Below are 56,425 nucleotides of genomic sequence, written 5' to 3'. Positions count from 1 at the left end.
CGGCGCTTTACCGCTACAATGCCCGCCATCTGTTCCATACGAGGCGGGCCTGTTTCGAGCCTTCCCACTACAACGGAGATTTCCCATGCGTGATGTCGTGATCGTTGCCGCAAAACGTACCGCAGTCGGCAGTTTTGGTGGTGGCTTGTCCAGCCTGCGTGCTGACCAGCTCGGTACTGCCGTTATCAAGGCCCTGATGGAAGAAACCGGTATCGCCGGCGAGCAGGTGGGCGAGGTCATTCTCGGCCAGGTGCTCACCGCCGGTTGCGGTCAGAACCCGGCCCGCCAGGCGGCCATCAACGCCGGCCTGCCCAGTTCAGTACCGGCTATCACCATCAACAAGGTGTGTGGCTCCGGCCTGAAAGCGGTTCATATGGCGGTGCAGAGCATCCAGTGTGGTGACGCCGAGGTGGTGATCGCCGGTGGCCAGGAAAGCATGAGCCAGGCCCCCCACGTGCTGCCCAACAGCCGTAACGGCCAGCGCATGGGTAACTGGAGCATGATCGACACCATGGTGAACGACGGCCTCTGGGATGCCTTCAACGATTACCACATGGGCATCACCGCCGAGAACATTGTTGAGAAGTACGGCATCAGCCGTGAAGAGCAGGACGCCTTTGCCGCCGCCTCCCAGCAAAAGGCGGTCGCGGCCCAGAACGCCGGCTACTTTGACGACCAGATCGTTCCGGTCAGCATTCCCCAGCGTAAGGGCGACCCGATTGTGGTCGCTAAAGACGAATGCCCCCGCGATGGCGTTACCAGTGACAGCCTGGCCAAACTGCGCCCGGCCTTCAAGAAAGACGGCTCGGTAACCGCGGGCAACGCGTCATCCCTGAACGATGGCGCTGCTGCTGTTCTGGTGTGCAGTGCCGATAAAGCCCGGGAGCTGGGCCTGACTCCGCTCGCCACCATCAAGGCCCACGCCAATGCAGGTGTAGACCCCACCATCATGGGCACCGGCCCCATTCCCGCCAGCCAGCGTTGCCTGGAGCGGGCCGGCTGGAGCGCAGCCGACCTGGACCTGATCGAAGCCAACGAAGCCTTCGCGGCCCAGGCGATCTCGGTAAACCGGGATATGGGCTGGGATACCGACAAGGTGAACGTGAATGGCGGCGCCATTGCCATCGGCCACCCGATTGGCGCTTCCGGCTGTCGTATCCTGGTCAGCCTGCTGCACGAAATGGCACGCCGCGACGCCAAGAAAGGCCTGGCCACCCTGTGCATTGGTGGTGGCATGGGTGTAGCACTGGCCGTGGAACGCTAAGCCACGTGCTGCACGTTGTACTCTATGAGCCGGAGATACCGCCAAATACTGGCAACATCATCCGGCTCTGCGCCAACACCGGCTGCCAGCTGCACCTGATTGAACCTTTGGGCTTCTCCCTGGAGGACAAGCAGATGCGGCGTGCCGGACTGGATTACCGCGAATACGCTACGGTAAAGATCCATCCGGATTACGACAGCTTTCTGGCCACCGAGCAGCCTTCGCGGCTGTTCGGTCTCACCACCAAAGGAAGTCGCCATTACCACGAGGTAGTGTTCCGGGACGGTGACTACCTGATGTTTGGGCCGGAAACCCGGGGCCTGCCGGAAGACGTGCGCAACGGGCTGCCCGCCGAACACCGTCTTCGGGTACCCATGCGCCCGGAAAGCCGCAGCCTCAACCTCTCCAATACCGCAGCTCTGGTAGTTTATGAGGCCTGGCGGCAAACCGGCTTTAACGGCGCGGTTTGAGCCCGTGTCTGGCCCAGGGGAACCACCAGAGGGTACCCCTCGGGCAACTCAACTATCCGAGCCTGAAATCCGTAAACTGCGTCTAATACCTCGGGCGTGAGTACCTCCCGGGCTGAACCCTCGAGCACACAGCGCCCTGCCCGCATCATCACCAGTCGGTCCGCGTACTGGGCGGCCAGGTTCAGATCGTGCACCACCGCCAGCACCGCCACGCCCTGCTCCCGGGCCAGCCTTTGCACCCGCTGCAGTACCACCTGCTGATGGGCCGGGTCCAGCGCCGACGTGCATTCATCCAGCAGCAAGAGTCGGTCGCCCTCGGTATCGGCAATCTGTGCCAGAACACGGGCAAGTTGCAGCCGCTGTTGCTCGCCGCCGGATAATCCTGGCACCAGCCGATGCCGGAGATGACTGATTTCAAGCTCAGATAAGAGGTGTTCCACCAGTTCATCCGCGCGACCCGGGGACTTGGCAGAGAGCCCCAGCCGGACCACCTCTTCAGCGGTTAACGGAAAGTTAATATCAACCCGCTGGGGCATAACGCCCCGGTGGCGGGAAAGTGCCTGTGGACACCAGTCGGCCAGCGATTGCCCGGCCACAATAATCTCACCCCGGGTGGGGGCATCGCCACTGACGGCCTTAAGCAGGGTGGACTTCCCCGCCCCGTTCGGCCCCAGCAGCATCACCAGTTCACCGGCGGCCACACTCAGGCCGACACCATGCACAATCGGCGTCGAGCCGAGGCTCACGTGCACATTCCGGATATCCAGTACCATCACATCACCCGGGTTCTTAGCAGAAGCGCCAGAAAGAAGGGCCCGCCAATCAACGCCATCATCAGCCCAATGGGCAGCTCGGCAGGTGCAACCACCACACGGGCCAGCGAATCCGCGGCCACCAGCAGGGTGCCGCCCAACAAGGCGCTGAATGGCAATACGATTCGGTGGCTGGCCCCCAGCGCCTGGCGCACCAGATGGGGCACCACCAGCCCGACAAAACCAATCAGCCCGCTGACTGCAACGGCCGCTCCCACGCCAAGCCCCACCACCACAATGGCCACTTTCTTAACGGTGTCGGTGCGGTAGCCAAGATGGCCAACCACCGACTCGCCCAGTAAAAAGGCATCCAGCGGGCGCGCCAGCCAGGGCGCAAGCACCAGTGCCAGCACCATAAACGGCGCGCCCAGCACCAGGTCATCCCAACCGGCATGGCCAAGGCTGCCCATGGTCCAGAAAGTGAGTGACCGCAGCTCCTCGTCGCTGGCGTAGAAAGTCAGCAGCCCGGTACCGGCGCCAGCCACAGCGTTGATGGCAATGCCCGCCAGCAACAACGTCGCTACCGCAGTCTGGCCGGAGCGGTTAGCGATGCGCCAGGCCAGCAGTACCGTCAGGCTTCCGCCAATAAATGCCGCAATGGGCAAGGCCCAGTCACCGGTCAGCGCCAGCCAGCCACCCAGCCAGGTATTACCCAGCACAATCACGGCAATCGCGGCCAGCGAGGCACCGGCCGACACCCCGATCAGGCCGGGGTCGGCCAACGGGTTGCGAAACAACCCCTGCAAAACGGCACCACAGACTGCCAATACCGCGCCCACCAGAAACCCTAAAAGAAATCTGGGCATCCGCACTTCCAGAAATACCATAGAGGCCACCGGGTCGGCGGCTTCCTTACCGGCTATTACGCGCAGAATGTCGGCGACTGACAAAGGGTAAGCACCACTGGAGACCGAAACCAGCGCCACTGCAAGGGCAACACTACCCAGTGTCAGCAGCGCAGGCTTCGCATCCAGGCGGCCAGCAGGGGTCAACATCATCGGTTAGCCACACCCTGCCTACCCGGCAATACCTCGTTCACCGCCGCCATCGCGTCCACCAGGCGGGGGCCAAAGCCGAGCAGCAACATACTGTCAGCCTGCAGCCTGTGCCCAGACTTCCAGGCATCCAGCAACTGCAACTCTGGCCAGTTGTCGATATTAAACTGCCCGGGTACCGATTCGGCGATCACGATGGCATCTGGCTGTGACGCCAGAATCGCTTCCCGGCTGGCTGGCTTGTAGCCTTCCAGATCGGCAAAGGCGATGTCCGCGTTCACTTCATCGAGCAGCGCTTCGGCGGCAGTATTCTTGCCCGCCAGCATCACCGAGTGATTGCCGGCCGCCAGCACAAACAATACCTTCGGGCGATACCCGCGAGCCTCGGCCGACCTGTGCAGGGTATCAATCCGGGCCTGCAGGTCTGCCACCAGAGCACGGGCTTCGGCTTCCTTACCCAGAAGGCCGCCGACGGTTTGCACCCGGTGCAGAGACGCCTCGGAACTCCAGGCCGAGGGCAGAATTTCCACCTGCACACCGGCCTTGCTCAATCGCTCCAGATTCTTTTGCGGCGCGGCCTGCTCAGAGGTGATCAGCATATCCGGCTGCAGTGCGAGCACTCCTTCAAAGGGCAGTGCCCGTAAATAGCCGACCTTGGGCAGGGCTGCGATCGCTTCCGGAAAACCACTGGTGGTGTCCACCCCTACCAGTAAAGATTCCAGCCCTAACCGATAGACAATCTCGGTGATGGCCCCATCAGCTGTGACCAAGCGGATATCCGCGGCAGCACATACCCCAGGCCAGACCATCGCCACAGCCAACAAGATGCCGGCCAGTTGCGATCTCATGACAGCGCCTCCAGGGTGCGGGCCTGCTCGCGCCAGTGCTCAGATTCAGGAATACCCGGTTTTCGGTCACCGAACACGGTAAGAACCAGCTCGCCCTCGGCATTAAAGGCTTCAACAGACGTAATGATGCCGTCTGTGGAGGGCCGACGAACCAGCCACCAACGGGTGATTGAAGCGGTATTCACGTGCAGGTTGAATCTGCTATCGAGCACATTCATCCAGGGGCCGCTGCGGCGCAGGTTTTCTACCTGACCGGTCCAGATTTGTACGATGCCCGGGTTGCCGACAAAGATCATCGCCCGGCACTGATTGTCGCGCAGCAGTTCCAGCAAGCGATCACAGATATCGTCCTTTGGGCTCTGCAACTCGGTTGCCCACTCGCCCCGCAGCAGCTCAAGGGCGGTCAGGCGGTCGGCACCGGTTTTTTTTAGCAGAGCGCCAAAATGGTGAACATCCTTGAGCTTGCTCCAGCCATCCCGCAGGGCTTCAACATCAATGCTGTCGGCGTCTGCACGCTCCGTCGCCGGGCGGGTGCCATTGGGAATGAACGGTTCCAGTTCATCTGCAGCAAAATTCTCGACCAGCGAATCCCAGGCAGCTCCGTCGGTGTCGTCCACCCGGTAGATCTTGTGTACGGCGACACCGTATTTATCAAAAAACTGCAGGCTTTCCCGCAGCCCGGACCGTACCTGCTCTTTTACCCGGTAGCCCCAGGCCCAGGCCTTGAAGAACACACGGATATCGATCTCACCCACTGCCAGGCCCATAGCGCCGGAACCGCCAGCGGTGAAATCCCTGAAGGTGCCGGTAACTTCATGCACCACCTGTTCGTTGCGGGTCAGAATCATCACCGGCCCCACAGCTTCCAGCGCCTTCAGGATGCCGGGAAAATCTTTTTTCAGCGGAATCAGGGCGTCGCCAGTGCGTATCCGCATCAGTTCCATTTCACTGACGTTGAGCTTGTCAGCCATTTGCCGCACCCGCAGGTTGGGCTCATCCTTCAGCAGCGCCTGGAGACGGGCAGCCAATGCTTGCCGCGGGCCTTCAACCGGGTTCATCATTGTGTGGTGCATACGCTCTCCTTTTAGTTATTCGGTAGTAACGGGCAACCAGCGAACGGTTGGATTACCACTGGTACCACTTTCGTTGTAGTAGTTCACAATCTGCAGAGCCCAGACCGTCGAGGCCGGGTTATCAACATCGGTTTTTATCAGGTAAGTGCGGAAATTCGGCCAGATTTTGTGGCCACCGTTGAGGTTATATTCATACCAGCTGTGCTCAGAAAACACGCCGCCGGTGGAGTCTGTTGCGTAAAGCTGTGGTACGCCGGGGTCCGCATCCAGCGCATCCGCTTCATCCCAAGTCATGGGATCTGATGCACCACCATTACCGTTGCCGCTCACGCCGCTGTTGGACTTGAGAAACCAGTCCCTGCCAGAAAAACCGACCTGTATGTCCCAGGTGGTGCTGGTGGTGCAATCCTCGACCGCATCGGCATCAAAGTTGTAGCAAGCCTCCATGCCGTTGAAACCTGCAGGCGGCTCGAACGCGATCGTGGTGCCGCTGAACACCGCCTCGCCGGCGCCCTGCACCTCAAATTCAAACCTGAACCCCTCGATGCCGTTGCCCGCACGGGTGGGAAAGTTAAAGTCGACAACACGCATCCGGGCGTAACTGTTACCCTCGGCTGAACGCACCAGGTAGGCGACATCCGGCTTTTCACTGATCACACCGCCAGCGCCATAAATCGACCAGTTGGCCGACTCACCAAAAGCGCTGGAGAATCCATCCTGCTGCCACTCCCCGGGCTCACTGAACTGACCGAGCAGGTGCTCCTCTTCCGAGTTCTGGTTTGCGTTCGAGAACACGTTAAAATCGGGCTGGCCGTTCTGATAGAAATCGTCTTGCGCCACGGCCAGAGCACCACCCACCGAGCCATTACCTGAAGCACCACTGTTCAGCTTAAACGCTAGCCGGTTGGCGGAAATGTGCCAGTCCTCAGAAGACTCCACACTTTCCCCGGTTTCCAGGTTGAGATACACCGTGTCGGTAGCCGCCGGCAATGTGCGGGTCGTAATACCGTTCGAATTTACCGGATCATCTGTGCCGGTTGTCGGCGTGTCGTTACCGGACTGGCTCGCGTCGCTGATATCCTTGTCACCTCCGCCACCGCCACAGGCGGTGAGCATGGCAGCCACCAACAATAGGGACGGTGTTCTCGAGTCAATAAACGTCATTACAATCTCCTTTCATTTAACGTGTCTTATGGGGCTTACTTGCCAAACGACACCTTGAGCCCTGCGTACAAAAACCGCCCGCCAACCGGTCGGAAATCCTCTTCAGAGTTGCTGGCATCGCGCTGCTCATCCGTGACATTGTCCGCGCCGGCGTAGAGTCGGACCTGGTCGGTGAGTTGATAATTCAGTTTCAGATCTGCGGTGGTATAGGCGGGGGACTTGCCGTTGTTGGAGGCATCAACAAACTCTTCACCCTGGTAACGGATGCGCGCACTCCATGACAAATCGTTGAGCAGTAAAGGGCCATCAATACCCAGATTGGCCTGATGACGCGGGCGCCGGCCAAGCTCGTTACCGGTCTGCTTGTCTTCTGTCCGGGTATAGGTATACCCAGCCGTGAGACGCCAGTCGCTGGATGGCTCCCAGCCCGCGGTAGTCTCAAAACCCCAGGTTCGGGCCTCGGCGATATTTTCGTACTGGAACTCCATCACGCCGTTATTTACAGCGCCGGTGTCGGCGGTCTGAATCAGTTGCTCGATATCGTTATAGAAAGTGTTGGCTTCCAGCCAGGCCGAACGGTCCCACGTCACGCCACCGCCCAACTGATAACTCACAGACTCCTCTGGCTTGAGATCCTCCGAACCTTTGACGATGTAACCGAGGGCGCTGTGATCAAACACGAAGTGACGTTCTTTCAGGTTTGGCACCCGGTAACCTGCGCCAACACCGCCCCGGAGAAAGCTATTCAGACGACCGCTATCAACAAGCTCGAAACGGGCGTTAATCTTCGGTGCCGTGTGGCTGCCAAAATCAGAGTCGTTCTGAAATCGCACGCCTGGCACAATTTCTAGCCGGGACACAGGCATCCAGGTATCCTGAAACCAGATTTCCTGTGCCTTTCGCTCTTTTCGGCCGCCAACCTCCGAAATGCCATCTTTGGTTTGACGCAGCGTTTCCCGGGTAACATCCACACCGCCCTGAAGGTAATGACTGGCGAGCGCTGGAACGCCAAAATGCGCAGACGCTTTCGACAAAGTGGACTCGGCGCGCCGGTCATCAAAATCCTCGATTCGTGAGTATTTGATGGTGTCATCGTTAAGCACTTCGTGAACGGCAGACCAGCCTGCCCGCACGCCACCCTCACGACCGTGGTCACCAGACAGCGCGAAGCGGGTGCGCTCCACGGTCTCGTTTTTCCCCTGATTCTGGTTTACCGGGTTTCCAAGGCGATAACGTGACTCCGAGTCTTCCTCAAAGCGCGCGACCGCTGCACTGATACGATGCTGGTCCGCTGGCAACCAGTCCGCTCGAAGGCTGAGGTCTGTGCGATCGTATTCGTCGCCAAGTTGAGACCAGGTTTCCGGCTCTCTGTCGACGCCGTCGGAGTGTTGATGTGAGGCGGACAAACGAAGCGCAAGATGATCGTTTCCGCCCTGAACCGTTGCACGAGTGCTGTATAGCGCCGGATCGGTCTCGTCGCCGGAGGGATTCTGATCGCCGTATGTCCCTGCATCGGCGGAAAAGCTACCTGCCAGTCCAGCTTTCGGTGCACGGGTGATCACGTTGACTACACCACCAATCGCCGAACTGCCGTACTGAGCGGATACTGCTCCCTTAACCACTTCAATCCGCTCAATATCCAGCACCGCCAACTGACTGACATCGACGGACGACCCCGTTGTTGCGGTCATGGGCATGCCGTCAATCAGGATCAGAACGCGATCAGCCTCGACACCCTGCAACCAGACTTCGTAGCCAGGCTTTCCGTGAATCTCGCGCAGTTGCAGCCCAGGTACATTGACAAGGGCTTCTTTGAGACTGCGGGCGTGAGTTCTTTCGAGCTCGCGGGCGGTGACAACTTCCGTGCGCACCGGTGTGTCGATTAGCTGGCGCTCTGTTCGTGTTCCGGTAACGACCAACTCGTCAAGATAACCAGCTTCGGCACCCCATCCAGCCTGGGGGATGACCACGGCCAGACCGCAGGCAGCCAAAGCAAACAAAGACCCTTGTCGACACATAAACAATAACCATCGCTTAATTTGAACGCGAACGATTATCGTTTTGTTTAAGCATTACGTCAACTACTTATTGACCATAATCAAGCGGGCACAAAAAAACCGGCCGAAGCCGGTTTTTTTTAACTGAAGAAGCTGGAACTCTTAGTGAGTCTGCTCTTCCTTCGCTTCGCCTGCGGCTTCTTCCTGCTTGCGCTTGAGCGCCTGGGCGTAGATCGCATCGAAGTTCACCGGCGCCAGCATCAGTGCCGGGAAGCTGCCACGGTTAACGGTGGCGTCGATGGCCTCGCGGGCGTACGGGAACAGGATGTTCGGGCAGTAGGCGCCGAGCATCTGGCCCAGCTGGGCACCTTCAATACCGGCTACCAGGAACACACCCGCCTGCTGGATTTCAACAATATAGGCGACCTTCTCACCCACCTTGGCGGTAACGGTCAGGGACAGAACCACTTCGTACTGGTTGTCGCTGAGTTTGTTGTGGGCGGTGTTCAGGTCCAGGTTCACCTGCGGCTTCCACTGCTCCTGGAATACCAGCGGCGAGTTGGGTGATTCAAAAGACAGGTCCTTCACATAGATGCGCTGAAGGGCGAACTGTGGTTGGTTCTGGTTTTCGTTGCCTGCGGCTTGCTGGTTCTCAGCCATGATCAGTCCTTTCGTTTTCGTAGGTCGGGCGCAGCCCGTTGTTATAGTCACGTGTGCCGGAACAGTCTAAACACAGGCCCCGGCAGGTAATGTGAAACAGTGCTTCAGATCGGCAATCAGATCAAGCCCTGTTACTTTTTCACCAGCGGCAGGTTGCTGGCTTTCCAGTCGGCGATACCACCGTTCAGGCGCACCACGTTGGTAAAGCCTTCTTCCTTCAGGTACTTGACCGCCATTGCAGAGTGCTGGCCCATCTTGTCGACCACGATAATCTGCTTGTCTTTGTGCTTGCTCAGCTCGTTGGCACGGCCCTTGATGCCACTCAGGGGAATATTCAGAGAACCGGTAATACGACCTTCGCCGAAGTCTTTGCGGTCACGGATATCCACCACTACGGCTTCGTCTTTGTTGATCAGAGACACCGCACCCTGGGCGGAAATCTTGGCACCACCACGGCGGGACTCCAGCACCAGAAGCGCCAGCAGCAGTGCCACAAAAACAGAAACCAGAATGTAGTGGTTAACAACGAATTCGAACAAGCGATCCATGAAACTACCCTGAAAATTTGATTTGGCGGGATTATACACACCCCTGACGGCTCAAAGAAGGCAAGTGGCACGCGCCAGGGGCCTCCTTATATAGCAACGGAGCATCAGGGCCATGCAAAGCCCTGGCGCTGCGCGCGTGGCCTGCACAAATGAAAACGGTTACAATCTGCCCCACTTTTACCACGATTCCCTTGCAATCTGTTTTCGCAACCAACCGGACGACATGATGACCGACACGCGCAAGCCCACTGCACTGATTATTCTCGACGGCTGGGGCCACCGTGACCCGGCTGCAGACAACGCCATCTCCAACGCCCGCACACCCTTCTGGGACAAGCTCTGGCAGAACCAGCCGAAGACCCTCATCAACACTTCAGGCATGTTTGTTGGCCTGCCGCAGGGCCAGATGGGTAACTCGGAAGTAGGCCACATGAACCTCGGCGCCGGCCGGGTGGTGTACCAGAGCCTGACCCGTATCGACAAAGACCTGGAAGACGGCCTGTTCCAGAAGAACGAAGCCCTGTGTAACGCCATCGACAAAGCCGTGGCGAATAACAAGGCCGTGCACATCATGGGTCTGCTGTCTCCGGGCGGCGTTCACAGCCACGAAGACCATATGCTGGCAGCAGCGGAACTGGCCGCAGCCCGTGGCGCCAAAGAAGTCTATATCCACGCCTTCCTGGACGGCCGCGACATGCCCCCGCGCAGCGCCCGCCCGTCCCTGGAAAAAGCCGCCGCCAGGATGAAGAGCCTGGGTGTAGGCCGGGTAGCTACCATCGTTGGCCGCTACTTCGCCATGGACCGAGACAACCGCTGGGACCGCGTAGAAGCCGCTTATAACGCCATGACCCTGGGCGAAGCCGAGTTTACCTGTGACGACCCGGTAACCGCACTGGACCAGGCCTACGAGCGGGGCGAGAACGACGAGTTTGTAAAAGCCACCCACATCCGCGCCGAAGGCCAGCCAGAGGGCACCATCAACGATGGCGATTCCGTGCTGTTCATGAACTTCCGTGCCGACCGCGCCCGGGAAATGACCCGCACCTTCGTGGAGCCGGAGTTCGACGGCTTCGAGCGCCGCAAGCACCCGGAGCTGGCCGATTTCGTGATGCTCACCGAATACGCCGCGGACATCAAAACCTCCTGCGCCTATCCGCCCGAACAACTGGCCAATGGCCTTGGCGAATACATGGCCAGCCAAGGCAAGACCCAGCTACGCATTGCAGAAACCGAGAAGTACGCCCACGTGACTTTCTTCTTCAATGGCGGACTGGAAACCCCGTTTGAAGGCGAAGACCGCATCCTGGTGCCTTCCCCCAAAGTGGCCACCTACGACCTGCAGCCGGAAATGAGCGCGCCGGAAGTAACCGACAAGCTGGTAGAAGCCATCAAGAGCGGCAAGTACGACCTGATCGTGTGCAACTACGCCAACGGCGACATGGTTGGCCATACCGGCAAGATGGATGCAGCCGTCAAGGCCGCCGAGTGTCTGGACCAGTGCGTACAGCGGGTTGTGGAAGCGCTGGACGAAGTGGGCGGCGAAGCCCTGATCACCGCCGACCACGGCAACTGCGAGCAGATGACTGATCCGAAATCCGGCCAGGTTCACACCTCCCACACCATTGGCCCGGTGCCGCTGGTTTATACCGGCCATCGCAACGTCAACCTCAAAGACGACGGCAGCCTGTGCGATATCGCCCCCACCCTGCTGACACTGATGGGGCTGCAGCAACCTCAGGAAATGTCCGGGCACAGCCTGGCCGAGATCAACTGATCCGGCTTAAGGCAGATACCTTGAAGTATGTCCTCGCACTGGCGTTGGCTCTCGTTCTGGGAGCCACGCCACTGCATGCCCGGGATGACGTAACCCCCGAACAGGTGGAGGCGCTGAAAAAGCGCATTGCCAGCATTGACGAATGGCTGAAAGATGCCGAAAAAGACCGCTCCAGCCTGGAGCAGCAACTGGCCCGTACCGAGCAAAGAATCAGCCAGCTGACCCGGGAGCGCCGGGAACTGCGCGAGAAAGCCGATCAGCAACAACAGCGCCTGGATGAACTGCGAACGCAGGAACGCCAGTTGGCCGACACCCTTGACTCACAACGGGAAGGCCTGAAAACGCAGATTCGCGCCGCCTGGATGGAAGGCGACGCCCCGGCCCTGAAAATCCTGCTGAACGAAATAGAACCGGGCCAGATTGCCCGAACCCTCACCTACTACGAATATCTCAGCAACGACACCGTCGAGCGCCTTCAAGCCTTCCAGAAGAGCCTCCAGGAGCTGAAACAGGCCCGGGCCGCGGTGCAGGCATCGCGAGTGGAACTGGCAAAGACCGAAGCAGACCTGGAACAACGCCAGCAGCAACTGACGCAAAGCAAAGCCGAGCGGGAACAAACCCTGGCAGCCTTGAAGCAGGACATCCGCAGCCGGCGCAGCGAGCGGGACGACCTGGAAACTGACCGCAAACGCCTTGAGCAGCTGCTGGAAGAAGTACAGCAGGCCATCGCCAACATCCCCTCTCCCAACGAATCCCGCCCGTTCAAGTCACTGCGGGACAAACTGCCCTGGCCCGCCAAGGGCCGCGTGGTCACCAACTACGGCGCCGCCTATGCTGACGGCAAATTGCGCCGCAGCGGCCTGATCATGAACACGGCAGAAAACGCGGAAGTCACCGCCGTACACTATGGCCGCGTCGTCTTCGCCAACTGGTTGCGGGGTTTCGGGCTGATGACCATTATCGATCACGGCGATGGCTACATGACCCTGTACGGCCACAGCAGCAGCCTGTTCACCGCACCCGGCGACTGGGTTCGGGCCGGTGAAACCATTGCCCTTTCCGGCCGCACCGGAGGCACCGAAGACCCGGCGGTCTACTTCGAAGTTCGCCAGAACGGAAAGCCGGTCAACCCCCGCCGCTGGCTGGGCAAGCCCTGAGTTTTGTCCCCCGACGCAAAGGGCTGACAAACGGCGCTGCGAACGCCATACTGTCGAAATCAGGAACTTAGTCCAACTATTGGAAACAAAACAGGATATGTGGATGAAACGAGTCACCGGCAAACTCCAGATCTCACAACTTCGCAGCCTTACCCTTGCGACCTGTTTGTTTACGCTGCCCGGACTCGTCGTGGCCCAGGATGCCCAAAGCCGGGACATCATCGAAGGTATCCAGGACGGCGAGCGGGTAGAACTGAAACTGCCGGACCCGGAAGAACAACTGCCGCTGGAAGACCTGCGCAAGTTCACTGAAGTGTTCGCCCGCATCAAAGACGCCTACGTAGAAGAAGTTTCCGACAGCGAGCTGCTGGAAAGCGCCATCAAGGGCATGCTGTCAGACCTCGATCCGCACTCCACCTACCTGGCCCCGAAAGACTACGAAGAGCTGGAAGAAAGCACCTCCGGCGAGTTTGGTGGCCTGGGCATTGAAGTGGGCATGGAAAACGGCTTTGTGAAAGTCATTTCCCCCATCGACGACACCCCGGCCCAGAAGGCGGGCGTGCAGGCCGGCGACCTGATTATCAAGCTGGATGAGAAACCGGTGAAGGGCATGTCGCTGGAAGAAGCCGTCAACCTGATGCGCGGCAAACCCGGATCGGTACTCACACTGACCATCATGCGTGAAGGCGAAACCGCACCGATCGAGATTGATGTAACCCGCGATATCATCAAGGTAACCAGCATCAAATCCCGGATGATTGAAAACGGTTACGGCTATGTGCGCATTACCCAGTTCCAGGCGGAAACCGGCAAACAGTTCCTCAAAGCCCTGAACGATCTGGAAGACGAGCATGGCAGCGACCTGGACGGTCTGGTGATCGACCTTCGCAACAACCCCGGCGGCGTGCTGCAGGCTGCCGTGGAAACCGCCGATGCGCTGATTGATGAAGGCCTGATTGTCTACACCGAGGGGCGTATCCAGAGTTCAAGGCTGCGCTTCAGTGCAAAGCCGGGCGATGTGATGGCCGACACCCCGATTGTGGTGCTGATCAACGGCGGCTCCGCCTCGGCTTCCGAAATCCTGGCCGGCGCCCTGCAGGATCACGAACGTGCGGTGATCATGGGCACCCAGTCCTTCGGCAAGGGCAGCGTGCAAACAGTCATCCCGCTGGATGAAACCCATGCCATCAAGATGACCACCGCCCGCTATTTCACCCCGGACGGCCGCTCCATTCAGGCCACCGGCATCAAGCCCGATATTGAGGTGCGCCCGGCTGAGCTGACCGAGCTGGACAGCCGCCCATTCTTCACAGAAGCAGACCTGACCGGCCACCTGGCCGGCGAGAACGAAGAGAAAGCCAAGGAACAGCGTGAGCAGCAGGCAGAAACCGAACAGTCTGCTGCCAACCGTGACTACCAGCTGCGTTCAGCACTGAACCTGCTCAAAGGCATGCGCATTCTTAACCGCAAGGACGACAGCGGCCAACAAGGCAAAGATCAGTGAAACTCAGAACGACCCTGCTCGGGGTAATGCTACTGGCGCTGAGCCCTTTTGTGGCCGCCCAGCCGGCAGAGCACCAGCCGCCCACCATCGCCATCATCATTGATGACATGGGCCACAACCTTCATGAAGGTGAACGCCTGGCCCGGATGGAACAACCGCTGACGCTGGCGTTCCTGCCTTTCCGGCGCCACACCGTGCCGCTGGCCAAGCTGGCCCACAAGAAACAGAAAGAAATCATGCTGCACGCGCCCATGGCCAACACCCGCAACTTCGGCCTCGGCCCCGGCGGCCTGACCCCGGACATGGACGAAGGCACCATGGCCACCACCCTCCGGCGCTCCCTGCAGTCCATCCCCCACGTAGTGGGCGTGAATAACCACATGGGCAGCCTGCTGACCCAGCAGCTTCAACCCATGGATTGGGTGATGAAAGAACTCAACAAATACCCGGTGTACTTCGTAGACAGCCGCACCATCGCCAACTCCATCGCCGGCGGCGTGGCCGATGCCTACAAAATCCCGAGCCTGACCCGGGATGTGTTCCTGGACCACGAACAGACTGAGGAGTTTGTGGATCAGCAATTCAAGGAACTGATCAAAACCGCTAAGGAAAAGGGCACCGCTATCGGCATCGGCCATCCGCACAAGGTGACCGTGGATTACCTGGAAAAGCACTTACCGGAACTGGATGAACAAGGCATCGCCATCGCCACCATCAGCGGCGTCTGGGCCGTGCGTAACGGTAACCGGGAGATGTTTGCGGAAGGGGAGAAGCAGCCTGTGGTACTTTCTGTAGCCCGGAGTGATAAGGACTAGTTTTTGCCACGAAATCCACGAAAGAACACGAAATTAAAGACAAAGAAATTCTAGTTATTCAGTCGTTAATCTTTGTTCGTGTTTTTTCGTGGATTTCGTGGCAAAAAAAATCGTTAAATCTTTTCTTTTTTCCGTGTCCTTCCGTGGATTCCGTGGCAAAACAGCCTTTTCAGTCCCGAACTTCTATACCCTGGGCCTTCATAAAGGCCTTGGCCTCGGGAATGGTATGTTGGCCAAAGTGGAAGATCGACGCGGCAAGTACCGCATCGGCGCCGCCTTTGGTTACGCCATCTGCCAGGTGCTGCAGCTCGCCCACACCACCTGAAGCAATTACCGGTACAGCCACAGCATCGCTGATGGCTCGAGTCAGGCCCAGGTCGAAGCCGATCTTGGTGCCGTCGCGGTCCATGCTGGTTAGCAGCAGTTCGCCGGCGCCCATGTCCACCATCTTCTTCGCCCACTCCACGGCATCCAGCCCCGTAGGCTTGCGGCCGCCATGGGTGAAGATTTCCCAGCGGGGCTCTTCGCCTTCTGCGCTTACCTGCTTGGCATCGATGGCTACCACAATGCACTGGCGACCGAATCGTTCCGCTGCTTCTTTCACGAATTCCGGGTTGAAGACCGCCGCGGTGTTGATCGACACCTTATCGGCGCCGGCATTCAGCAGCTTGCGGATGTCATCTACGGTGCGCACACCACCGCCCACGGTCAGCGGGATAAACACTTCCGCGGCCATACGCTCGACGGTTTCGTAGGTGGTGTCGCGGCTTTCACTGCTGGCAGTGATGTCCAGGAAGGTGATTTCGTCTGCGCCCTGCTCGTTGTAGCGACGGGCCACTTCAACAGGATCGCCGGCATCGCGGATGTCCACGAAGTTGACGCCCTTGACCACACGGCCTTTGTCGACGTCCAGGCAGGGGATGATGCGTTTTGCCAGTGCCATGATCTGTCCTCAGTTTTGCAGGCTGTCGCAGTAGGCTTGCGCTTCGGCTACATCCAGGGTGCCTTCGTAGATGGCACGGCCGGTGATGGCACCGATGACGCCTTTGTCGGCGACGGTGGCCAGGCGCTTGAGGTCGTCCATGTTGGTGACGCCGCCGGAGGCAATTACGGGGATACCGCCCTCTTCTGCCAGTTTGGCGGTGGCTTCCACGTTCACGCCCTGCATCATGCCGTCGCGGGCGATGTCGGTGTAAACGATGGAGGATACGCCGTCGTTGGCGAAGCGCTTGGCCAGGTCTACGGCCATGACTTCAGAGACTTCGGCCCAGCCGTCGGTGGCTACGCGGCCGTCTTTGGCGTCCAGGCCGACGATGATGTGGCCGGGGAATTCTTGGCACATTTGCGTGACGAATTCCGGCTCTTTAACGGCTTTGGTGCCGATGATGACCCACTGCACGCCGGCCTTGAGGTAGGCTTCGATGGTTTCCGCGGAGCGGATGCCGCCGCCGATCTGGATGGGCAGATTCGGGTATTTGACTGCAATCGCCTTTACGATTTCACCATTTACCGGTTCGCCGGCGAAGGCGCCATTGAGGTCGACCAGGTGCAGGCGGCGGGCGCCGGCATCTACCCATTTGGTGGCCATGTCGACCGGGTCGTCACCGAATACGGTGGAGTCTTCCATGCGGCCCTGGCGCAGTCTTACGCATTTGCCGTCTTTCAGATCGATTGCGGGGATAATCAGCATTTTGTTCTTCCTATTCAGAAAGTCGGGCAAGGAGTTTGGCGCTCGCACTCTGGAGCAGGGAGGCCTTTCAGGGACACGCTGTTAATACATCCCTGTACGCTTGACTGCAGCATCCCTGCTGCAGACAGTCCCTGAAAGGCCTCCCTGCCCCAGAGCGCTACTATGTGCTTGCCTGCTTACTTTCCAGTCCAGTTCGTAAAGTTTTCCAGCAACTGCAGGCCCGCCCGGGCGCTTTTCTCCGGGTGGAACTGCACTGCAAAGATGTTGTCTCTCGCCACCGCGGCCGCCAGGTCGACACCGTACCGGGTGCGGCCGGCCATATCGGCATTGCCTTCGGCTTCGGCGTAGTAGCTGTGAACGAAGTAGAAACGGTCGCCGTCCGGGATGTTGTGCCAGAGCGGGTGGCCTGCGGTTTGGTAGACCTGGTTCCAGCCCATGTGGGGCACTTTCAGGCGTTCGCCGTTTTCGGTGAGGTTGTCGCCGAAGTAGCGGACTTCGGACGGGAACAGGCCGATGCCTTCCACGCCGCCGTTTTCTTCGCTGCGGGCCATCAAGGCCTGCATGCCGACGCAGATGCCGAGGAACGGGCGGTCCTGGGAGACTTCTTTAACAAGTTCAACCACACCCAATCGGTGCATTTCGGCCATGCAGTCGCGGATGGCGCCGACGCCGGGCAGGATTACCCGGTCGGCTTCGCGGATTTTGGCGGCATCGTCTGTGACCAGTACGGTGCAGTCCGGGGCCACGTGCTCTACGGCTTTGCGGGCGGAGTGCAGGTTACCCATGCCGTAGTCGATGATGGCGACGGTCTTCATGGTGTGTCTGTTCCTTTCGGTGACCGGTTACAGGGCGCCTTTGGTGGACGGGGTGATGCCCGCCATGCGCTCGTCCATTTCAATCGCCATACGCAGTGCGCGGCCGAAGGCTTTGAACACGGTTTCAATCTGGTGGTGGGTGTTCTTGCCCTTCAGGTTGTCGATGTGCAGGGTCACCATGGAGTGGTTCACGAAGCCCTGGAAGAACTCTGCGAACAGGTCCACATCAAACCCGCCCACGCTGGCGCGGGTGTAGGGTACGTCCATGAGCAAACCTGGGCGGCCGGAAAGGTCGATCACCACGCGGGACAGGGCTTCATCCAGGGGCACGTAGGCGTGGCCGTAGCGGCGGATGCCTTTTTTGTCGCCCACGGCTTGCTTGAAGGCCTGGCCGAGGGTGATGCCGATGTCTTCCACGGTGTGGTGGTCGTCGATGTGCAGGTCGCCCTTACAGGTGATGTCCAGGTCTACCAGGCCGTGGCGGGCAATCTGGTCCATCATGTGGTCAAGGAAGGGCACACCGGTGTCAAAGCAGGCTTTGCCGGTGCCATCGAGATTGATCTCGACGGTAATCTGGGTTTCAAGGGTATTTCGCTCTACCCGAGCCTTGCGTTCAGCCATGGAGACTCCGTCTAGAAAACAGGCTTGCTACTGTAAAAATCAGATTCGCAGATTATACCCGTTAACACAGCCGGAGTCCCGCAACCGGATTAATCGCCCTGATAGCTCAGAACGCTTTCTTCAGGTTAGCCATGTAGGTGTCTACCAGGCTGTTGAACTCGTGTTTGATCACCGGGCTTATCGCCAGCTTGAGCAGGCTGGGCAGGGGGACGGTCAGCTGGGCACTGGTCTGGAAGCGCACCTTGGTGGCGTTGTCGCCATTGGCGGTGATGGTCCAGGAGCCGCTGACTTCGGCATTGCCCTCGCCTTTTACCGGATCCCAGGTGATTTTGCCGGCCTCTTTATTCGGGTGATAGGTACAGGCGTATACGGTCTGGATGGCGTGCTTATCAACACCCACCTTTTCCATTTCCCAGCGGTAGGCGTTGCCACCAAGATCAACCAGCTTGTCGACTTTCGGGAAGTGGCTGACAGAACGGGGAACGTCTGCCAGAAGATCGAAGACGTCATCATAGCCTGCCGGAATCTCGAGTTCCCGGTTCAGCTCAATCGATACAGTAATGGCCACAGCCGACTCCTTTTTATGCTTATTTGCGTATGCTTGTTTGCGCATACCGGGACAACCCCGGTTTTTAACGGGGTGTATTTTGACCCAAGACTAACGCATTGTCATATTCCTGCACTGTTAATTTGCTAACCCTGCGTTATCCTTTGGGTAATTCATTCGTAATACGGCAGCAATCCACCCTGCCGGAAAGAAAAGGAACTCGCCATGAAAGCTGTTCGCTATGTGCTCTATGCTGTTATCGCCCTTATTGTCCTGGCGGTTGCAGCAGTCGCCATTGCCGTCGCCGTGATCAACCCGAACGATTACAAGCCCCAGATTGAAGCCGCAGTGGAAAAGAACACCAACCTTCAGTTACAGCTTGAGGGTGACATCGGCTGGTCTTTCATTCCGCTGGGGCTGGAGCTGAACCAGGTTGAGGCAACACTGGAAGGCGAACGCTTCGTGGCATTGGAACAGCTGATTGCCAGGATCGATTTCTGGTCGTTGATTGCCATGTCGCCGCAGGTGAACACCTTCCTGCTGAACGGTCTGGACGCGCGGCTGGAAGTGAACGAGCAAGGCGAAGGCAACTGGGCGCGGATTATGCCGGAGAAGAGCGCAGATGGCTCGGAAGCGCCTGCAACTGACGGTGCCAGCGCCGAACCGGCCCCGACAGAAACCGCTGACACCGCAGAAGAAACCGGCGGCGAAGCCCTGAACTTCAACGTAGAGAACGTGGAAATCAGCAATGCCAGTGTTCACTACAACGACAAGAGCACCGGCCAGGCCGTAACCCTGGAAGACTTCACGGTGACCGCCAGCAACATCACCCTGGGTTCCGAGTTCCCGCTGGATATCCGCTTCAAGGTGGAAACCAGCCAGCCGAAGTTCGCAGTAGACGGCAGCATCAGCGCACAACTGAAAGCCAACCAGGCCCTCAACGAATTTGCCATGTCCGGCCTGAAAGCCGTTTTTGACATGAACGGCGAACCGTTCGGGGGAAAATCGGTCACTGCCGAGCTTGGTGGCTCACTGGCCGCGAACCTGGAGAACGAAACCGCCACCCTGAGCGGCTTTACCGCCAGCCTGGCCAACCTGAGCCTGAGCACAGACCTGAACGTGAAAGGCTTCGGCGATAAGCCTGCCCTTGATGGCAAGCTGTCCATTTCCGAGTTTTCCCTGAAACAGCTACTGAGCAACCTCGGCCAGCCCGCGATTGAAACCGAAGATCCGGACGTACTGAAGGCAATCGCGCTGTCCACCAATCTGGGCGGCGAGCCGGGCACCGTTGCCCTGAGCAACCTGAAAATCACCCTGGACGACACCACCTTCAACGGTGGCGGCAGCTACAACCTCGGCACTGGCGGACTGGTGTTTGACCTGAACGGCGACAAACTCAATGCCGACCGCTACCTGCCACCCACGCCGGAAGAAGGTGAAGCCGCTGCCAGTGAGACAGCCGCTGAATCTGATAGCCCTGCACAGCAAACCGCCGCAGCCAGCCAACCGGAAAATGACCTGCTGCCACTGGAAACCCTGCGCACCCTGCTGCTGGATATCGACTTCGGCCTGGGCGAACTGATTGTCAGCAACCTGACCATCAACGAAATCAAAGCCAGCACCACCGCCAAAGACGGCCTGCTGAAAGTGGACGAGTTCAGCGGCAAGCTTTACGACGGCAGCTTCGGCGCCAACGTGACCATTGACGCCCGCAGCGACAACCCGAAATACACCGTGCGTTCCGACGTAAACAACGTGCAGACCCTGCCCCTGCTGACCGACCTGGCGGAGGTGGATATGCTCTCTGGCGGCGCCAACCTGACTCTGGCGGTAAACACCAGCGGCAACCGCATCTCTGCCCTGCGCAACAATGCCAGTGGCGACATCAGCTTCAACCTGGCCGAAGGGCAGTTCCGCAAAATGAACCTGACCCGCATGGCCTGTCAGGGCATTGCCCTGGTGAACCAGGACTCCCTGACCACCACAGACTGGGGCACCACCACTCCGTTTAACGACATGCGTGGCACCCTCAAGATTGACGGCAACACCCTGAACAACACCGACCTGGTTGCGGCCCTGGCCGGCATGCGCCTTGAAGGCAACGGCACGGTTGACCTTGAGCAGACCAACCTGGACTACGAACTGGGCCTGCGCATTGTTGGTGAAATCCACCGCGACGAAGCCTGCCGGGTAACCGAGTACGTTGAGAACGTGGTTATCCCCGTGGAGTGCCGCGGCAACTTCAGCGAAGACCCGGCCGGCCTGTGCTCCTTCGACGGCTCCCGTTTCCGCGACACCATCAAAGACATCGCAGCCAACGCAGCCCGCGCCAAGGCCCAGGAAGAAATCGACCGGGCCAAGGCCAAGGCGGAAGAGAAAGTAGACGAAGCCAGGCAGAAAGCCGAAGACAAGGTAAACGAAAAGCTTCAGGAGAAACTCGGTGAAGAAGGCGGCAAAGTGAAAGATGCCCTCAAAGGCCTGTTTGGCCAATGACCGACAGCTTCGCCGACCGGCTACTGAACTGGTACGACAACCACGGCAGGCACAACCTGCCGTGGCACCACGACCGCAATGCTTACCGGGTCTGGGTGTCGGAGATCATGCTCCAGCAGACCCAGGTAGCTACTGTTATCCCCTACTTCGAGGCCTTCATGGCCAGCTTTCCGGATGTGCAGGCACTGGCTGCGGCACCGGTAGACGACGTGCTCAGCCACTGGTCTGGCCTGGGTTACTACGCCCGCGCCCGTAACCTGCACAAGGCTGCCAGGCAGGTGGTGGACGAGCATGGCGGCGAGTTCCCGCAGGACCAGGAAACACTGGAAACCCTGACCGGCATCGGCCGCTCCACCGCTGCGGCCATTATTGCCCAGGCTTTCGGCAAGCGGGCCGCCATTCTGGACGGCAACGTAAAACGCGTTCTGGCCCGTTACCACGCTGTACCCGGCTGGCCGGGACAAACCCCGGTATTGAAACAACTCTGGCAGCATGCCGAGCAACACACGCCGGATGAGCGCGTGCGTGACTACACCCAGGGCATCATGGACCTGGGCGCCATGGTGTGCACCCGCAGCAAACCCGCCTGTGAAAGTTGCCCGGTGAACAACGACTGCCAGGCCTATGCCCGAAACGAAACCAAACTCTACCCGGGCTCCAAGCCGAAAAAAGAGAAACCGGAAAAGACCACCTGGATGCTGATCCTGGAAGATAACGAAGGCCGCATCCTGCTGGAACGACGCCCGCCCAGCGGCATCTGGGGCGGCCTGTGGAGCCTGCCGGAACTGGACCCCGCCTACGGCGCAGAGGAACTGCAGGAAGCCTGTGAAACGAAGCTGGGGCTGGCCTGCAGCGACCCGCAACTGATCGGCGGCTTCCGGCACACCTTCAGCCACTATCACCTGCACATACAGCCAGCAAAGCTGCCAGTAACCGGCAGCACCAAAGTGGCCGATGCCGACAGCCAGCGCTGGGTGCACCGGGACCAGGCCTTAACCCTCGGCCTGCCCGCCCCCACCCGAACCCTGCTGACCGAGCCGGAACAAACCACCCTGCTCTGAGCACCCGGCGATCTGTTATCATTCGCCCAGTCCAACAACACAGGAGCCGACATGAGCCGCACCGTATTCTGCCGCAAGTACCAGAAAGAGATGGAAGGCCTGGCTATGCCTCCCATGCCCGGGCCCAAAGGCCAGGAGATCTTCGACAATGTGTCGAAAGTCGCCTGGGAAGAATGGCAGAACCAGCAAACCATGCTGATCAACGAAAAACACCTGAGCATGATGGACCCGAACAACCGGAAATACCTGCAGGCCCAGATGGAACGCTTCTTCAACAACGAGCCGTTCGACCAGGCCGAAGGGTTCGTTCCGCCGGAAAAATGAACGAACTGATCAAGGCCTGAACAACCCGGAAAAGTTTCAGAAAATTTTTGCCGGACGGCCTTGACTCCCCAACCCTAAACCGGTTTAATAGCGCCCCGTTGCAGCACATAGCTCAACACGCCCGGATAGCTCAGTTGGTAGAGCAGGGGATTGAAAATCCCCGTGTCGGTGGTTCGATTCCGCCTCCGGGCACCATTAGAATTCAATGACTTAGCCCGCCTTGTGCGGGCTTTGTTGTTTCTGGGCCCTCCCATGGAGCACTCATGGGACACCTCGTTACAAAACCAAGCAACAACCCGCAGCACTTTCTACCCGAAACGCTCACACAGCTGTCAGGAAGACATCCGTCTGAGCCAGGCCGGCGACACCCGCTGCCAGTCGGCAGAAGCTATCGCCGAAGGGGCGTTGCGCGAATGATCTACCGTGGCAAGGGAAGGCATTACGAGCAATCGCTTTGCTTTTTATAATCAGACGTTATTTTCCCATTTCGGGAAAATAACGTAGTATTCCCGAAAAAGGAACTTTCTTATCCCATGAAGGTCTTAGCCAGGAACAAGCTGACAGACTTTATGCGCAAACACGCTTCCTCACGCAAGGCCCTTGAAGCCTGGTTTGCCGAAGCGGAAAGAGGTGATTGGCAAACGCCAAAAGACATCAAGGAACGATTCTCACGCGCCGATTTTCTCGCGGACAACCGGGGCATTTTCAACATCAAAGGCAACCATTTTCGGCTGGTGGTTAAAGTGCGCTATCAAAACGGGATCGTCGTGGTGGAGTGGGTTGGAACACACGCTGAGTACAGCAAGAAAACATTCTGAGGGAACGGCATAATGGACCATCTGAAAATCATCAAAACTCCAGATGAGCACGAGGCGGCTCTGGAGCGCCTTATGGCACTGATGGAGGCTGATCCACAAGAGGGCTCCCGGGAAGCCGACGAGCTGGAAGTACTGGCGATGCTGATCGAACAGTATGAACAGCGCCAGTTCCCCATTGACCTTCCCGACCCCGTATCAGCTATCCGCTTCCGTATGGAGCAACAAGGGCTTAAGAACAAGGATCTCGTGCCCTTTTTCGGTTCGGCTTCCAAAGTGAGCGAAGTGCTGAATGGCGTTCGGCCTCTAAGCCTGAATATGATTCGCAGGCTGAACCATGGGCTGGGCATACCAACGGACATCTTGGTTCAGAGGCCCTCTCACGAAGCCGCAAGCGCGAGAGGATCTTGACAAGGGAACAACAAGCCGACGCTCTGGCACAGCGAGCCCTATAGGCCAACCTATTGGCAGCCAACTTCCAGCAGTTTGATATTGAAGGTCAAAGAGCGGCCAGAATGGTTTCCGCACTGCTAGTATCAATACCCGTGGTATCGATATTGAGCAGCTCAACCTTGCCGTCGTTGACGATCATCGCGTAGCGCTTGCTGCGCACGCCCAATCCACGCTCAGTCAGATCCAGCTCCAGTCCGATCGCCTTAGCGAACTCAGCGTTGCCATCACCCGCCATGATAATCTCCCCGGCGTTCTGCGACTTACCCCAGGCATCCATAACGAATGCATCATTGACCGCCGTACAAACGATGGCATCGACGCCTGTCGCCTTTATCTTGTCTGAATTCACTACGAAGCCAGGCAGGTGGGTTGCTGTACAACCCGGAGTGAAAGCTCCTGGCACCGCGAAAAGTATTGAAGGCTACGCCCCTCACCCCAACTGCGCCACCGGCAACCACCCCGCCAGCCCCATAAAGTGGAACAGCACCGTCACCACTCCGAACAACAGAACCAGCACAATAGCCGCCTTCCCGCCCGGAGCCACAAAGCCCGCTTTGCCACCGTGCAGTGTTCTTGATTTCCAGGCCAGCAGTGCCGGGATGATACAGGCCCAGACAGCAGCGGCTGCGCCGGCATAGCCGATGGCCAGGACAAAGCCGAAGGGTGCCATCAGAGAGAGCAGCAGCGGCGGGATGAAGGTGATTGCCCAGGTTTTGGTGCGGCCCTTTCGGTCGTTTTCGAAACCGAAGAGGTCGGCCATGAAATCGAACGTGCCCAGCCCCACGCCCACAAAGGACGACAGAATCGCCGCCGCAGAGAAGGCGCTGATGGTATTGGCCACCCGCTCGGAGTCTATGGCAAACCCCAGGGCAGCCAGCAGCACGTCGACATCGCCACCCCGGGCGACAACGGGCCCGAAGTCGGCCCTTGGCAGGTTGCCGAAGATGCTCACCAACCAGGCGATGTAAAACAGCAAGGCAATGGAGGTGCCACCGAGAATAGCCTTCTGCGCCTTCCGCTCTTCTCCATAATAGGCCCGCAGGGAAGCAACCGAATGGTGGTAACCGAAAGAGGTGAGAGCCACCGGCAACATGGCCAGCGCGTAGGGTGCGTACTGGCCATGCTGGTTGACGGTATCGAACAGCACACTGAACTCAATCCGTGATGCGAGGCCGGATACGCCCAACACAAAGCTCAGCAGCATGAAGGTAACCAGCACCACCGAAAGCCGGTCCACCGCCCGGGTGGAGTGCCACACCACCAGCGAAAACACCGCCACAAAGGCCACAGATGCAAGCTTGCTGCTGACTCCAGTCACGCCCTGGATGATCAGCCCGGACGATGTAATGTAGGCATAGAGCAGAATGCCGCCGACAAAATAGACCATCAGGTTACTGAAGATATTCACCCGTGGCCCCAGCATGGACTTGGTGACCGTATTGAACGACGCCCTCAGGTCATAATGCTTCAGGGCCTCCAGCAGCATCCAGCCGGACAGCGTCATCACCACCATGGTGAGAATCAGGGCAAAGCTGGACCACAGCGTCCATGCACCGGCGCCGGAACTTGGCAGGCCAAGCATACCCGCGCCCACGCAGACGCTGGCGATGATGCTGGCGCCGCCGATGAGTGAAGGAGATTGTCTGGAAACCGGCTGGTCTGTCACTTTGCGCCCGCCACCCGCTTGGCCAGAAACACATCCAGATCCCGAACCTCTTCCAGGCAAAGGCTGTGCTCCATCCCATAGGCGTGATACTCCGGCTCGTACCCCAACTCCTGCAGTTTCTGCTGAGCCGCCTGGCCAAGATGTTCCGCGACAACCTGATCAAACCGGCCGTGGGCAATAAAGACGGGAAGCTGGCGATTGGCCTCGCTCAGCTCGATGGAATCGGCGGTTGCAAAATAGGTGGAGAGGGCGAACAGGCCACCCAACCGCTCAGGGTAGCTCAGTGCCAACTCATAGGCCACGGCACCGCCCTGGGAGAAGCCGCCAAGGACGATGTTCTCGCTGGCGATGCCACGCTCCCGCTCCTGCCGGATCAGCTCCGCCACCATTGCCGCTGAGGCCCGCAGTTGTTCGGCATCCACCTTTCGGTCTACGTCCATGGCGAGGATGTCGTACCAGGCCGGCATCACGTAACCACCGTTGATGGTTACCGGCAACTCGGGGGCATGGGGGAAAATAAAGCGGACTGGCTTCTCGCGGGAGAACCGGAACTCCGGAACCACCGGCTCGAAATCGTGGCCGCTGGCGCCCAGGCCGTGCAGCCATATGATGGTGGTTTCGGGGTTATCGCCGGTGTCGATTTGCAGGGTGTTCAGGGCGGTCATCGGGCCTCCGGAGGTCTTAAAAAGTTGAGAGACTTTACCATCCATGGCGCCCGAGATCTTCAGTTAATCAGCCGCCCAAGGCTTTTGAGCAGCTCTTCACTTTCGCTTTCGAGTTCCGCCAGCAAGCGCTCTGCCTGAACGGAATCACCCTGCCCGTGGCTGACGACCAACTCCCTTGCCCTGTTGTGAAGATTTCTATGCCGTCGGGTTAGCTGCGCAAAGTCCGAAGACCAGATACCCTTATGGCCCGTTTCCCGTTCCAGCCACTGTCCCAGCCGGCAAAGTCGATGATCCAGTTCAGGCGGAGCGCCCTCACCGGTTGCCAGCCAGCTGGCCATGCTGGCTACCCAGTTGCGGTGCTCAATCTCGGCAGACAGCAACATCACCTTGTGGCTATCGACCGGAACGATCCCTTTCCACGCAATCTCACCCGGCCAGGTAGCCACCCATTCCGGCAGATCGCCAGCAGGCATTGGCCGGGCAATGCCGTAGCCTTGAGCCTGTTCGCAGCCCAGCTTTAACAGCAGTTCTCCGTGCGGCACTGTCTCAACGCCTTCCGCAATCACCTGTAGGCCAAATGCGTGAGCCATACTGACCACGCCCGCGATGATGGGCAGGTCGTCGGTATTTCTGAGCATGCCGCGCACGAATCCCTGATCTATCTTGAGCACGCTCGCCGGCAGGTGTTTCAGATACACCAAAGAGGAAAATCCGGTGCCGAAATCATCCAGGGCAAAGCTCACACCCAGTTGACGGCACGTCTGCATGGTTCTGGATACTTTGCCCATGTCCTGCAAGGCACTGCTTTCCAGCACTTCCAGCTGCAGGGCGGAAGGCGCAACTTCGGGGAAATCCTCAAGTGCCGAGCGCAGCTTGTCGGCGAACGTATCCTCCAACAATTGCTGGCCACTGACATTCACACTCACCTGCAAATGAAGCCCTTCCGACTGCCACTGGTCCATCTGGCGCAGCGCTTCTCGGATAACCCAGTCGCCCACCTCAATTTCCAGCGGGTGATCCTGCAGCACTGGTAAAAACCGGAGTGGCGGAACCAGCTCGCCCGAAGGTTTGAGCCAACGCAGCAGCGCTTCTGCACCCACGATCGTGCCGGTGACCATATTCACCTTTGGCTGGTAATACAGAACCAACTCTCCGGCATGCAGCGCCTGCCGAATTTCGTGCAGCTGCTCCCTGAGTTCCTGCGCACTTTGCTCCCAGCTCAGGTCATAACTGTGGAAACGATTCTTGCCATCCAGCTTGGCCTGAAACAGAGCCTGCTGGGCCTGGCGGAACAGTTGGTCCGGAAGCACATCCGAAGATGGCGCAAACTCCGCAATACCAATACTGGCAGACAACCGGATGCAAGCATCATCAATAACCACCGTCTCATTGACCACCTGAAGCAACTGACGAACCCTTGAAATATAGTCGTCTTTGCTCCCGGGCCCATCCATAAGAACAACAAACTCATCCCCGCCAATCCGTGATACCGCGCCAGGCTCCGGAAAAAAGGCGCTGAGTCGCTGGCCCATTACCTGAAGCAGGCGATCCCCCACCTCCGGACCGTACGCCTCGTTTTCTTCCCGGAAGTTGTCCAGGTCGATCATGGCCAGCGCAAGGCCCTTTCCGCGTTCCTTGCTGAGCGCCATGGCCTCTTCGAGGGCAGAGTCTGCTGCCCGGCGATTGGGTAAGCCTGTCAGGGGATCTTCAAACGCCAGGCGCCTCAATTCTTCCTGATGGCGAGCCCGTTCAGTGATGTCCTGAACGGTACCCTCCAGGCGCCCAGCACAACCGTCGGGGTCGGGTTCAATCTGAGCCAGAAGCTGGACATGCTTGATCCTAGCATCCGGTAGCAGCAGTCTGTGCTCAACCTGTAGGTCACCAAGACTAACTTTGGCCTCAGAATACGCATCAATCAGCGCCTTCTGGTCGTCTGGATGAACCAGCCTCAGGTAAGCCTCATAATCCGGAGTAAACTGCTCGGGAGTCTGCTCAAAAATACGGTACACCTCCGTTGACCAGGTAGCACGGCCTGACTTGATATCAAAACTCCAACGACCAATATGCGCCTGTTGTTCGGCACGTTCGAGCCGGGCCAGGGCCTCGGTACGATTGATGTGCAGCTGACGATGCTCCAGCGAAATACTCAGCAGATCACTGAACAGGCCGAGAAACTCAAGGACCTCTTCGCCCCATTTACCCGGCGACATCACGGCATCATTACCCAGAAATCCGACCAGCTCGCTGCCCCGGTACAATGGGTAGACGCACACCGAATGGATGCCCTGAGCTTCCAGAATGTCCTTTTCTGTCTGAGCCGCGGGAGGCATCTCTCTGACAGACGGAACCAGAACATGGCCCACACTCTGCAACTGCTCCCACCACCAGGGCGTGGAGTCCACGGGAATATTCTGAAGATTGGCAATTTCCGGACTGATCCCTGGCGCGCACCATTCGTGCGTGTTGCTCATGTATTCGCCGTTTTCCTGAATCAGAAACACGTAGATTCTGTCAGCATGCATGTATTCACCGGCATGCTTGAGGGAGCGTTCAATGGCAGTATCAAAGTCCCCCAGTGAAGACGCCATGAAATCGGCGGCAAACTCACTGATGATCGAGCGGGTGTCGCGCTCACGCTGCAACCGGAGTTCTGCCAGCTTTCTCTCGGTAATATCGGTCTGCGTGCCCACCATTTTCAGGGGCCGGCCCGCTGCATCCGTTTCAGTGATTTTCCCCCGGGCTATAACCCAGTGAACACTCCCACCCTCATCGACCAGGCGGTGCTGATGGCTGAAATTTTCGGTCTCGTTATTAATATGGGCGGCCAGGTCGGTTCGAAGTGCCGGCCAGTCTTCAGCCAGAATAGTCAGGCGGTTGCCGATCAGCACTTCGATGGAAGGCAGCCAGCTGTCGGGCTCAGACAGGTCCAGTTCAGACAAGTCCCATTCCCAGAAAATGTCATTATTGGCGCCCAGAACCGCTTCCCAGCGGTTTTGCTGCTTTCTCAACTCACGTTCGGCTTTTTCACGGGCAATCGATTCCCGCTCCAGCGACAAGGTGCGGCTGGAAAGCTGCTTGTACATGGAAAGCACGCTCTGAATCAGGCTGGACGCCTGCCCGGTCAGGGCTTTCTGGGCTGCCTGCTTGCCCGCTTCGGAATCCTTGCCTTCCCGGGCGGCAAGCACCACTACTGACAAGCGTTTGTCTTCATACAAAATATGATGCGCCAGCCAGCCGGTCAGGAAGGAAAGCATTTCGTGGAGCACGCTCTCAAGGTTGTGCTCATCCAGCCCCTGCTGAAAGTGCCGGACTTTCTCTACAAAGCCGGAATGGCCCCGACAATGGGCCTTAAACCAGGGGTCATCAACCAGAGCTTCCGCCCAGATCGCCTCCTCCGTCTCAAAGTGATAGGCGGCATAGTCAATCAGGCCCTCCACCACACGATGAGCGCGGGCGAGGTCCACACCATGGACATATTGGGAGGCAAGATCGTTCAGTAACGCAACCAACTGATGGTGTTGCTCGTCGATCACCTCAATACCGATATCGAAACTGGAGTTCCAGGGAACAATGCTAAAACGTTCAGCCAACACTAAAACAACCTCACCGGAAAATGCTGTCCAGCTGCAGCTTGGGGGTATTCGAGTCTCACGATGATGTTACTGGTCGGGCGCCGATAGAGATCACTAACGGAGTGACTGAACGAGTACAAATCTGACCCAAGGCAAAAAACATGATTATTTGACTGACTTTTACAATCAAACGCCAGGCAGCTGCACAGTCAATAACCTCGCTTGCTTACGTCCGGTTACCTGGGGTTGGGAAATCCCAGGTCAACTTTTATATCCTGCCATAATGTTCGAAAAGCATGGGCTGCCGGGCTTAAGGGCGCCAGTACTTCCAGCGGCTTGCCCTCTTCTCCCATTCGCTCGACAACACTTGCGTAGGGAACAGCCACATTGACCGGCGCGCCAAGCAACTCCGCAGACTGACCCAGTATCTCCCGGTGCAGGTTCTTGCGACGGTCGACCATGGAGAAAAACGGCCGGAGTTTCTTGTTACCCAGCTTTTTGTCTTTCACAAACTCCCGTAACTGGTTCCAGCTGTTGAGGGACAACCAGGTAGGCACCATTGGCACATACACCTTGTCGGCCATTTCCAGCACCTGTTCGGTCAGGCGCGAGAGTGTGGGCGGGCAGTCCAGAACCACCAGGCTGGTGTCTTCGGAAAGCGGAGCCAGCAGATCTTTCAGAACGTTGTGCCCTTCCTCGTGCTCAAGCTTGATATCGAAGTTGCGAAAGCTGCTGTGGGCGGGGATAAAGTCGAGATTGGGGTAGACGTCTTCGTGGATAAAGCGGGCAATGGGGGATTTGCCTTCTAACAGCTTGGACAGCTTACGGCCTTTGACGACCTCCGCACCCGCCAGGTAAAAACTGGCAGCCCCTTGCGGGTCAAGATCCCAAAGCAGTGTGCTGATGTTGGCGCGGCTGGCGAGATAAGCGGTATTCACTGCGGCGGCGGTTTTGCCTACGCCACCCTTGGGGCTGTAGAAGGCGATGATTCTCATGGACGGGAGCTCCTGCTGTATCCGTTGTTACCAAACATTACAGGGTAACAGGCACCAAGACAGCAACTATGAAGCTTTTATGACAGTTATCGCGGGAGCCGGCAGGCAGAAAGGAAGGCTTTCGTAAAACCACGCTCACGCGGCTTTGCGGAAGCCCTCCATCCGCACACTTTTGTCCCGGCTGCGCTTGTACCTGGTTTTGTCTTCAACTACCCGCATCTGGTATTTTGGCGTTCTCAGTTCGCGCTGCACGGCACTGTGCTGTGTGGCTTTCGCCTTTTTTCTGGCCATCTCGGTATCTCCTCGTTTGGCTCGGTTCTAACGGCGCGTATTATATCACTCCCCTGAATTTCGCGAGCGTAAGCAATGACACTCACTGTGTGGCTCACATTTCTGGTCGCAGCCCTTCTGATCAGTGTTTCTCCCGGTGCCGGCGCGGTCAACTCCATGAGTAGCGGCCTGCGTTATGGTGTACGTAAGTCCTTACCCACCATTGCCGGCCAGCAGTTCGGATATGGCGTGCAGATTGTGCTGGTAGGCGCAGGCCTGGGCGCCATTGTGGCTTCGTCCAACACGGCCCTGATGGTCATCAAGTGGATTGGCGTGGTCTATCTGATCTGGCTGGGTATCCAGAAATGGCGGGAGCAACCGGTGGAAGCCACCCGCGCAGACCTGTCCGGCTTCAGCCCCCGCCAGCAGTTCTGGAATGGCGCACTGGTGAACCTAACCAACCCGAAAGCCACGATTTTCCTGATCGCCCTGTTCCCGCAATTCCTGGTGGCCGGCGCGGCCCATGGGCAGCAGTTGGCCACCATGGGGGCAACCCTCATCCTGGTCGATATTCTGGTGATGGTGGGCTACGCCCTGCTCGCAAGCCAGCTGTTCCGGTTTATGACTACACCGAAACGCCAGCGGCAGATGAACCGCGTATTCGGCGGCCTGTTTGTCACTGCGGCGGTGGCTCTGGCCAGCTTCAAACGGGCCTGATGCGCCATCGGTGACAGACCATTGATGAGAATGAGTTTCATATACAGAAAGAATCATGGATAATCATCCTTCTATCCCGCGATCCGCAGGCCACTACACTCTTCAGGAGCGAGAAACGATGATCACCAGTACAGCCCGTATCGAGTCCGCGAATGCACCCCGTTATCTGGCGCGTCTGTGCCGCCATTTCAGCCACAAGCGCCAAGTCGAGTGGACTGAAACCGAGGGTAAAGTCGAGTTTGATATGGGCACCTGCTTTCTCGAGGCCAGGGATTCCGTGCTCACACTGAAAGCGGTCGCAACAACGGCAGAAGACCTCAGCAAGGTGCAGCAGGTGATTGGCTCACATCTGGAACGGTTTGCCGCCGCGATGAAAGACGGTGAGCAACTGACTGTCAGTTGGCAGCCGGCACAATAATCCGGTTTTAGAGCACGCAAAAGGGCCTGCCGGAACACTCCGACAGGCCCTTTTTTGCCTTTACGAACCCATCAGCGCAGGGCGCTGACCACCTCATCCACCTGCAGGCGTACGCTCTGCAAGCCACCGCCGGAGAGGTACCAAAGGCCGGGATTGAGCACTACAACGTGGGTGGAGGCGCCGGCATCATTCAAGGCTGATTGCAGTGCCTGTTGCGGCAGCGGCTCAGCACCGATCGCGGCGCTGCGATCCACTACCAGCAGGGTATCCGGAGCCATCTCTGCCAGGGTCTCGACGTTCACCGGATAGAAGGTGCGCTCGCCGCGCGTAACCGGCGCTACAGAGTCCGGAACGATTGCCGGCGTCAGCGCCAGCAGCTCATAAACAGCGGGCTCGCTGCGCAAAGAAAAGTTGCCATCGTTGTGGGTAACCACGGTAACTGTGCCGGCATCAGCCAGCTCCGCTTTCTGTTCACCCACATGCTGCCAGAGCTCGCCCAGCTTGAGGCCTGCGGTTTCTTTAAGGCCATAGTAACTCGCCAGGTTGATTACATTGGCGTTTACCGCCTCCCGGAAGTCGCCTGTGGCCAGGGTTACATCGCGCACAGGGGCAACCTTTGCTGCCGAAACCTGTGCTTCAGCGCCCTGACGACCGGTCATCAGTACCAGCCCCGGTTGCAGGTCTGCCAGCAGCTTCTGGTCAGGTTCTTTCAGGCTGCCGGCGTCTGGCAGTTTGGCCCCAAGATCAGCCAGGTAGTCCGGCAGCCCCTGCTGAGGAATGGCCAGGACCTTATCTTCCAGCCCCAGCTCCAGCAGCGTGTCCAGGGCACCGTGGTCGTAGCTGACCACCGTCGGGCCGGTAACCGAAGCGGTGGTTGCACAGCCCGCGAGTGTAAGGCCTGCCAGGGCTCCGGCCAGGGTGAGTTTCAGTGAGTTCATGCAATTCTCCTTAGAAGTCGACCGCAAGGCCAAGGTTCAGGCGGCGGCCATCCAGCACCACGCCATAGTCATCGTTGGTAATTTCTTTATCGGCGAGGTTGTACAGGCCCGCTGTTACCCGGGCGGTATCCGTCAGCCTGTACAACAAGCCCACATCCATCAGCGTGTAACCCGGCGTTCCGCTCTCCATATCTCTGCGGCCAAGGAAGTCGCTGGTTTCGCCACGATAGTTAGTCTGGAACCACAGGTTCAGGCGGCCGCTGGCCTGCCAGTCCAGGTTAGCGTTGGCCATGTGTTCGGGAACCTTGTTCAGGGGCTCACCCTTGAACTCACCGGTTTTCTGCTCGGAATCGGTGTAGGTGTAGCTGGAACTGAGGGTTACCGAATCGGTCAGGTCGTAGTCGAGCGTCAGCTCGATACCGCGCATTTCGGCTTCGTCGATGTTGGCCCGAGTACTCAGGAACAGATAGTCATTACCCTGAAAACTACAGGTCCAGGTGCCCGGATCATCCCCGTCACCGTTCGGGGATTCGCAGAAGCGATCTTCCGCAATCTTGTCTTTGAAATCGGTCTGGAACAGCATCATGCTCGCATTCAGGCCCATGGCCCGGCTGTCGAAGACCATACCGGCCTCATAGCTGATACTGGACTCGGGGTCGAGATCCGGGTTGCCGATGATCAGCGCTCGGGGATGAGGTGCAGGCGAGCCACCACCACCGGTGCCACGGCCAAACCCTTCCGTGACATCCGCCAGCCCGGGCTGGCGATAGCCGGTCGACACGCCGCCTTTCAGGGTCAGCTCAGGCGTCAGGTCGTAAAGCGCATAGACCCGGGGTGAGAACTCGCCGCCGAACAGTTCGTCGTCGTTGTAACGAAGGCCGGTGGTCACCGAGAAGTCGTCGGTCAGGCCCCACTCCACTTCCGAGTAAACAGCGGCAATCCAGCGGTCAACACTGCGCACGGCACCCGGGATATTGGAGGTGAGCAAACCGTTGGTTTCATCCGTCAGCTTCTCCTGCTTGTACTGGCCACCCACGGTAACCACGTGATCACCCCAGAACCGTGTTGCCTGGGTATCCAGCATCGACACCTGCTCTTTCTTGGTCTGGTCCTGCACCCGTTCGGAAAGATCGTGCTGAACAAAGCTCCTGGTCATCCAGTTACCGTAGTTACCGGCGTGGGAGAGCACGTAAACGTCTTTGTCGTAGATGTAGGTTGACCCGGTTTCATCCAGGGCCACGCTTTTGCCCGGAGTGCTGGTTTCTTCCAGGCGGGAGCTGTCATAGCTCAGGGCAAATTCGTTTTGGTTATCCGGAGTGAAAATCAGCTTGGCTCCGCCCATCGTACGCTTGCTTTCCGGGGTACTTCTGGCGGAATCGTCGGCGCCGGCGAAATCGCTTTCATCGTCACCCGACCAGGAGGCATTAACCTCGGCACTCAGCAAACCTTCGACCAACGCACCACCGGCAAACAGGCTGGTTTGCTTGCTGTCGTTGCTCACATCGTTGAAAGACTGGGTGTATTCGGAGGATATAGTGCCAGCCCACTCACCCCGGTTTTTACGGGTGATGATGTTGATGACACCGCCCATGGCCTCAGAGCCATAGAGTGAAGACATGGGCCCGCGGATCACTTCCACCCGCTCGATCATTGAAATTGGCGGCAGGGCAATCTGCTTGCCACCATCCTGGCCATTGGTGTTTACCGAGCGACCGGCAGACACTGGCCGACCGTCCACCAGGTACAGCGTGTAGCTGTCGTCCATGCCCCGGATGCTGATGTCCTGTGCCCCGCCACCACCGGTGACGTACACACCCGGGATGTTATTCACCGCGTCGACAATGCTTTTGTAGGATTTCTTGGCCAGTTCATCATTGGAGATCACTGAAATACTCGCCGGTGCATCGGAAATGTTCTGCTCAAACCCCGATGCTGTAACAACAATTTCACCCAACTCAACCGGGGCCGGCTGGGCAACAACCGTTCCGGTACTGGCTAATGCGATGGCGGAGGCCAGAATAGGACGACGCATGAAAACTCCTTGTGTTGTGCAACGTTGACTTTTGATTCGCCATGCAGATGCGAATCATTATTAGTCGCGACAACATTAACACAAGGCAAGGGTTCAGGTGTTGATATGATCTGTTCCAATATCCGGAACAACGTCCTCCGCTACGCAGGAGCCTGCCAGCCAGGCTATGGGTACCGAGCTTCTCAAATGGGCAATAAAGGCCCGGACCCGGCGCGGCAGGTGGCCGTGGGGGTAAAGCAGGGTTACTGGCAAATCCGGGCCGCGCCAATCCGGCAGGCAGCGGCGAAAACTGCCGGGATGGGCGCGCAAGCGTTGCTCCACCAGCCAGTCCGGCATCAGGCCCAGGCCCCGGCCGGCGGCAATGGCATCACCCTGAACACAGAACTGGTCAACCGTAAATTGCCGTTCCGGAGCGGATAGCGGATAGGTGCCCAGCGCTGAATTGTGCAGTACATTTCCCCCGCCATGGCGGTCCAGCATGTCCACCCAGGCGTGTCGGCCGAGCTCTCCGGGAGTTGCCGGCAAACCGGACCGTTCCAGGTAACCAGGGCTGGCATACACACTCTGGGCAAGCAGCCCCAACCTCTCCTGTCGTAACGGGCATTGCGGCACGGCTCCCAGCCAGAGGCAGATTCCGTTATCCAGCTTTTCCGGCATCTGCTGCTGGGTATGCAGCGCCACCCGCAGGTCCGGGTAGTCGTCCATAAAGGCTTCCACCACGCCGGCAAACCAGCCGCGCACCAAAGATTCATGGCAGCGCAGCTCCAGCTGGCCGCTGACTTCCTCTTTCAGTTCGTCCAGGGCCTCCCTGCCCCGGGCCGCCAGCTCCAGGATGTCGTTGCTGTATCGATAGAACACCCGCCCCGCGTCGTTCGGTACCACTTTCCTGGACTGGCGCAACAACAACGGCTGGCCCACCGCCTCTTCCAGCTGGCGAATCCGGCGGCTGAGGGTAGATTTCGGGCAACCGAGGTCCCGGGTGCTGGCAGTCAGGCTGCCGGTGCGCACTACCGAGACAAAGGCTTCCAGCTCTTCAAGGTCGTACATTTTTCGTTCCACATTTTGCAACAGACCGTTCCGGTTTAGGGCTTTAAAATATTAATGCGAACCATTATCATTCTTTTGCACTTTAAATTGCAAACTATCTAACACCACGGCATGGAGAATTTCCGGTATGTCACAGCTATCAAACCGCCTTCGCAGCACACTGCTTCATACCTTGGTCGCTGTAGCCGTGGGTTCTGCCGGCCTCGGCAAAGCCCTGGCCGATACCCGAACCGTTGAATCCGCCTACGGGCCGGTTGAAATCAGTGGTCAGCCCGAGCGCGTGGTCACCCTGTACGAAGGCGCACTGGACGCTGCGCTGGCGGTTGATGCCAATGCCGTGGGGGCAGTCATTACCCGTGGCGGCAGCGACGTGGCCGAGTACATCAAATCCGAAGCCGGCGACATCGCGATTGTCGGCGCACCGGCGGAAACCAATATCGAAGCGGTGATTGCCGCACAGCCGGACCTGATCCTGGCTCCGCCCCGCATTAACCAGCAGCAGGTAGCGTTGCTGTCCCGGATTGCCCCGGTGGTTGCCTCCAACGTGCCGATGTTCCAGCCAGACAGCTGGGAACGTGAAACCCGGCTGTTCGCCAAGGCTATGGGCCGCGAAGCCAAGGCTGAAAAGGTAATCGGACAGGTGAAGGAGCGGATTACCGAGGTGGCACAAGTGGTCTCTGCAAAGATCCCGGCCGGTCAGCGTGATGCTGCCCTGGTGCGCTGGATGCCCCAGGGGCCGCTGGTGATGGCTGAGGGCCTGTTTTCTGCATCACTGCTGCAGGCCGTGGGTTTTGAACTGACCGACAAGGATCTGGTGAAAGAAGGGCGCCCGCACAGTGAGCCTCTGAGCCTGGAAAACCTGTCCAGCATGGACCAGAGCTGGGTGTTCCTGGCCACGCTGAACGAAGACGGCGACAAAGCACTGGATGCAGCCCGCAAGTCCCCGGCCTTTGCCCGGCTGAATGCGGTGCAGAATGACCGGGTCATCAGTGTCAGCGGGCAACTCTGGACCAGCGCCACCGGCCCCCTTGCCGCGCTTACGATCCTGGATGATATCGAAGCTGCCGTGAACGCAATCCAGCCCTGAAGGCCGAGCCCTTGAACGCTTTGTCCCCAACCAGCGCAGTTGCGTCTCGCGCTCTTTCCCTGCCGCTTATTGCGGCGGGGCTTTTGTTGTTTCTGATCATCATCGCCAGCCTGCTCTACGGGGCCGGCCCGATCTCGGCCAGCGAAGCTTTTATGGTGCTCGCCGGCAGTGGCAGCGAAGAAGCCCGGTTTGTGGTGAGCGAATTACGGCTGCCACGCACCATCATCGGCCTGGTGACCGGCCTTGCGCTTGGCCTGGCCGGCGCCTTGCTGCAGTCGATGACCCGCAACCCGCTGGCCGAGCCGGGCCTGTTGGGCGTAAGTGCCGGCAGTGGCTTTGCCGTGGCCCTGGCCATCCTGTTTGGCGCCAGCACCGCCACCCTGACCAGCTTCGTTGCCCAGCTGGGCGCCCTGGCCGGTTGTGCACTGGTTATCGCGGCCACTCGTGTACAGGGGCTGGGTAACGACCCGGTCCGGCTGATTCTGGCCGGTGCCACTCTAACCGGCCTGCTGCTGGCCCTTACCTCCATGCTGATGCTGATGGACCAACGTGCCGCTGATGAAATCCGTTTCTGGATTACCGGCAGCATCGCCGGCAAACCGCTCAGCATGCTGCAAGCCACCCTGCCCTCGATCCTGGCTGCACTGATTCTTATCGTTATCGTTGCCCGGCCTCTCGCCGCCATGGCGCTGGGCGAAAAAGCGGCCGTAGGCCTGGGGCATCATCCGGGGCGCATCCGGTTCCTGATCGTGCTGGCGGTGGCCTTGCTGGTGGGATCAGCCACCGCCCTGGCGGGGCCCCTGATCTTTGTCGGGCTGGTGGTGCCCTTTATTGCCCGGGCATTTGCCGGGCCGGATATCCGCAAAACCCTGTGGCTGTGTGTGCCGGTAGGGCCTGCCGTGATTCTGGCCGCAGATGTGGTGTCACGCCTGATAGCCGCCCCGGCGGAATTGCCCCTTGGTGTGGTCACCGCGCTGATCGGCGCCCCGGTGCTGCTGGCCATTGTTCGTGCCGGCCGTATGCCGTCGCTGTAACCCCGAGGTTTACTGATTAATCATGCCGGATAAACGCACCACCCTTGCCAACAGCAGCCTGCTGGTTTTGCTGCTACTGGCGGTGATCACATCGCTATCGATGGGCACCGTTCAGGTCCCACCACCAGATGTTCTGCAGGCCCTCATGGGCAACGCAGACCCGATGACCGCCTTTGTCGTCAATGAACTGCGCCTTAGCCGAGTTGTTGCCGGCCTGCTCAGCGGCGCGGCCCTGGCCATGGCTGGCTGCCTGATGCAGACCCTGGCCAGAAACCGCCTGGCCACGCCGGGCATTATCGGTATCGATAACGCCGCCACCGCCTTTGCCGTGGCGTCCGTGGTGGGCGTTGGCCTGTCCCTGGCACCGTCGGCCATGGCCCTGGCCGGTGCTGCCTGCGCTACTGCCATCGCCTTTGGCCTGGCCGGAGCCAACGGCACCCGGGGTTACCGGTTTATTGTCGCCGGCATCGGTATTGGCGCCATTGCCGGCGCAGTTACCCAGGTACTGCTCAGCCGGGTGGCCATCGATGCTGCCAACGCCGCCTATCCGTGGACCGTCGGCAGCCTGAATGCCCGCTCCGGCAACAGTGTGCTGGTACTGGCCATCGGCCTGGCCGCCGGCTATGCCATCCTGATGCTGATCAGCCGGGCCCTGAATACCTTGCAGTTTTCCGATGCTGTGGCCATCGCCCTGGGCACCCGCCTGAAAGCCACCCGTATTCTGGGGCTGGCGCTGTCGGTGTTGCTCACCGGACTGGCGGTTTCGGTGTGCGGCCCGGTAGGGCTCATTGCCCTGCTGGCACCAGAGCTGGCCCGAACCATCTGCCGGCCCGGCAAGGTTCCGTTGACGGCCTCGGCGCTGGCCGGAGCCACTTTTATGGTGGTAGCAGACCTGCTCGGGCGCACCCTGTTTTCGCCGCTGGAGATTCCGGTGGGCATCATTACCGCCATTGTTGGCAGCCCCTACCTGCTGTGGATTCTGCTGAAACCTTCCCGAAGGAGCCTGACATGAGCCCTGCACAAACCTCGACCCTGGCAGCAGACCGCATTACCCTGGCCCATCGCCATTTCACCGTGGCCGAAAACCTGAGCGTGGCCCTGCCCACCGGCAAGGTGACCGCCATTGTCGGCCCCAACGGTTGCGGCAAATCCACCCTGCTGAACGGCCTGGCCCGCATCCACGCACCGGCAAAAGGCTCGGTGCTGCTGGACGGCAAGGACATTCACCGCCTGCCGTCCAAAGACGTAGCCCGCAAACTGGCGCTGCTCCCCCAGGACAACACCGCCCCGGAAGGCCTGACCGTGGCCGACCTGGTACGTTTCGGCCGCCAGCCCCATCAGGGCTGGATGAAGCAGTGGTCAAACGAAGATCAGCAGGCGTTTGATCATGCAGTGCAGGCGGCAGATGTTGCCGGCCTGGCGGAGCGTGCGCTGGATACCCTCTCGGGCGGACAGCGCCAGCGGGCCTGGATTGCCATGGCGGTAGCCCAGCAAACGCCGTTGCTGCTGCTGGACGAACCCACCTCGGCGCTCGACCTGGGCCACCAGATTGAAGTGTTCGAACTGATTCGTACCCTGAGCGGGCAAGGCAAGACCATCGCCATGGTGGTGCACGACCTGGCCAGCGCCTGCCGCTATGCGGACCACATGGTGGCCATGAAAGCCGGGAAGATTATCGAGGAAGGTACTCCGGCGGAGATTGTCTCGCCGGAGCTGGTGCAGGAACTCTACGATGTCAGCTGCGACCTGATTCAGGACCCCGCCACTGGCAGCCCGCTGCTGGTGAATGTGCGGCGCAACAGCAACTTCAGCACGGCCTGAACCTCAGGCCGCAGCCTCCGCCGACGCTTCTGCGGCTTTCTCCCGGGCTACTGCCGCCGGGGCACCCAGTGACAGCAACACTGCGCCCACTGAACAGGCCAGCATACTCAGGGCAATCGGCAGCAACGCTTCACCCCCGAATGCGGCAGACAGGGCGCTGATGGCCCCCGCCAGGGTAAACTGGGACGCCCCCAACATAGCCGCTGCGGTGCCGCCCATATGCGGGAAGAACTCCAGGGCATTCGCCATGTTATTCGGCACAATACCGCCCTGACAGCCCACTGCGGCGATAATAAACCCGGCCACCGCCCACAAGGGCCCGTCCATCATAACCACCGCAACCAGGCCAAGCAGCATCACGAACTGGATAATCACCTGCACCCGCAGCAAAACCACTGATGAGAAGCTGCGCAGCAGTGGCCGGTTGACCAGGTTCAGCACCGCCATCAAGCCGATGTTGGCAGCAAACAGCATGGAGAAGGTGCTGTTCGACAGCCCGAACCACTCCTGGTAGATAAACGATGAATGGGTAATAAACAGCATCATGCTGCTGAAGCACATTACCTGGATGCCGATAAATCGCATGGTGGTGCGGTGCCTGAGCACCAGCATGTAGTTGGTCACCAGGGTTTTGACAGGGGTTGTTGCCCGGGGACGGGGCTTGAGACGGGGAAACAAAGCAAGCTGAAGCACCACGGCGAGGAAGAAGGCGTAGCCGGCCAGGAACACATAGATCAGGTGCCAGTCGCCCAGCGCCAGCATAAGGGCACCAAGGGACGGTGCCGCCGCCGGCGCAATAAACATGATCAACCCGATCAGCCCGAACAGTCGGGCGGCTTCCTGCCCGCCAACCTGGTCCCGCACAATGGCCGGTACCGATACCGCACAGAAGGCACCGCCAACGCCCTGCACCACGCGCCAGGCGATCATACTGGTGAGATTGTCGGCCAGTGCGACCATCAGGCTGGCCACCGCAAACACCGCCAGCCCCGCAAACAGGATATTCCGGCGCCCGTAACGGTCAGACAGCGGCCCGCCCACCAGCTGCGCAACCCCCAGCGTCGCCACATAGGCACTCAGGGTAAGGCCAACATCGGCATGGGGAATGCCGAAGCCATCGGCGATGCTGGGAAACGCCGGCAAATACGCATCCAGGGCCAGCGGCCCCAGCGCAACGGTCATGCCGAGTAACAGTGCGAGCTGAAAGTGGGACAAAATCTACCTCCTGTGCAAGGTAGATAGCTAACAGTAATTATTATCAAACAGCAATCAGAGTTTTCCGCAAACCCGACTAATTGAGCATACACTCCCGGCTGTATAACTGACTGACCTGGCGCCGTTTTTGCCGCAGCCTGTTGCCCCGGTCATTGCCGTATCCGGCCCTGAGCTGGCCCTGAATCCGGCCCAGCTGCTTTCGGTATTTCTCACACTGCCTGGCCAGCTTTTCGGTTTCCCGGGCCCGCGCATAGCGGTCCCGGGAACCGGGCTCCAGCAGGCGGTTCACCTCAGCCCGGCTCCGGTGCACCTTGTCGGCCTGGCGGATGTTCTCACTCATGGGCACAATCACCGGCGGCTGTACCGTCACACTGGCATGCCGCTGCTGTTTGGGAGGCGTATCGGAGAAGTGGATGGCGCCGTTGGCATCCGTCCAGCGGTAGATTTCGGCCATGGCGGGTGTTGCCAGCGCCACACATAGCAGGCTCAGGGCCATTATCCTTGGCATGATTCCACATCCTGTGAAAGTGTTTATGATTAATCTGGTTATGGTATTGCTTGCATTGATCAAACATTACGCCAGAATATTCTGCAGGAAACTGCTGCTATTTTCACCAAAACCCTACAAAGCGGTATTGATTTCCACGGCTACAGTCCGTAAAACATGCGCCTTTGAATGACAGCCCCCAGGAGTCACCCCATGGCGGAACCCGCGCCTCTGATTTGCAGGGACATCCACAAGACCTTTGATCAGCTTGAAGTCCTCAAGGGCATCTCTCTGGAAACCCGCAAGGGCGACGTGGTTTCCCTGATCGGCAGCTCCGGTTCAGGTAAAAGTACCTTTCTGCGCTGCATTAACCTGCTGGAAACACCCACTTCCGGCGACATTATCGTGCACGGTGACCCAATCCGGTTCAAAAACAACCGCAAGGGCGAGCGCATTCCGGCCGATAACCGGCAGGTAGAACTGATTCGCGCCCGGCTTTCCATGGTCTTCCAGGGTTTTAACCTGTGGTCCCACATGACCGTTCTGGAAAACATTATAGAAGCCCCGGTGAATGTCCTGAAAATTCCTAAAAAGGAAGCCATCGAGCGGGCCGAGGCGTATCTGAACAAAGTCGGCATCTATGAGCGCAAGGATTACTACCCGGCCCAGATGTCCGGCGGCCAGCAGCAGCGTGCGGCCATTGCCCGAGCCCTGGCCATGGAACCGGAAGTGATGCTGTTTGACGAACCCACCTCGGCCCTGGACCCGGAGCTGGTGGGCGAAGTATTGAAAGTTATGCAAAGTCTGGCCGAGGAAGGCCGCACCATGATTGTGGTTACCCACGAGATGGCTTTTGCAAGGGATGTGTCTACCCAGGTCCTGTTCTTGCATCAGGGCGTGATTGAGGAGCAGGGATCACCGGACAAGGTGTTCGATCACCCGGAATCCGAGCGCATGAAGCAATTTCTTGCTCCCAAGTTCTGAATCCCGGTGCTATCTTGAAACCGGTAATGGAACTGAAACTTCCACAAAGAATAAAGCCTTAACGGCAAATTACTGGAGAAGTGACACATGAAAAAACTGATTGTTGCAGCAAGCTGTGCCCTGGCCATGATGACCGGCACCGCCCAGGCCCAGGATCTGCGGATCGCCTTTGATGTTCCCTACGAGCCGTTCGAGTACCGTGATGACAACGGCGAACTGACCGGTTTCGAAGTGGAGCTGGCAACCGCCATGTGCGAAGAACTGCAGGCCAACTGCGAGTTCGTTATCCAGGCGTGGGACGGCATGATTCCCGGCCTGCTGGCCCGTAAGTTCGACCTGATCATGTCTTCCATGTCGATCACCCCGGAGCGCGCCGAGCGGGTGCTGTTCTCCGAGCCGTACTACATCACCCCGGGCGGCTGGTTCGGCCCTGAGTCTTTCAACACTGACGTAACCGATATGGACGCCATGAAAGACAAGACCGTAGGCGTGCAGCGCGGTACCACCATGGACACCTACGTAACCGAGAACATGGGTGGCGTGGTGAACATCAAGCGCTATACCACCGCTGAAGACATGGTCCTGGACCTGGAAGGCCAGCGTCTGGACGCGGTCTTTGTTGACTATCCGGTAGGCGAGCAGACCATCCTGAACCGCGAAGGCTACAAGGAAGTCGGCGAATCGGTAAAACTCGGTGAAGGTGTTGGCGTTGCCATGCGCAAGCGCGATGCCAAGCTGGCTGACGACGTGAACGCGGCCCTGAAGAAGCTGAAAGAAGATGGTACCTACGACACCATCATGCAGAAGTACTTCAACTACGACATCAAGATTTAACCTGACCCCGGGAGCAGCCTGATGGCTGCTCCCCTGCTTTCCGGACATTCCCATGCTTGATCTGAAAGGCTATGGCCCGGCCCTCGCTGAAGGCGCTGTGGTTACCATTGAACTGGCCTTCTTCTCACTGGCACTCTCCCTCACCCTGGGCCTGCTTGGCGCCTCGGCGAAGCTCTCTGGCAGCCGGGTGCTGACCGGTGTCGCCACCGCCTACACCACGCTGATTCGTGGCGTGCCTGACCTGGTGATGATGCTGCTGTTCTATTACGGCGGTCAGGTGGCGGTGAATGCCCTGTCGGACTATCTGTGGGAAACCCGTGAAATCGACTTCTTTTTCCAGTTCGACCCGTTCATCTCTGGCGTGGTGACCATCGGACTGATTTTCGGCGCCTATATGACGGAAACCTTCCGGGGCGCGTTCCTGGCTGTTGAAAAGGGCCAGATCGAGGCCGCCAGGGCCTATGGTTTTTCCACCTGGCACACCTTCCGTCGGGTGATGGTTCCGCAGATGCTGCGCCATGCCCTGCCCGGCATCGGCAATAACTGGCAGGTGCTGTTAAAGACGACTGCGCTGGTGTCGATCATCGGCCTGACCGATATGGTGCGGGTGGCGGAAGAAGCCGCCAAGGCCGAGCGCATGCCGTTCCACTTCTTTATTCCGGTGGCGGCGGTTTACCTGGCGCTGACGGCGGGTTCGGAGTTGTTCATCAAGTGGCTCGACAAGCGGGCCAATGTCGGCGTGGTTCGGGGGAATTAAGTGATGCCTGATTTCATTGCTGAGTGGCTGAACCAGAACGATATTTTTAATGCCATGACCATCATGGAGTACTGGGATGGCCTGGTCACTACGGTGCATCTGGTGTTCCTGTCATTGGTGATTGGCCTGGTTGTGGCGGTGCCGCTGGCGATTCTACGCACCGTGAAGAATCCGTTCGTGTCTGGCCCTATCTGGCTGTACACCTATCTGTTCCGCGGCACACCGCTGCTGATCCAGCTGTACATCATTTACTACGGTGTGGCGCAGATTCCGGGTATTCAGGACACTTTCTGGTGGGAGATTTTCAAGGAACCGCTGTACCCTGCCCTGCTGGCGTTCCCCCTGAATACTGCTGCCTATACCACGGAGATTATCCGGGGGGCGATTATTTCTACGCCCAATGGCGAGATTGAGGCGGCGAAGGCTTACGGCATGAACTGGTTCCTGCGGATGCGGCGGATTATTCTGCCGAGTGCGGCGCGGCGGGCGGTTCAGGCATACTCGAATGAGGTGATTTTTATGCTTCATGCGAGTGCGATTGCCAGTGTGGTGACGATTGTGGATCTTACGGGGGCGGCGCGGAATATTTATTCGCGGTTTTATGCTCCTTTTGAGGCGTTTATTTTTGTGGCGCTTTGCTACATGGCTTTGACGTTTATTCTGGTGTTTGTTTTCCGCAAACTGGAAAATCATCTTTTGCGGCATCAGCGGCCTGTTAATGGTTAAGTTGAGCTCCCTTCTATGGGAGCACGGCCATCTGGCAGGATAGGTTCTCCGGGAACCGCTACGAGCACATCCTTGTGCGCTTCTCTCCGGCCATCCATGGCCTTCGAAATTCCCGGAGAACCTATCCTGCCAGACGGCCCCGAACCTCTTACGGGGAGTCCATGAACGCATCCAACCACCTCTTTGACTTCCACCCCGACTGGCTGGCTCACACCCTGGCCTCTGCATCCTCTGATCTACCCGAAACCAAGCGACAGTTGCCGGACGGAACACAGGTTTCACGGAAGGCCAACGGCGTGTTGTGGCTGACGCCGCCGGCCGGGCGGGAGAATGTGAACAATGAAGCGCTGATTGTATCAGCCGGGGTTCATGGGAATGAGACGGCGCCGATTGAGGTGTTGAACGGGCTGGTGTCGGAGTTGTTTGCCGGGGAGTGGCAGCTGGGGTGTCCGGTGTTGCTGATTCTGGGTAATCCGCCGGCGATGGTGGCGGGGCAGCGGTTTGTGGATGTGAACATGAACCGGCTGTTTAACGGGGCGCACGGGCAGGCGAAGTATAAGGGGTTGCCGGAGGCGCGGCGGGCGCAGTTTCTGGAGGAGATGTGCCGGCAGTTTGCGATGGCGCATCATGGGCTGGCGTTGAGTCACTATGATTTGCATACGGCGATCCGGCCGTCGAAGCGGGAGCGGTTTGCCTTGTATCCGTTTGTGTCGGGGCGGTCGGTGCCGGCGGGTCAGTGTGAGTTTTTGCTGGAGGCGGAGGTGGAGACGTTGCTGCTTCAGCACCAGGAATCCACGGTGTTTTCGTCGTTTACATCCAGCCTTTTGAAGGCCGAGAGTTTTACGGTGGAGCTGGGTAAGGTTGAAGCGTTCGGGCGGAATGATTTGCGACGGTTCCGCGGCATTGAGCGGGCATTGCGTCGTCGGTTTTCCGGAACGCCAGCACCACAGGCCCGGCCGCCGTTTGACCGGTTAACGGTGTTCGAGGTGGTGCATGAGGTGTTGAACACCGGGCCGTCGTTCCGGTTTCATGTGCCGGATGAGGTGGCGAATTTTACCCAGTACCAGCCCGGCACGGTGATCTGGGAAGATGACAAAACCAGCTACCGGGTGGGTACGGCGCCGGAGGCGGTGGTGTTTCCCAATCCCCACGTGCCGGTTGGGCAACGTGTGGGTTTGATGATTCGTGCGAAGAACGAGTTCAGGGCCGGGTGATGACCCGGCCCTGTTGTTTTACGCCGGGGCGTTTTCCGGCTCGGCTACTGGCAGTTTGATGACCTTGGCGCACACTGATGGAATCACAAGCAGGGTGAGCACGGTACTGGCCAGCAGGCCGGAGATGATGGCCCAGGCCATGGGTGGCCACAGCGTGGAGCTGGAAAACGCCAGCGGCAGCAGGCCGGCCACGGTGGTGGCTGTGGTCAGCAGGATGGGCCGGGTGCGTTGTTCTACGGCGGTGCGCACTGCATCGGCAATGGCCCGGCCTTTTTCCAGCTCCCGGTCCATCACATCCAGCAATACGATCGCGTTGTTCACCACAATGCCTACCAGCGCAATCACCCCCAGCAACGACTGAAAGCCGAACGGCGAGCCGGACAAGACCAGCCCAGGGAAGATTCCCACGGTGGCCAGCGGCACCGTCAGCAGGATGATGCCAACCCGGCGGAACGAGTTGAACTGTAGCAGCAGGAAAAACAGCAGCAACAGGATGCCGATGGGTGCTGCGGTCAGCAGGGCACTGTTGGCATTGTTGGAGCCTTCGGCATCGCCACCCAGTTCTACCCGGGTGCCGGCGGGCAGGGGCTGTTCGTCCAGTGCTGCGAACAAGCCGTCCAGGGCCTGGCTGAAGCTGTAGCCGTCTTCCAGGTTCGCCGTTACTGCATTCACCCGCACACCGTTTCTCAGGTATCGGGCCGCCGGCTCCCAGGTGGTTTCAACCGTGGCCACGGCCGACAGCGGAATGGCATCCCCCTGGTCGTTGTAGGTGTTCACAGACAACAGGCGTGACAGCGACAGCGCGGTGCCTTCCCGGGAGCGCAGGATGATGGGGATAGGATCATCTTCCTGCCGGTAACGCTCGGCCACCACGCCATAGCTCTGGCCGTACAGGCTCTGGGCTACGCCTGCACGGGTCAGGCCGTAACGGGCGGCGGTGGCGTCGTCTACGTTGATGGCAATACTGGGCACACCGATGTCCAGGTCGTGCCGTACGTCGACGGTGCCGGTTACGCCACGCAGCACACTGAACACCAGCTCGGTGGCACGGGCACGGGTAGCGTCATCGGGGTGATAAATTCGCACTTCAACCGGCGCGGTACGCGGCGGCCCCTGCCCCAGAATACCGGCAGAAATATCCAGCTCCGGCACGGTGGGCGCCAGCTCATGGCGAATCCAGTCTACGAGATCTGTGGTGTCTTCGAGCGCCGGCGTACGCACCACCAGCCTGGCCCGGTTAGGTGCCTGGGGCGCTCGCTGCAGGTTGTAGTAAAACGCCGGGCCGGTGAAACCGACAAACCGGTGCACTTCCAGGGTTTCCGGGCGGGCGCGAATGGCCCGTTCCAGCTGCGCAGCGGCCTCGGAGGTTTGTGCCTGGTCGGTGCCTTCGGGCAGATACACTTCCACAATAACCCGGGGCCGGTCTGCGTTGGGGAAAAACTGCTGGGCCATGAACGGCGTCATGCCCACGCTGATGGCGACCAACAGAGTGCCCGCGACAATCAAACGGCCCGGATAGCGATATACCAGGCCACCCAGCGAACGGGCCAGGCCCATCAACCGGTCTTTGTGGATATTCTTTCGCGGCTTGAGGAACCGGGCCGCCAGCAGCGGCACGGCGGAAATGGCCAGCAGGTAACTGACCGACAGCGTGAGCATGATCATCACCGGCACGCCACGGGTGAAATCAGCCGCACCGCCCTTGGCCATCAGCAGGGGTGCGAAGGCTGCCAGCGTGGTGCCGGTAGACGCACCCAGTGGCCCGGCCAGCTCGCCAACGGCCTTGCGCAGGGCATCCAGCCGGCGCATGCCTTCGTCCAGGTGACCCTGGATGTTCTCCACAATCACAATGGCGTTATCAATCAGGATACCGAGCGAGATCACCATGCCGATCACGGCAATCTGGTGCAGCACGCCACCGCCCAGGTCGTACAGCCCCACACTGATCAGGGCCACCATGGGCAGGATGGATGCCACCAGCAGCCCCATGCGAATGCCCATGCCGGTAAACACCACTGCTACGATAATCAGCACCGACAGCACCAGGCTCCAGGCCAGGTCGTCCAGCCGGTCGGATACCTTGTCGGGCTGGAAGAACATCTCGCGGATTTCGTAGGGCTCGAAGTCAGCACGTACCTGTTCCAGCCGCTCGCGAATCCGCTCGCCGAAACGGATGGCGTCGGTGGAACCTTCTTCCATGATCACCGAAAGCAGCACTACCCGCTCGCCATCAAACCAGGTTTCCGGCTGGCGAGGTTCCGCCGGTCCGCGCCAGACTTCCGCGGCTGCCGCCAGGGGCACCTGGGAGCCATCCGGCAACTCGATGGGCGTAGCGCGAATGGCGTCGATATCAGCAAACTCGGTATTGGGAAGAACCGACAACCGCTTGCCTTCCACCACCACAAAGCCCCCGGGGATGGTCTGGTTTCGCCGGGCCAGGGTATCCAGGATGCGTTTGGGCGCTACGCCAAGGCGGTAAAGCGCGGCGTCGTCCAGCGCCAGGGTAATCTGTTCGTCGGCGTCGCCTTCCAGGTCGATACGGGAGATACCGGGAATATCCAGCAGGTTCTGCTTCAGTTTCTCCGCCACACCGGAAAGTTCGGTGACGGACGACGAACCACCCACCGCCAACACCACCGCAGGAATATCAATCAGCCGGTCGTCCAGGGTCATCAGGCCGACATCGTCCGGGAAATCCTGCCGTGCCCGCTCCATGGCCTGGCGCACCCGGTCCCAGGCGCTGTCGGTGTCGTAGATGTGATCACGCAGTTTCAGGCGGGCCAGCGCCACGCCGGTGCGTGCTGTGCCCTGGCTCCAGTCCAGCTCTTCCACCTGGCGCAGTTCATCGGTCAACGGGCGCAGTACCAGGCGCTCAACCGCCTCGGCGCTGGCGCCCGGATAGCTCACAGTCACCATGCCGGCCCGGTACGGAAAGGTAGGGTCTTCCTGGCGTGGCATGGTGCTGTAGGCGGCAATGCCCAGCACACAGAGCATGGTCACTACCATGCCCAGCAAGCGCTGGTAATTCAGCAGGCGGCGGGTCATCAGCGCACCTCCACGGTGTCGCCATCCACCAGCCGGGTCATACCGGCATAGACCACCTGGTCACCGGGGTTCAGGGCACCGGTATGGATCATCACCCGCTCGCCGATCACCCGGTCTACTTCCACCGGCACCTTGTAGGCCACAGAATTTTCAACCCGGAACACGCTGGTTCCAGTGCTGTCCCGCATCACCGCCAGCAGGGGCACGGTGACCGCAGACTCCTGAACCGGGGCAATGCCGACCTCCACCGGTTCACCGGCAGAAAGGGAATTCGGTGGCAGGCTCACCAATACCGGATGCAGCTCGCCACGGATGGAGCTGCCCTGGGCAATCTCCACCACAGTTCCGGTAGCCGGCTCCCGGTTGCGGTCCTGCACCAGCCAGACCGGCAGCTCCTGCCCGAGCCGCACATGGCCCAACAGATGCGCGGGCACCCGCACTTCCACTTCACGGCCCAGTGGCGAAGACAGGCGAACCACCGGCTGCCCGGCGGCGACAAATTCGTCCCGCTCTACCAGCAGGGCTTCTACCTGGCCGGCAAACGGGGCTTTCAATACGCTTTCTTCCAGTAATCGGGTGGCTTCCGCCAGGGAGGCCCGGGCCGTGGCCATGCTGGCCCGCAGGGAATCCCGCCGGGCGGCGATCTGTTCCAGGCTCTGTTCCGAGACCACACCGCGCTGGTGCAAGCGGCTGGAACGCTCCCATTCCCGCTGGGCCTGGTCGTACTGGGTTTTCAGTTCATCCAGCCGGGCCGCAGCAGAATCCCTTGCCGGTTCCAGGGCCGGGTTATACACACTGGCCAGCACATCTCCGGCTTTCACTGTCTGCCCCAGTTCCACCGGTCGCTCTTTCAGCGTACCGCTCACCTGAAAAGTCAGGGTGGCCCGTTGGGCCGCCCGCACAATACCGGAGAAGCGCAGCGGAATTTCCACCACCTGGCCACCGGTTACCTCGGCCACCCGAACCGATACCGGCTGGTCTGCAGCCTGTTCGGAGGCACTGCTGTTGCAGCCGGATAAAGACACGACAGCCAGCAGCATGCTGGCCAGAGTTATTGGCAATGAACGCACGAAGAGAGACATGACTGGTCAGCCCCGTTCCCTGAATAGATGATTTGTTGGCGCCTGTTTCCGTCAGAAGCCGCCGTTGTTTTCCCGACATCATGTCACTCTTTGACAAATTGTCAATAATCGGCTTTTATCCTCTATCAGTTATCATTCAGGCCATGACCACAACACCGGAAGCACCATGAACGAGCCGTTGAAAACACGCAGGGAACGGGAAAAACAGGCAAGGTACGATGCCATTCTGGACGCCGCCGAGCTGGTGTTTTCCGAGAAAGGCTACGATCGCACCTCCATGGACGACATCGCCCGTACCGCCAGCCTGAGCCGCGCGTTGCTGTATGTGTACTTCAAGGATAAGGCGGCGATTCAGCGGGGCATCATGCTGCGGGCCGGCCAGAGCCTGGTCGCCCGGTTCGAGCAGGCACGCACAGCGGCAGATACCGGGCTGGCCCAGATCCGCGCCATGGGAGATGCCTACTACCGGTTTTACCGGGAAGAGCCGGATTACTTTTCGGCCCTGACCAAGGCCTCAACCGCCATGGCAGAGGCTGAGCAGGAACAGGCGTCGGAGATGATGTGTTCCAGGAACGAGCTGATGCAACTGATGGAAGCGGCCATCCACAAAGGCCTTGAGGATGGCACAATGAGCCGGGAGCGCATCACCTCGCCGGCCCAGACCGCGTTGTATCTGCGCGGCGCCCTGCACGGGGTGATCATGCTGTGCCAGGCAGAAGCGGGGGAAAACCCGGACTTTCCCGCCGACAACCTGATTCATCACACCATGGACATGCTCACCCGCTCTATTGCCAGCTGATGCCTGTCACAGCTGGAAATCGTAGATCGAGCCCAGCCCGAGAATACCGGTCAACTCATCCAGTGCCTTGCGTACTTCTTCAAGCAACATGGGGTCTGCCAGGTCCTGCTGGCTGAGCTCATCCCGGTAATGGCCTTCCACCCACGTCGTCAGGCGGTTGTACAGCTCGTCGGTAAAGATCACACCGTGGTTGATGGCCTTTAACTCGTCGTCCCGTAGAGCCACCCGCAAGCGCAAGCAGGCCGGGCCGCCGCCGTTGCGCATGGACTGCTTTACATCGAACACTTCCACTGCGGTAATGGGGCCATTCTGTTGCAGCAGGCTGTCCAGGTAACGGCTGACCGACGCTACCTCCCGGCACTCGCCCGGCACCGCCAGCAACATGCCGTCCGGGGTATTCAGCAACTGGCTGTTGAACAGGTAAGACGCCACGGCATCTTCAATCGGCACCTCTGCCGCTGAGACCCGCACCGGTTGCAGCTCGGTTCCGGCCAAACGCGCCCGGATATCCGACAGCACTCCGCCTTCATCCAGAAACGCCAGCTCGTGGTAGAACAGGCAGCTACCATTACCCACCGCAATCACATCGTTGTGGAACACGCCGGCATCAATGGCCGCCGGGTTCTGCTGGGCGAATACCGCATGGCGGTCGTCCAGCCCGTGCAACCTTGCAATCGCCCGGGAGGCCTCCAGCGTCTGCCGGGCCGGGTACTTCACCGGTGCCGGCGCGCTTTCATTGAACGCCGCCTGGCCATACACAAACAACTCAACTCCGGGGTCGCCATAACCAGCACACAAACGGGTATGGTTGGCGGCACCTTCGTCACCAAAGTGACTGACGGATGGCAGGGCCGGATGGTGGGCGAAATAGCTTTCATCGGTGAAGATGGCTTTCAGGGCCCGGCCCGTCACCTTATGTTCGATGGAGCGATGGAACTTGGCACTCAGGTTGGCCGGGGTGAAGTGCACGCGGTGGTCTGCGGTATCGGCGCTTGGCGATACCGTGGCGGCATTGGCGGTCCACATGGCCGAGGCAGACGACACCGCCGCCAGGATGGCCGGATCCGCCTGCGCAGCCTGTTCCAGAACCTGCCGGTCGCTGCCGGCAAAGCCCAGGGCCCGCAGGGTGGGAATATGGGGCCGCTCGTGGGGCGGCAGCACCGCCTGCACATAGCCCCTGTCTGCCAGTTTTTTCATCTTGGCAAGGCCCTGCAGAGCCGCCTCTTTGGGGTTGGACACGGCGTTCACGTTAGACTTCGACGCCACGTTACCCCAGGACAACCCGGCGTAATTATGGGTAGGGCCGACCAGGCCGTCGAAGTTCGCTTCAACTGCGTGTGTTGCCATCTCTCTCACCTTCGGTGCGGAATTCGTAATTGATCTTTCAGGGGCGCCAGCCGAACCGGGTCTCCGGACTCTACCCGAAGCGCATCTGCCACATCCCGGGGCAACCGGATGGTATCCGGCTCGATGCAGTCCACGGGAATGGTGGTTACCCGGAAATCCCGGAACGAGCGGTTGGAGATCATCACCCGCTGCTCCGGCGGCACATCGAGATCGACCGGTTTACTCACCACCATGGCGTGCCGGTTGACGGATTCGCGGATGCTGCGGATGTTGTGAATAAAGGCTTCCACCACCGGGCCGCCGTCGAAGATATCGACCATGCCGTTAAAGTTGAAGCCCTCGGCTTCCAGCATCTTCAGGGCCGGCAGGGTGTTGTCGTGCACCCGGCCAATCACCGCCCGGGCGCTGTCGGGCAGCATGGGCAAGTAAATGGGGTATTTCGGCATCAGTTCAGCAATGAAAGACTTATTGCCCAGGCCGGAAAGCCGGTCCGCCTGGCTGAACTCCATGTCGAAGAACTTGCTGCCAAGGGCATCCCACAGGGGGCTCTGGCCATTGGCATCCGACACGCCACGCATTTCTGCGAACACCTTGTCGGAGAAATGCTTGCGAAATTCGTCCAGGAACATGAACCGGCAGCGGGACAGTAACAACCCGTTGCCGCCGCCCTTGTAATTGTCTGCCAGCAGCAAAGAGCAGATTTCGGTGGTGTCGGTCATGTCGTTAGACAGGTGCAGGGTGGGCGTCCGCACGTGCACACCCAGTTCGCGGGAGGCGTTTACCGTCAGGCTCAGGCGATAGTTGTAGAATACTTCCTCGAGCCCCACCCGGGCTTCGATGCCGCTGATGCCCACCGCCCGCCCGGTTTCGGTGTCTTCCAGCGCAAACAGGTAAAGGCCCGCCTCCGGGGCACAACGCTGGCTGAAGGAGTCCCGGGCACGGTCGATCTTGCGTTGCAGCAGCTCCGTGTCTGCCGGTAGTGTGGTCAGGCCTTTGCCGGCATTCTGCGCCATGGCATACAGGGCATCCAGGTCGTTTTCCTGCAGTGGCCGGATCAACAGCATGTTGGTGCCCTCCCCTTTTTCGTGGTCATAGCGGAGAGATCCTTACCCGGTCGCCGGCACTCTTTTCCAGCCCCTTCCAGGCACTGACCGGCACTTTCACATCGTCGGTGAGGGTTTCTGCCATCGGGGTAAGCAGGCACCGGAAATGCTCACCTTCACCGGCCGCAACCAGGCAGGTTTCACCATGTTCGTCGTGGCTGCCATGCAGGGTTTTCGGGTGGCTGGTGATCAGGGTTCGCAGGCCATCCGTGCGAGCCTCCAGAACCGGCCCGCCATCAAAGATATCCAGGTAATTACCCGGCAGGAAGCCTTCCTGCTGAAGCAACTCGTAATTTGCCTGGGTCTGGCGGTGGGGCTGGCCGATGGCGGCCTGGGCGGCGTCGCTCAGCAGGGTGACGTAGATGGGGTTGGGCGGCATCAGCTCGGCGATAAAGGTTTTGCTGAGCTGGCCGGAGTACTGGTCTGCGGTTTCAAAGTCCATGTTGAAGAAGTGCCGGCCCAGGCTGTCCCAGAAGGGTACGCTGCCGTCTTCGTTCTGAACGCCCTGAATTTCCACCACCATGCGCGAGCTGAACCAGTCCCGGTGGCTGGCAATGAACAGCATCCGGGCCCGGGAGAGCAGCTCGAAAGCGGTCGTCTCGCGCAGTTCGGGGCGAAGGCTGAAGGCGCACAGCAAGGTGTGATCGGTTAGTCCGTGGCTGGGGTAAAGCACCTCGACTCGCCGGGAGGTGCCCAGTTCGTGGGAGGCGTGGATCAGGTGGTCGCGGCGGTAGTTGTAGAAGGGTTCGCCGTTGCCGGCGCGGCTGTCTATGCCGGCGGTACCTGCTATCTGGCCAGTTTCGGTATTTTCCAGCACCAGCAGGATGCGCCGTGGGGTTTTGGGAGCCGGGGCGGCGAGAGACGCCTGGGCGTGGCTGATGCGTTCGGCCAGGCGGTGTTCGGTTTTGGGTAGCGTAGAAGATAGCCTGGCGCCCTGGGTTCCGGCTATGTCCAGTATTTGTTGCAGGTCATCCAGTTTTGCTGGACGGACTCGCCACATGGGCTTGCTCCCTCTTCCGGTAAGACATACAACGTCGTTAGCCGACCGGTGCTGAACCGGGAACGCCCTTCCGGAAACCGCTACAAGCACCCGCAAGCGGGTCCAGCCAGCAATCATAGATTGCTGTCGTTCGGCTACGCATGAAGCTTAGCTTCATAAACGCTTGCCTCACCCCTGTGCGCTTCTCTCCGGCCATCCATGGCCTGCGAAATTTCCGGAAGGGCGTTCCCGGCCCATCACCTACTGTGTCATCAACCGTGCAGCTTCGGAATTATGCCGTCAGTTTTTTAACCGCTGCCTCGAAACGCTCCAGCGCTTCTTCAATATCGACTTCCGGGATGATCAGGGACGGCGCAAGACGAATCACGTTGGCGCCGGCCATCAGCACCATCACGCCTTCTTCCCGCCCGGCGTTCAGGAAGTCCTTGGCCTTGCCCTGCCACTGCTCGGTCAATACACAGCCTAGCAGCAAACCGGCGCCGCGCACTTCGGAGAACACGCCGTAGCGTTCGCCGATGTCCATCATGCCTTTGCGGAGCTTGTCGGAGCGGGCGTTGACGCCTTTGAGGATTTCCGGCTGGCTGACGGTGTCGATCACCTTCTGGGCCACGGCACAGGCCAGGGCGTTGCCGCCGTAGGTGCTGCCGTGGGTGCCGACGCCGAGGCTTGCGGCAACTTTGGCTGTGGTCAGCATGGCGGCGACCGGGAAACCGCCGCCCAGGCCTTTGGCGCTGGACAGGATGTCGGGGGTTACGCCGTACATTTCGTAGGCGTACAGGTAGCCGGTGCGGCCGACACCGGTTTGCACTTCGTCGAACACCAGCAGAGCGTTGTTTTCGTCGCACAGCTGGCGCAGGCCCTTGAGGAATTCGGGATCGGCCGGCAGTACGCCGCTTTCGCCCTGGATGGGCTCAACCACCACGGCACAGGTTTTCTCCTTGGAGATCAGCGCCTTTACCGAGTCCAGGTCATTGAACTCGGCGTGGTGAATGCCGCCCGGGGCCGGTTCAAAGCCTTCCAGGTACTTGTGCTGGCCGCCCACACTGACGGTGAACAGGGTGCGGCCGTGGAAGGCGTTTTTGAAGGAGATGATTTCATGCTTCTCCGGGCCATAGTGTTCCCACGAATAACGACGGGCCAGCTTGAAGGCGGCTTCGTTGGCTTCGCCACCGGAGTTGGCGAAGAACACCCGCTCGGCGAAGGTGTGGTCGCACAGGGTTTTGGCCAGGCGCAGGGCCGGTTCGTTAGTCATTACGTTGGACAGGTGCCAGACTTTCTCGGCCTGTTCCTGCAATGTACCAACCAGGCCCGGGTGGGCATGGCCAAGGCTGGTGACCGCAATGCCGCCCTGAAGATCGATAAACTCTCGCCCTTCCTGGTCCCACACGCGGGAGCCCTCGCCTCGCACCGGAATGATGTTTCCGGGGGCGTAGTTGGGCACCATAACTTCATCGAAAAGTTCGCGGGACACGGGTTCTCTGTTCATCGGTTTCTCTCAGTGACTCATTGCTAAGTGACAGGGTGAATCTGCCCATAATACGCCACTCACGGCATAAGAACAGCCGGTTGTGCAACAGCGGGCAACTCGATGATGCGGTGATGGTTTTTGTCTTTCCCCAGAAGTGCCTTGGCCAGCAGTTTGTAGGAATCCAGGTCGAAGGTGACCGGTT

The 56,425-nt window shown here is 59.4% G+C and carries 55 protein-coding genes and 1 tRNA gene (1 of these 56 running past the window's edge); 25 read left to right on the top strand and 31 right to left on the bottom strand.

Going from position 1 to position 56,425, the window contains the following annotated elements:
- Positions 1-85 precede the first annotated feature (85 nt).
- Together B9Q17_RS00485 and trmL are read left to right on the top strand one after the other, a co-directional pair.
- A complete protein-coding gene (locus tag B9Q17_RS00485; protein ID WP_094623674.1) occupies positions 86-1,264 on the top strand; it encodes an acetyl-CoA C-acetyltransferase in 1,179 nt (392 codons plus the stop codon).
- A 5-nt stretch (positions 1,265-1,269) separates the two neighbouring features.
- Complete coding sequence (gene trmL / locus B9Q17_RS00480) at positions 1,270-1,734, top strand: tRNA (uridine(34)/cytosine(34)/5-carboxymethylaminomethyluridine(34)-2'-O)-methyltransferase TrmL (protein ID WP_094623673.1); 465 nt, start codon at positions 1,270-1,272, stop codon at positions 1,732-1,734.
- Here trmL and B9Q17_RS00475 read toward each other — a convergent pair.
- The 8 genes from B9Q17_RS00475 to B9Q17_RS00440 form a co-directional block, all read right to left on the bottom strand.
- On the bottom strand, positions 1,692-2,507 hold the full coding sequence (locus B9Q17_RS00475) for a heme ABC transporter ATP-binding protein (RefSeq protein WP_094623672.1): 816 nt from the start codon (positions 2,505-2,507) through the stop codon (positions 1,692-1,694). The genes trmL and B9Q17_RS00475 overlap by 43 nt on opposite strands.
- Positions 2,507-3,544: a FecCD family ABC transporter permease gene (locus B9Q17_RS00470; protein WP_094623671.1), complete on the bottom strand. Its 1,038-nt coding sequence runs from the start codon at positions 3,542-3,544 to the stop codon at positions 2,507-2,509. The genes B9Q17_RS00475 and B9Q17_RS00470 overlap by 1 nt, the downstream gene beginning before the upstream one ends.
- Positions 3,541-4,389 (bottom strand): heme/hemin ABC transporter substrate-binding protein, encoded by an 849-nt coding sequence (locus tag B9Q17_RS00465; protein ID WP_244177269.1) that lies wholly within the window; start codon positions 4,387-4,389, stop codon positions 3,541-3,543. The genes B9Q17_RS00470 and B9Q17_RS00465 overlap by 4 nt, the downstream gene beginning before the upstream one ends.
- Positions 4,386-5,462, bottom strand: a complete 1,077-nt coding sequence (locus B9Q17_RS00460) for a hemin-degrading factor (RefSeq protein ID WP_244177268.1) — start codon at positions 5,460-5,462, stop codon at positions 4,386-4,388. Before B9Q17_RS00460 ends, B9Q17_RS00465 begins: the two co-directional genes overlap by 4 nt.
- Before the next feature lie 15 nt (positions 5,463-5,477).
- On the bottom strand, positions 5,478-6,626 hold the full coding sequence (locus B9Q17_RS00455; protein WP_094623670.1) for an HmuY family protein: 1,149 nt from the start codon (positions 6,624-6,626) through the stop codon (positions 5,478-5,480).
- Between the two features lie 35 nt (positions 6,627-6,661).
- Positions 6,662-8,617 (bottom strand): TonB-dependent receptor plug domain-containing protein, encoded by a 1,956-nt coding sequence (locus B9Q17_RS00450; protein ID WP_244177267.1) that lies wholly within the window; start codon positions 8,615-8,617, stop codon positions 6,662-6,664.
- 168 nt (positions 8,618-8,785) lie between these two features.
- Positions 8,786-9,283: a protein-export chaperone SecB gene (gene secB / locus B9Q17_RS00445; RefSeq protein WP_022989282.1), complete on the bottom strand. Its 498-nt coding sequence runs from the start codon at positions 9,281-9,283 to the stop codon at positions 8,786-8,788.
- Between the two features lie 131 nt (positions 9,284-9,414).
- Positions 9,415-9,831, bottom strand: a complete 417-nt coding sequence (locus B9Q17_RS00440) for a rhodanese-like domain-containing protein (protein ID WP_022989281.1) — start codon at positions 9,829-9,831, stop codon at positions 9,415-9,417.
- Positions 9,832-10,057: 226 nt separating this feature from the next.
- Between B9Q17_RS00440 and gpmM the strand changes: the two genes are divergently transcribed.
- The 4 genes from gpmM (at position 10,058) to B9Q17_RS00420 (ending at position 15,081) form a co-directional block, all read left to right on the top strand.
- Positions 10,058-11,605 carry a 2,3-bisphosphoglycerate-independent phosphoglycerate mutase gene (gene gpmM, locus B9Q17_RS00435; RefSeq protein WP_094623952.1) on the top strand — a complete coding sequence of 516 codons (1,548 nt, stop codon included), beginning with the start codon at positions 10,058-10,060 and terminating at the stop codon, positions 11,603-11,605.
- 56 nt (positions 11,606-11,661) lie between these two features.
- Positions 11,662-12,762, top strand: coding sequence for a murein hydrolase activator EnvC family protein (locus B9Q17_RS00430; protein WP_094623951.1), 1,101 nt, complete (start codon positions 11,662-11,664; stop codon positions 12,760-12,762).
- 103 nt (positions 12,763-12,865) lie between these two features.
- Positions 12,866-14,266 (top strand): carboxyl-terminal processing protease CtpA, encoded by a 1,401-nt coding sequence (locus B9Q17_RS00425; protein WP_094623668.1) that lies wholly within the window; start codon positions 12,866-12,868, stop codon positions 14,264-14,266.
- A 26-nt stretch (positions 14,267-14,292) separates the two neighbouring features.
- Positions 14,293-15,081, top strand: coding sequence for a divergent polysaccharide deacetylase family protein (locus B9Q17_RS00420; RefSeq protein WP_022989277.1), 789 nt, complete (start codon positions 14,293-14,295; stop codon positions 15,079-15,081).
- 169 nt (positions 15,082-15,250) lie between these two features.
- On the opposite strand, the gene hisF is transcribed toward B9Q17_RS00420, so the two are convergent.
- The 5 genes from hisF to B9Q17_RS00395 form a co-directional block, all read right to left on the bottom strand.
- Positions 15,251-16,024, bottom strand: a complete 774-nt coding sequence (gene hisF, locus B9Q17_RS00415; RefSeq protein WP_022989276.1) for an imidazole glycerol phosphate synthase subunit HisF — start codon at positions 16,022-16,024, stop codon at positions 15,251-15,253.
- 9 nt (positions 16,025-16,033) lie between these two features.
- Positions 16,034-16,771, bottom strand: a complete 738-nt coding sequence (gene hisA / locus B9Q17_RS00410) for a 1-(5-phosphoribosyl)-5-[(5-phosphoribosylamino)methylideneamino]imidazole-4-carboxamide isomerase (protein ID WP_022989275.1) — start codon at positions 16,769-16,771, stop codon at positions 16,034-16,036.
- A gap of 176 nt (positions 16,772-16,947) precedes the next feature.
- On the bottom strand, positions 16,948-17,586 hold the full coding sequence (gene hisH / locus B9Q17_RS00405; RefSeq protein ID WP_094623666.1) for an imidazole glycerol phosphate synthase subunit HisH: 639 nt from the start codon (positions 17,584-17,586) through the stop codon (positions 16,948-16,950).
- Positions 17,587-17,613: 27 nt separating this feature from the next.
- Complete coding sequence (hisB, locus tag B9Q17_RS00400; protein ID WP_058341748.1) at positions 17,614-18,207, bottom strand: imidazoleglycerol-phosphate dehydratase HisB; 594 nt, start codon at positions 18,205-18,207, stop codon at positions 17,614-17,616.
- Between the two features lie 106 nt (positions 18,208-18,313).
- Positions 18,314-18,775: an SRPBCC family protein gene (locus B9Q17_RS00395; RefSeq protein WP_094623665.1), complete on the bottom strand. Its 462-nt coding sequence runs from the start codon at positions 18,773-18,775 to the stop codon at positions 18,314-18,316.
- 204 nt (positions 18,776-18,979) lie between these two features.
- Here B9Q17_RS00395 and B9Q17_RS00390 point away from each other — a divergent pair, with 204 nt between their 5' ends.
- The 7 genes from B9Q17_RS00390 (at position 18,980) to B9Q17_RS00365 (ending at position 23,858) form a co-directional block, all read left to right on the top strand.
- Positions 18,980-21,247 carry an AsmA family protein gene (locus B9Q17_RS00390; RefSeq protein ID WP_094623664.1) on the top strand — a complete coding sequence of 756 codons (2,268 nt, stop codon included), beginning with the start codon at positions 18,980-18,982 and terminating at the stop codon, positions 21,245-21,247.
- Entirely contained in the window at positions 21,244-22,308 is a 1,065-nt protein-coding gene (gene mutY, locus B9Q17_RS00385) for an A/G-specific adenine glycosylase (RefSeq protein ID WP_094623663.1), read from the top strand. The genes B9Q17_RS00390 and mutY overlap by 4 nt, the downstream gene beginning before the upstream one ends.
- 51 nt (positions 22,309-22,359) lie before the next feature.
- Positions 22,360-22,632 carry an oxidative damage protection protein gene (locus B9Q17_RS00380; RefSeq protein ID WP_022989269.1) on the top strand — a complete coding sequence of 91 codons (273 nt, stop codon included), beginning with the start codon at positions 22,360-22,362 and terminating at the stop codon, positions 22,630-22,632.
- 119 nt (positions 22,633-22,751) lie between these two features.
- A tRNA-Phe gene (locus tag B9Q17_RS00375) sits at positions 22,752-22,827 on the top strand.
- Positions 22,828-22,884: 57 nt separating this feature from the next.
- Positions 22,885-23,049: a hypothetical protein gene (locus tag B9Q17_RS17955; RefSeq protein WP_154707600.1), complete on the top strand. Its 165-nt coding sequence runs from the start codon at positions 22,885-22,887 to the stop codon at positions 23,047-23,049.
- A 116-nt stretch (positions 23,050-23,165) separates the two neighbouring features.
- Positions 23,166-23,450 carry a type II toxin-antitoxin system HigB family toxin gene (locus B9Q17_RS00370; RefSeq protein ID WP_094623662.1) on the top strand — a complete coding sequence of 95 codons (285 nt, stop codon included), beginning with the start codon at positions 23,166-23,168 and terminating at the stop codon, positions 23,448-23,450.
- A 12-nt stretch (positions 23,451-23,462) separates the two neighbouring features.
- Positions 23,463-23,858, top strand: a complete 396-nt coding sequence (locus tag B9Q17_RS00365) for a helix-turn-helix domain-containing protein (RefSeq protein ID WP_022988140.1) — start codon at positions 23,463-23,465, stop codon at positions 23,856-23,858.
- A gap of 88 nt (positions 23,859-23,946) precedes the next feature.
- Here the strand turns inward: B9Q17_RS00365 and B9Q17_RS00360 are convergent, their stop codons facing one another.
- The 6 genes from B9Q17_RS00360 to B9Q17_RS18160 form a co-directional block, all read right to left on the bottom strand.
- Complete coding sequence (locus tag B9Q17_RS00360; RefSeq protein ID WP_094623661.1) at positions 23,947-24,315, bottom strand: peroxiredoxin; 369 nt, start codon at positions 24,313-24,315, stop codon at positions 23,947-23,949.
- Positions 24,316-24,330: 15 nt separating this feature from the next.
- A complete protein-coding gene (locus B9Q17_RS00355; protein ID WP_094623660.1) occupies positions 24,331-25,566 on the bottom strand; it encodes an aromatic amino acid transporter in 1,236 nt (411 codons plus the stop codon).
- Positions 25,563-26,231 (bottom strand): alpha/beta hydrolase, encoded by a 669-nt coding sequence (locus tag B9Q17_RS00350; RefSeq protein WP_094623659.1) that lies wholly within the window; start codon positions 26,229-26,231, stop codon positions 25,563-25,565. Before B9Q17_RS00350 ends, B9Q17_RS00355 begins: the two co-directional genes overlap by 4 nt.
- A 59-nt stretch (positions 26,232-26,290) precedes the next feature.
- Positions 26,291-29,821, bottom strand: a complete 3,531-nt coding sequence (locus B9Q17_RS00345) for a bacteriohemerythrin (RefSeq protein ID WP_154707599.1) — start codon at positions 29,819-29,821, stop codon at positions 26,291-26,293.
- A 218-nt stretch (positions 29,822-30,039) separates the two neighbouring features.
- The gene (locus B9Q17_RS00340) at positions 30,040-30,798 is read right to left on the bottom strand and encodes a ParA family protein (protein ID WP_094623657.1); all 759 of its coding nucleotides are present in this window, start codon (positions 30,796-30,798) and stop codon (positions 30,040-30,042) included.
- 135 nt (positions 30,799-30,933) lie between these two features.
- Positions 30,934-31,089, bottom strand: coding sequence for a hypothetical protein (locus B9Q17_RS18160; RefSeq protein ID WP_022988135.1), 156 nt, complete (start codon positions 31,087-31,089; stop codon positions 30,934-30,936).
- Between the two features lie 75 nt (positions 31,090-31,164).
- Between B9Q17_RS18160 and rhtB the strand changes: the two genes are divergently transcribed.
- A complete protein-coding gene (gene rhtB / locus B9Q17_RS00335) occupies positions 31,165-31,785 on the top strand; it encodes a homoserine/homoserine lactone efflux protein (RefSeq protein ID WP_094623656.1) in 621 nt (206 codons plus the stop codon).
- A 118-nt stretch (positions 31,786-31,903) separates the two neighbouring features.
- Entirely contained in the window at positions 31,904-32,203 is a 300-nt protein-coding gene (locus B9Q17_RS00330; protein WP_058341757.1) for a DUF2218 domain-containing protein, read from the top strand.
- Between the two features lie 71 nt (positions 32,204-32,274).
- On the opposite strand, the gene B9Q17_RS00325 is transcribed toward B9Q17_RS00330, so the two are convergent.
- From B9Q17_RS00325 to B9Q17_RS00315, 3 genes are all read right to left on the bottom strand, one after another.
- Positions 32,275-33,141 (bottom strand): ABC transporter substrate-binding protein, encoded by an 867-nt coding sequence (locus B9Q17_RS00325; RefSeq protein ID WP_094623655.1) that lies wholly within the window; start codon positions 33,139-33,141, stop codon positions 32,275-32,277.
- Between the two features lie 10 nt (positions 33,142-33,151).
- Complete coding sequence (locus tag B9Q17_RS00320) at positions 33,152-35,173, bottom strand: TonB-dependent receptor domain-containing protein (protein ID WP_094623654.1); 2,022 nt, start codon at positions 35,171-35,173, stop codon at positions 33,152-33,154.
- 93 nt (positions 35,174-35,266) lie between these two features.
- Positions 35,267-36,220, bottom strand: a complete 954-nt coding sequence (locus tag B9Q17_RS00315; protein WP_094623653.1) for a LysR family transcriptional regulator — start codon at positions 36,218-36,220, stop codon at positions 35,267-35,269.
- A gap of 127 nt (positions 36,221-36,347) precedes the next feature.
- On the opposite strand from B9Q17_RS00315, the gene B9Q17_RS00310 reads away from it, so the two are divergent.
- The 4 genes from B9Q17_RS00310 (at position 36,348) to B9Q17_RS00295 (ending at position 40,162) form a co-directional block, all read left to right on the top strand.
- Positions 36,348-37,307 (top strand): ABC transporter substrate-binding protein, encoded by a 960-nt coding sequence (locus tag B9Q17_RS00310; protein WP_094623652.1) that lies wholly within the window; start codon positions 36,348-36,350, stop codon positions 37,305-37,307.
- An 83-nt stretch (positions 37,308-37,390) separates the two neighbouring features.
- Entirely contained in the window at positions 37,391-38,341 is a 951-nt protein-coding gene (locus B9Q17_RS00305) for a FecCD family ABC transporter permease (protein WP_244177265.1), read from the top strand.
- A 22-nt stretch (positions 38,342-38,363) separates the two neighbouring features.
- The gene (locus B9Q17_RS00300; RefSeq protein ID WP_094623651.1) at positions 38,364-39,353 is read left to right on the top strand and encodes a FecCD family ABC transporter permease; all 990 of its coding nucleotides are present in this window, start codon (positions 38,364-38,366) and stop codon (positions 39,351-39,353) included.
- The gene (locus B9Q17_RS00295; protein WP_094623650.1) at positions 39,350-40,162 is read left to right on the top strand and encodes an ABC transporter ATP-binding protein; all 813 of its coding nucleotides are present in this window, start codon (positions 39,350-39,352) and stop codon (positions 40,160-40,162) included. The genes B9Q17_RS00300 and B9Q17_RS00295 overlap by 4 nt, the downstream gene beginning before the upstream one ends.
- Before the next feature lie 3 nt (positions 40,163-40,165).
- Here B9Q17_RS00295 and B9Q17_RS00290 read toward each other — a convergent pair whose 3' ends face one another.
- Both B9Q17_RS00290 and B9Q17_RS00285 read right to left on the bottom strand, forming a co-directional pair.
- Positions 40,166-41,377 carry a multidrug effflux MFS transporter gene (locus B9Q17_RS00290; protein ID WP_094623649.1) on the bottom strand — a complete coding sequence of 404 codons (1,212 nt, stop codon included), beginning with the start codon at positions 41,375-41,377 and terminating at the stop codon, positions 40,166-40,168.
- 76 nt (positions 41,378-41,453) lie between these two features.
- Complete coding sequence (locus B9Q17_RS00285; RefSeq protein ID WP_094623648.1) at positions 41,454-41,885, bottom strand: DUF4124 domain-containing protein; 432 nt, start codon at positions 41,883-41,885, stop codon at positions 41,454-41,456.
- A gap of 192 nt (positions 41,886-42,077) precedes the next feature.
- Between B9Q17_RS00285 and B9Q17_RS00280 the strand changes: the two genes are divergently transcribed.
- The 5 genes from B9Q17_RS00280 to B9Q17_RS00260 all read left to right on the top strand — a co-directional run bounded on the left by B9Q17_RS00280 (position 42,078) and on the right by B9Q17_RS00260 (position 46,379).
- Positions 42,078-42,848, top strand: a complete 771-nt coding sequence (locus tag B9Q17_RS00280) for an ABC transporter ATP-binding protein (protein ID WP_058341766.1) — start codon at positions 42,078-42,080, stop codon at positions 42,846-42,848.
- Positions 42,849-42,935: 87 nt separating this feature from the next.
- Positions 42,936-43,682 (top strand): transporter substrate-binding domain-containing protein, encoded by a 747-nt coding sequence (locus B9Q17_RS00275; RefSeq protein WP_022988123.1) that lies wholly within the window; start codon positions 42,936-42,938, stop codon positions 43,680-43,682.
- Positions 43,683-43,734: 52 nt separating this feature from the next.
- Positions 43,735-44,439 (top strand): ABC transporter permease, encoded by a 705-nt coding sequence (locus tag B9Q17_RS00270; protein WP_094623647.1) that lies wholly within the window; start codon positions 43,735-43,737, stop codon positions 44,437-44,439.
- Positions 44,440-44,442: 3 nt separating this feature from the next.
- Positions 44,443-45,165 (top strand): ABC transporter permease, encoded by a 723-nt coding sequence (locus B9Q17_RS00265; RefSeq protein WP_094623646.1) that lies wholly within the window; start codon positions 44,443-44,445, stop codon positions 45,163-45,165.
- A 161-nt stretch (positions 45,166-45,326) separates the two neighbouring features.
- Positions 45,327-46,379, top strand: a complete 1,053-nt coding sequence (locus B9Q17_RS00260) for a succinylglutamate desuccinylase (protein ID WP_094623645.1) — start codon at positions 45,327-45,329, stop codon at positions 46,377-46,379.
- 18 nt (positions 46,380-46,397) lie between these two features.
- Here the strand turns inward: B9Q17_RS00260 and B9Q17_RS00255 are convergent, their stop codons facing one another.
- Both B9Q17_RS00255 and B9Q17_RS00250 read right to left on the bottom strand, forming a co-directional pair.
- Positions 46,398-49,424: an efflux RND transporter permease subunit gene (locus tag B9Q17_RS00255; RefSeq protein WP_094623644.1), complete on the bottom strand. Its 3,027-nt coding sequence runs from the start codon at positions 49,422-49,424 to the stop codon at positions 46,398-46,400.
- Positions 49,424-50,506: an efflux RND transporter periplasmic adaptor subunit gene (locus B9Q17_RS00250; protein ID WP_094623643.1), complete on the bottom strand. Its 1,083-nt coding sequence runs from the start codon at positions 50,504-50,506 to the stop codon at positions 49,424-49,426. The genes B9Q17_RS00255 and B9Q17_RS00250 overlap by 1 nt, the downstream gene beginning before the upstream one ends.
- A 166-nt stretch (positions 50,507-50,672) precedes the next feature.
- Between B9Q17_RS00250 and B9Q17_RS00245 the strand changes: the two genes are divergently transcribed.
- Positions 50,673-51,305: a TetR/AcrR family transcriptional regulator gene (locus B9Q17_RS00245; protein ID WP_094623642.1), complete on the top strand. Its 633-nt coding sequence runs from the start codon at positions 50,673-50,675 to the stop codon at positions 51,303-51,305.
- 6 nt (positions 51,306-51,311) lie between these two features.
- On the opposite strand, the gene astB is transcribed toward B9Q17_RS00245, so the two are convergent.
- The 5 genes from astB to B9Q17_RS00220 form a co-directional block, all read right to left on the bottom strand.
- On the bottom strand, positions 51,312-52,652 hold the full coding sequence (gene astB, locus B9Q17_RS00240; protein WP_094623641.1) for an N-succinylarginine dihydrolase: 1,341 nt from the start codon (positions 52,650-52,652) through the stop codon (positions 51,312-51,314).
- A 5-nt stretch (positions 52,653-52,657) separates the two neighbouring features.
- The gene (astA, locus tag B9Q17_RS00235; RefSeq protein WP_094623640.1) at positions 52,658-53,716 is read right to left on the bottom strand and encodes an arginine N-succinyltransferase; all 1,059 of its coding nucleotides are present in this window, start codon (positions 53,714-53,716) and stop codon (positions 52,658-52,660) included.
- 25 nt (positions 53,717-53,741) lie between these two features.
- Positions 53,742-54,755, bottom strand: a complete 1,014-nt coding sequence (locus tag B9Q17_RS00230) for an arginine N-succinyltransferase (protein ID WP_022988114.1) — start codon at positions 54,753-54,755, stop codon at positions 53,742-53,744.
- Between the two features lie 271 nt (positions 54,756-55,026).
- Complete coding sequence (locus B9Q17_RS00225; RefSeq protein ID WP_094623639.1) at positions 55,027-56,241, bottom strand: aspartate aminotransferase family protein; 1,215 nt, start codon at positions 56,239-56,241, stop codon at positions 55,027-55,029.
- A 59-nt stretch (positions 56,242-56,300) separates the two neighbouring features.
- Positions 56,301-56,425: the 3' end of an exonuclease domain-containing protein gene (locus B9Q17_RS00220; protein WP_094623638.1), read on the bottom strand. 1,327 nt of this gene lie beyond the right edge of the window; the window shows 125 of its 1,452 coding nt (coding positions 1,328-1,452); its start codon lies beyond the right edge, outside the window — the gene reads right to left on this strand; the stop codon is at positions 56,301-56,303.

This window comes from Marinobacter vinifirmus (genome assembly GCF_002258215.1).
In the GTDB taxonomy this organism is placed as follows: Bacteria; Pseudomonadota; Gammaproteobacteria; order Pseudomonadales; family Oleiphilaceae; genus Marinobacter; species Marinobacter vinifirmus.
The sequence above is the reverse complement of the archived record's forward strand: the minus strand, read 5'-3'. Positions and strand labels throughout refer to the sequence as shown.

Excerpts from the sequence above, each read along its gene's own strand:
- B9Q17_RS00485 (WP_094623674.1), top strand. The coding sequence starts at position 86 with ATGCGTGATGTCGTGATCGTTGCCGCAAAACGTACCGCAGTCGGCAGT.
- B9Q17_RS00475 (WP_094623672.1), bottom strand. The coding sequence starts at position 2,507 with ATGGTACTGGATATCCGGAATGTGCACGTGAGCCTCGGCTCGACGCCG.
- B9Q17_RS00470 (WP_094623671.1), bottom strand. The coding sequence starts at position 3,544 with ATGATGTTGACCCCTGCTGGCCGCCTGGATGCGAAGCCTGCGCTGCTG.
- B9Q17_RS00465 (WP_244177269.1), bottom strand. The coding sequence starts at position 4,389 with ATGAGATCGCAACTGGCCGGCATCTTGTTGGCTGTGGCGATGGTCTGG.
- B9Q17_RS00460 (WP_244177268.1), bottom strand. The coding sequence starts at position 5,462 with ATGCACCACACAATGATGAACCCGGTTGAAGGCCCGCGGCAAGCATTG.
- B9Q17_RS00455 (WP_094623670.1), bottom strand. The coding sequence starts at position 6,626 with ATGACGTTTATTGACTCGAGAACACCGTCCCTATTGTTGGTGGCTGCC.
- secB (WP_022989282.1), bottom strand. The coding sequence starts at position 9,283 with ATGGCTGAGAACCAGCAAGCCGCAGGCAACGAAAACCAGAACCAACCA.
- B9Q17_RS00440 (WP_022989281.1), bottom strand. The coding sequence starts at position 9,831 with ATGGATCGCTTGTTCGAATTCGTTGTTAACCACTACATTCTGGTTTCT.
- gpmM (WP_094623952.1), top strand. The coding sequence starts at position 10,058 with ATGACCGACACGCGCAAGCCCACTGCACTGATTATTCTCGACGGCTGG.
- B9Q17_RS00425 (WP_094623668.1), top strand. The coding sequence starts at position 12,866 with ATGAAACGAGTCACCGGCAAACTCCAGATCTCACAACTTCGCAGCCTT.
- B9Q17_RS00420 (WP_022989277.1), top strand. The coding sequence starts at position 14,293 with ATGCTACTGGCGCTGAGCCCTTTTGTGGCCGCCCAGCCGGCAGAGCAC.
- hisF (WP_022989276.1), bottom strand. The coding sequence starts at position 16,024 with ATGGCACTGGCAAAACGCATCATCCCCTGCCTGGACGTCGACAAAGGC.
- hisA (WP_022989275.1), bottom strand. The coding sequence starts at position 16,771 with ATGCTGATTATCCCCGCAATCGATCTGAAAGACGGCAAATGCGTAAGA.
- hisH (WP_094623666.1), bottom strand. The coding sequence starts at position 17,586 with ATGAAGACCGTCGCCATCATCGACTACGGCATGGGTAACCTGCACTCC.
- hisB (WP_058341748.1), bottom strand. The coding sequence starts at position 18,207 with ATGGCTGAACGCAAGGCTCGGGTAGAGCGAAATACCCTTGAAACCCAG.
- B9Q17_RS00390 (WP_094623664.1), top strand. The coding sequence starts at position 18,980 with ATGAAAGCTGTTCGCTATGTGCTCTATGCTGTTATCGCCCTTATTGTC.
- mutY (WP_094623663.1), top strand. The coding sequence starts at position 21,244 with ATGACCGACAGCTTCGCCGACCGGCTACTGAACTGGTACGACAACCAC.
- B9Q17_RS00380 (WP_022989269.1), top strand. The coding sequence starts at position 22,360 with ATGAGCCGCACCGTATTCTGCCGCAAGTACCAGAAAGAGATGGAAGGC.
- B9Q17_RS17955 (WP_154707600.1), top strand. The coding sequence starts at position 22,885 with ATGGAGCACTCATGGGACACCTCGTTACAAAACCAAGCAACAACCCGC.
- B9Q17_RS00370 (WP_094623662.1), top strand. The coding sequence starts at position 23,166 with ATGAAGGTCTTAGCCAGGAACAAGCTGACAGACTTTATGCGCAAACAC.
- B9Q17_RS00365 (WP_022988140.1), top strand. The coding sequence starts at position 23,463 with ATGGACCATCTGAAAATCATCAAAACTCCAGATGAGCACGAGGCGGCT.
- B9Q17_RS00350 (WP_094623659.1), bottom strand. The coding sequence starts at position 26,231 with ATGACCGCCCTGAACACCCTGCAAATCGACACCGGCGATAACCCCGAA.
- B9Q17_RS00340 (WP_094623657.1), bottom strand. The coding sequence starts at position 30,798 with ATGAGAATCATCGCCTTCTACAGCCCCAAGGGTGGCGTAGGCAAAACC.
- B9Q17_RS18160 (WP_022988135.1), bottom strand. The coding sequence starts at position 31,089 with ATGGCCAGAAAAAAGGCGAAAGCCACACAGCACAGTGCCGTGCAGCGC.
- rhtB (WP_094623656.1), top strand. The coding sequence starts at position 31,165 with ATGACACTCACTGTGTGGCTCACATTTCTGGTCGCAGCCCTTCTGATC.
- B9Q17_RS00330 (WP_058341757.1), top strand. The coding sequence starts at position 31,904 with ATGATCACCAGTACAGCCCGTATCGAGTCCGCGAATGCACCCCGTTAT.
- B9Q17_RS00325 (WP_094623655.1), bottom strand. The coding sequence starts at position 33,141 with ATGAACTCACTGAAACTCACCCTGGCCGGAGCCCTGGCAGGCCTTACA.
- B9Q17_RS00320 (WP_094623654.1), bottom strand. The coding sequence starts at position 35,173 with ATGCGTCGTCCTATTCTGGCCTCCGCCATCGCATTAGCCAGTACCGGA.
- B9Q17_RS00315 (WP_094623653.1), bottom strand. The coding sequence starts at position 36,220 with ATGTACGACCTTGAAGAGCTGGAAGCCTTTGTCTCGGTAGTGCGCACC.
- B9Q17_RS00310 (WP_094623652.1), top strand. The coding sequence starts at position 36,348 with ATGTCACAGCTATCAAACCGCCTTCGCAGCACACTGCTTCATACCTTG.
- B9Q17_RS00300 (WP_094623651.1), top strand. The coding sequence starts at position 38,364 with ATGCCGGATAAACGCACCACCCTTGCCAACAGCAGCCTGCTGGTTTTG.
- B9Q17_RS00295 (WP_094623650.1), top strand. The coding sequence starts at position 39,350 with ATGAGCCCTGCACAAACCTCGACCCTGGCAGCAGACCGCATTACCCTG.
- B9Q17_RS00285 (WP_094623648.1), bottom strand. The coding sequence starts at position 41,885 with ATGCCAAGGATAATGGCCCTGAGCCTGCTATGTGTGGCGCTGGCAACA.
- B9Q17_RS00280 (WP_058341766.1), top strand. The coding sequence starts at position 42,078 with ATGGCGGAACCCGCGCCTCTGATTTGCAGGGACATCCACAAGACCTTT.
- B9Q17_RS00275 (WP_022988123.1), top strand. The coding sequence starts at position 42,936 with ATGAAAAAACTGATTGTTGCAGCAAGCTGTGCCCTGGCCATGATGACC.
- B9Q17_RS00270 (WP_094623647.1), top strand. The coding sequence starts at position 43,735 with ATGCTTGATCTGAAAGGCTATGGCCCGGCCCTCGCTGAAGGCGCTGTG.
- B9Q17_RS00265 (WP_094623646.1), top strand. The coding sequence starts at position 44,443 with ATGCCTGATTTCATTGCTGAGTGGCTGAACCAGAACGATATTTTTAAT.
- B9Q17_RS00260 (WP_094623645.1), top strand. The coding sequence starts at position 45,327 with ATGAACGCATCCAACCACCTCTTTGACTTCCACCCCGACTGGCTGGCT.
- B9Q17_RS00255 (WP_094623644.1), bottom strand. The coding sequence starts at position 49,424 with ATGACCCGCCGCCTGCTGAATTACCAGCGCTTGCTGGGCATGGTAGTG.
- B9Q17_RS00250 (WP_094623643.1), bottom strand. The coding sequence starts at position 50,506 with ATGTCTCTCTTCGTGCGTTCATTGCCAATAACTCTGGCCAGCATGCTG.
- B9Q17_RS00245 (WP_094623642.1), top strand. The coding sequence starts at position 50,673 with ATGAACGAGCCGTTGAAAACACGCAGGGAACGGGAAAAACAGGCAAGG.
- astB (WP_094623641.1), bottom strand. The coding sequence starts at position 52,652 with ATGGCAACACACGCAGTTGAAGCGAACTTCGACGGCCTGGTCGGCCCT.
- astA (WP_094623640.1), bottom strand. The coding sequence starts at position 53,716 with ATGCTGTTGATCCGGCCACTGCAGGAAAACGACCTGGATGCCCTGTAT.
- B9Q17_RS00230 (WP_022988114.1), bottom strand. The coding sequence starts at position 54,755 with ATGTGGCGAGTCCGTCCAGCAAAACTGGATGACCTGCAACAAATACTG.
- B9Q17_RS00225 (WP_094623639.1), bottom strand. The coding sequence starts at position 56,241 with ATGAACAGAGAACCCGTGTCCCGCGAACTTTTCGATGAAGTTATGGTG.